Source organism: Vibrio sp. 99-70-13A1, from assembly GCF_013114625.1.
Lineage (GTDB): Bacteria > Pseudomonadota > Gammaproteobacteria > Enterobacterales > Vibrionaceae > Vibrio.
The window spans coordinates 230,687-288,357 of the sequence record NZ_VTXD01000003.1; the positions used below are offsets into that span (position 1 = coordinate 230,687).

The window sequence follows — 57,671 nt, forward strand, 5'->3', positions numbered from 1 at the left end:
TTGGCTTGGTCGTGGTACTTAACCATTTGGTTATAGCCAGACGTAGTTTCCATAGCCAATTCAATTTTAGAAAACTGAAGGTTGTTTGAACCATACATGTCGATGCTTGGTGCGCTTGGCGCAGCTTGTGCCGCCCCTGAAAGCGCCAGTGCGATACTAGCCGCACACATGTTAAAACGAATCATAGTATATCTCTCATTCCTTGAATGTTATGAAACCAAAGCCAGTTTCATAAGCTGCTCTTTTCTTTTTGGATCGAAATTGAGCATCCCATCTAGTATTCAAAAGAGTTTTAAATTCAGAACTGAAAATAAATCGCTTTTCGATTGAGAGTCGATAAATTACTTGTCGTTATCAATTTGTTACATCTTGAGTGAGGGATTGAGTCCATGTTTTATAAATTTAATATCGTTCTAATAAAAGTCTTATAAGTGGTTATAAATGAAATAAGCTAAAGGAAAATGCGATGAATGTAGCGGATAGTTTTTTCATGACTAATATTTACTAGAGGATAGAGGATAGAGGATAGAGGATAGAGGATAGAGGATAGAGGATAGAGGATAGAGGATAGAGGATAAGCTAATACTAGCGATTGAAGTGCTCAGCGAGTGAAGCTCGTCTTTGAGAGGCACCGCCACTGACCGAGGTCACAGTATGCTCGAAGCCTTCTTTGACCAAAGTTTGTGGGGGAACTGCCGGTGAAATTCGTTTTAATTGTGGTGAACGTATATTACCGCTCATTTTATAGATGGATACACCGCTGCCCGTAGTGATTAAAATATTAGAGCCATCAAATTCAAAGCTCGTACTAATTAAACGATGGTTACGAATAACGCCTTTTTCAGATAATGACAGTTTATCCGTTTGATAGGGCGGGGAACCTACTTCAATCCAATTTCCATAGACATTGCTAGGGTCGGTAAATTCTAAATGTGATTGGTATGAAGAAACTCCAACCCAAGCAATAGCAGCTAGCGCAAAACCACCAAAGATCACGCGAGCTATCAGCATGTTTCGTGCATGATTTGATTTCTTTTTGTTTGCCATAAAAGCCTAGCCATCGCTTGATCCGACTGTTGATCTTATTGATTAAAGTGTTTATTTGCAAAATAAGTTTGCGAAACACTAGGTCTTAAGCCAACTTCCCTTCCAAATTTTAGTTTGGAGGACTCTATTTGGGTATTGAGATATTTAGCTTGGTGATTTCGCTGTTGGGTAACTAGGGTGCGGGCTATTGGGAAGCTGGGGAGTTGATTTGAGTTTTTCTAAGCGATATAAATATTTCAACATAGAGTATTTAATGCTTGTGTGACTTAATGGAATTAGTTACAAAGTTTGTTGTAAATATTTGGTCGATAGGCCGTTAACAGTCCACAAGGAAGTAACATGATTAAAGAAAATACATATTTTGATGGCGGCGTTAAGTCACTTGGTTTTTCACAAAATGACGCTGAGATCAGTGTGGGTGTTATGGCAGTTGGCGAGTATACCTTTGGTACTGCTGCCCCTGAAAAAATGACAGTAGTAAAAGGTTCCCTGACGATTAAACGAGTCGGTGATTCTGATTGGTCAACATACCGTGATGGTGCTTCATTTGATGTAGTCGGTGACTCGTCATTTGACGTTCAAGTAACAGAAGCAACAGCTTACTTGTGTGAGTATTTATAATTCTGCTTGTACAGGATTAAGACTGTCTGCTATGAGACGGTCATACCCGAATAAATTGGTTCAAGTGCCTTAATATAAAGCAGTTGAACAGAAAAAGGCCACGCTTTAGGTTTATTTAAAGCGTGGCAAATTTGTGTTGAATTCAAGCATTCACTTATTAAAAGGCAATAAAATAAGTGTTTTTCATTTCTAAGATACGTCCTATCCATTTTGCGTAGCCTAGCCATCACATCTTAGTCCTAGTACTTAATGAGTTACGATTCAACTAGGGTTAATAGCTGGTAACCATCGGCGTAGACTCAAGATAAAAACTCGATTTACACGTAAAAGTAGACTGTTTCCAACAAATCTAAAATGATTCTCAAATTGACAATCAAAATCTGAAATTAGTAAGTTTCGAAAAGCCCATTGTTGTAATCCTGAATCGTTTGCTCAATTTCTTGCATGCTATTCATAACAAAAGGTCCGTAGTGAACAACAGGTTCGTTTATTGGTTCCCCACTGAATAATAGCGCTCCAGAATTCTTCGCAGCTTGCATACTTACCCATGATTCGTTTGAACCCGCTTCTTCTAGCGGTGTTAAAGCTTTTTCTTCCGGTGTTAAAAATTCTTGCGATGGCAGTAAAGCAAGTTGACCTTGATGAATCACTTGGTCATTAATTGTCAGCTCACCTTGGTATACATAGACCATCACGTTGTGAGTTTCTGGTGGAGCATATGATAGTTCGCCACCTGTTTCAGGTTTCCAATCTGCAACACTTAATGGTACGCCTGTTGTGCTTAAAGGTCCTTGAATTACTTGGTCTTTTAGCTTTATATCACCTGCAATCACTCTTACTAACCCTAAGTCAGAAGCTCTATGCTCATAGATTGTTTCAGGCTGAAAATCGTGATAACGAGCCGGCGTCATTTTGTTTTTTGCAGGCTGGTTTATCCAAATTTGGAAACCGTGCAATGCTCCTTCTTCCATGACTGGCATTTCGCTATGAATAACGCCTCTACCTGCAGCCATCCATTGGGCACCACCACTTCTTAGCTCACCAGTATTGCCCATATGATCTTTATGCTGAAAATGCCCTTGCACCATATAGGTCAGAGTTTCGATACCTCGGTGCGGGTGAGGGGGGAAGCCACCGACATAATCTTTACTTTCGTCAGACTTTAATTCGTCCACCATCAAAAATGGCGAGAATTTTGCATTATTAAAACCAGCGACTCGGCTGATTTTTACACCGTCACCATCAGAAGTTGCATGGGCATTGATAACTTGTTGAACATTTCTAATGTTAGTCATGTTGGCGTCCTGTCTAATTGGAATGAAGACAGTGTAAGTAATCCAAAGTGCAAAGAAGACCGTATAACATTGAGTGACATATTCGAAAATTTTGAATGATCATTAAGTAAGAAAAACTGACTATAATTAAGTCATGGTCATTTGAGTAAGGAGGCAATTTTGGCTGTACAACCTAAACATCAAGATAGGCACGGTAAAATTGGTTTCGAGGATGATTTCACATCGGATCAAAGACAAAGGTTTACTCACGTTGCCAATAAAGCGGTACATAGACGTGATCAAAAGCAGCTCGTCGAAGACCGATTCCTTGAGTCAGCAAAAAAGGCGGCATTTAAGCCTGTAGTCAAATCGAAATCATCAAAGCCGAATAAAGCTAGGCAGGTTATATGGATCATTATGATTGGTCTGATTAGCTTATGGGCAATGTATATGACTAACTAGTACTTGTTAGTCAACCTAGTATTGGTTCATTACAGTAAGCTAAACGCTGGATTATTCTTTCCGTTTTTTTAGCGGGGTAACATTGCTGCCTTTAACTAAGGGAGAGAATATATCTGGGCATGTTTCAATTTTGGTCGATGAAGGATTATTGTGGTAATAAGCAAAACGGTTTTTCCCAGAATGTTTAGCGTGATACATCGCCTTATCTGCACATCGGGTCAGTTCAGGTAATTCAGTCGCATCTTGTGGGTACAAAGCCACTCCTACACTCAACGTTAGCTCATTAAGCCGTTCTTGATTTTTGTAACCGTTATCAAATAAACGACAAATCCTTCCTAGGATGCTATCTAAATCATTAATTGAACGTACATCATAAAGCATCAATACAAACTCATCCCCAGCGAAACGCGCAATGGAGTAATCGTGCTTTTCTGTTTTTCTATCTTTGGTACGAATGTTATTACTTAAGCGCTTTGCGAAATGTTGCAGGACCCTGTCTCCCACGTCATGCCCGTAGTTATCATTGATGGATTTAAAGTTATCAATATCCAAGAAAACCAAAGCGGTGACTGAATGTTTAGTATTCACGCTTCTGAGTTTTTCTGATGCCCAATTCTCAAAGCTCCATCGGTTAGCAAGACCCGTTAACTGATCCATATACGCGAGGTCTTCAATGCCTTCTTGATATAAGCATTGAATATAGCTGACCACTTTATTGTAGTAATAAGCTGAGGTATGGCACACCACGCTCATGGTGAATAGGCTTATTGTCAAACGGTGTGTTGAGTCGACGGGTAAAGAGAAAGCTGAATTAGAGAACACCAGTAGCCCGCTAATAAGTACGCAAAACGACATGCTCAGCAGTAACCCAATTTTAAAGTCGTTAATGAAGATGACAGTCGCAAGGATAGGGTATAGCCAAAGCGTTCTATCGGGAATGGCTTCGCTATACAGTAAAAGAATGGTGCCTTGAACCAGTAACACCCAACTCAAGATTAAGTCTGAATATCTAGGGTGCTGGGCTTGTTTGACATACACGGCATTAAAGAGCGCCACAATCGCGAAAGAAAAATCGATGCCAGCTAAAATCAATTGATGAGCTTGCAGGTACGTCCATGCATAAAAAAAGAACAAAACAGAGGAAGCCAAAGAACATAGGTACACTATTTTTTGTTTTCGAGTTGAGCGGATATCCGCCATTTCCTCTAAGTGTCTCCCCACAAGATTAGTCATACTTTTCCCTAGCATGTAAATATTCATTTGCAGGTTAAGCTTAGGTGAAATATATGATTTTGGATGGATATCACACTCATCTGATGTGACTAAGCTCTAAATTTCATATAAAGAATGTAAGGGTTATATTCATACCAGTGAATAACAGGCGTATTAATGACGAAATTTTAATTGCTTACTTTTTATATGGTTATTGTGCGAAGTGGCATTTTATTGACTAATAACAAGAACCTGAAACAATAACACCAGTTTATAGATTAGAGCGTGATTATGAAAAAAGAATCTAAGCGTATATTGAGACCTTTTCCATCAAAAATGCGTAAAAGCAGAGTTTTCCCAATGTTAGGTGCATCATTACTGTCATTGCCTGCTGCTGCGGATATTTCTACCACTCCTATTGTTGGCGGGATATTCAGCTCATCAGAAGTCTTAAAAAATCAGGTTCTTTCTACATTAAGTTATTCGACAACCTTAACAAGAGATGCGGCTTTATTTACCATTGCTGGTGTGACGTTGGATACTTATATTTTGACTTTACCGCTTGAGGTAAAGCTCAAAGCAAAAGTGATTGCTCAGCTTTCTAACCCTACTTACTCTGTTCCTTTAGGTTACTTTTTATATACTTATTATGACCGTTATTCAGGGGTAAGCAGCGAAGACGAGTTTAAGCAATACCTGTCCACAATTTATGATGAACAAGTGCTGAAAGGGTTTGAACATAGCTTGTTTTCTGTAAGTGATAGCGGTGCTCATAAAGGACATGCCTCTGTTAAAGGTGGTGCAGAGAAACATGCTGACGAACCAATCAAAACCACAGAGCCCACAGGCCATCATGAAGGTATTCAAGTTGATGACCAATTCATTGCCAATATGGTGGTGATTTACGATGCCTTGTTTGATCTTGGTGTTTGGCAGGATATGGATCAGTTACCTGAAACTTATACTTACCTAACTGATTCAGATGAAGATCTTGCCATCATTAATACCGTTCAACCGATTGTTGTTGATTTGATCAACAAAGCTGCTTTTGGCATGGATGACGGCGAGATGAAATGGGCTCTGCTCGCCATTGCAGAAGATGGCAAGCCAGAATACTTATCAAAGCCGAATAATAAAGCTCAAGCTTTGACAATTACACTGATCGACTTTGTTCGTCTTAACTTGCTTAAAGCTTATCGCCAGTTTGTCTTTAAAGAAGAACGCGCAATTGCACTGAATGATTGGATGCAGCAGGCATTTGACGATAGCCCGAATAGCCTTGTGCAGTTTCTTTACTCGCAGCAAAACCGACGCTTTGCGGTACAAGTGACCGTGGATGGTTTACAGCAAGGTTTGATGGAAGGGCTTGTCGATCCGACTTCTCCTTTTATTCGCCAAGCTTACCAAAAGCACGAACAGCGAGCGTCTTACAAACCGATCCTTGAACCTGTCATAGAACCAAAACATGAGCAACAAGTTCGCTTTATGGAAGTGCTGTCGGAACAAGTCTATAAAGACCCCCATTACCTGCCACTGTTTAAGCGCTTATATCGTGACAACAAACAAAATATAAGCCGTGTGGGTGTGTCATCGACGCCAACAATCAGTGTACGAAACCTACCGATTATTAAGACTGGTGCGAAAGTTTCAGGGGAAGGGGGAACTGGTATTCCTAATTTCCATTTTGTCGATCGTGAAGAAGACCGCGCGTATTACTTCTTTGGTAATGATGCGTTACAGCTTGATATTTTAATGGCAGATCGAAAGGTGAAAACCATGTTTGATCGCCTAGAATATCTGAAAACACTTAACTGTAATGGCCAGTATGACTGGAACGCACACACCACTTACGATGGGTTAGTGAACCTTGGGTTGGGAGAGTCTTTACGGGACTATGGTGAAAAGCGCTGTGTTAAAGAGTTACAGTTGCGTGCGGAAGTTGAGGTTGATTTAAAGCAACAGCGCGCCGCATTAATTGAAGATATTAATGCCTATATGTCTATTTCTGGATTTGATGTGTTTACTAAAATGGCGAAGAAAGTTCAGGTTGAACAAGCCATTAGCGCATACTCAAAGTTAGATGGTAAAGGTATGCCAGATTACACCTTAGTGTATAACCCATGGCCTGATCATTTTGCCCATTTCACCGGCCCATTCAGTGATGAAATTTTGATGCCAACGGGGGAGTTAAATCGTTTGGACTATTGGTTAACTCAAATAGAGAATACTTATAAATCGGCTGGTATTTATGATCAAACCTTGTGGGGCATGGCTGGTGACCATGGTTTAACGCCTGTCTTTTATGCCCTAAACCCTGAAAAGCAGGTATTAGAGAACTTACAGAAAGAATTGGATTATCCGATTGTGGTCAAAAAGATATCTTCAGATGAAGGTGAAGGACCAAAGATCACCAATGCTCTGAGCTTCCCAAGCTTAAAAGAGGTAGATGTGGTCGTTGCTTCGACAGCTGGTGGTAATTTTATGATGGATTTCTTTAATTCCAAACTAGGGTGGAAGCATCAACCTGTATACTCTGAACTGACACAGTGGAAGCCTATCGCCGCGCCTGCTGGTGAAGCTATCGATATTATTGATCAAACGGTTCAACGCTTACCTGAAACTCTCGATTACTTAGTGGTAAGAGAGCAAGAGTGCAATGCGAGTTTTTGCCAGGTGCGAGTGATTGGTAATAGAGATACCCAGCGAATTGATGAGCTTATCACGCGAGACGGGGACAAGGTTTTCTATGAGTCTGTGATGGCGAAGCAACGTCCGAAACTCTTAAATGTGCAAGAATTGAATCCATATCTTCCAAAGCCTACCCATATTGCGTTCGCGCAGTATTCCGCTTTAGTCGATAAGTGCCTAAATAGAGCCGACAAAGACAAAGTTGAGACTTGGTGCAGCCGTCAAGAATGGAAGAACCTTACCCAGTTAACTCCAAGACCTGATGCATTAAACCAATTAGTGGATGTGTATTTAGAAGATCGCGCAGGTACCGTAAACCTGTTCCCTAAAGAAGGCATTGGTTATAACACCAAAGTACCAGGACGACATGCGGGTGAAGACTATTTAGAGAAAGATGCTTTTCTTGGGTTTTGGGGCTCTCCTATAGGAGATAAACCTGTGCCTATGAATATTGAATCTAACGGATCTCTAGCCCCAACTTTGTTTGAATACCTAACAGGGGAAGAAGTCATTGCGGGTGAAAATGGCTGGGGGTATCCTTCGTTAATCAATAAATTAGATATCATTCAACCGACTATTCAAAAGTCAGCCCTTTAAACGGGATAAGTGAACCATTAGAGGCTTTATTATGTTAATTACGTTTAGCTGTAAGTCGCACTCTAATGTCACCATGTTTGGTGATGTTGGGCTGCAATTGATTAAATTACTTGGTCATAGTGGCGATATTCCAGGAGCGTTAGATGCGTCTTCTATTCCTGATGCGCTTGCTCGTTTACGCGCGGCAATAGAAGCAGAAAAGCGCCTTGAAGCGGAACGCAAACAATCTACGGGCTATGACGACATCGACGATGATCTGAACGCAGACGATTTAAACGAAGGTGATAGCTACACTGATGTGCCTGTGAATATTGCTAATCGAGCTTTTCCATTACTAGAGTTGCTAGAGTCTGCTGTAAAAGAAGAATGCGAAGTGATGTGGGAAGATTCAAGTAATAAAAGCTTCTAATTAGTTAACGCTAAAATACTTGAAACAGAATCAATACCTACAAAAAGAGCCAGTGTTAGGCGAAGTCTATCTAAGACATAGGCTTGCTTACACTGGCTCTTTTAGGTTGTCTTTTCTTTTTTTTGAGCGGTAACTTAGCTAGAAAAGCTTATTCAGCGGCTGAGCAATAGCAACTCAGTACTTATTTTTTAGCAGAGCGTTGTTGCTCTTTTAACGCTAGCTTTTCTTTCTTACGTTGCTCAATAAGCTGCGCTGCAGCACCACCAACGTGGGTTTCGCCACGTTCATTAGACAGTTGAACTTGCTTCTCACGCTCGCGGAAACGCGCTTTTTGTTCATCACTGTGCTTATCAATACATTTAGGGCAGCTAACGCCTTTTTCAAAATGAACTGACTGCATATCTTCTGCGGTAATCGGTAAGCGGCATGCGTTACATACATCGTATCCACTTTTCTCTAATTGATGGTTAACCGCAACACGGCCATCAAAGACATAGCAATCACCTTCCCACATGCTTTCTTCTTCAGGCACTTCTTCTAAGTACTTTAGAATGCCGCCTTCAAGGTGGTAAACCTCATCAAAACCTTGCTCTTTCATGTAGGCAGTCGATTTTTCACAACGAATACCACCGGTACAAAACATCGCGACTTTTTTATGCTTAGCAGGGTCTAAGTTATCAGCAACATATTGTGGGAATTCACGGAAGGTTTCCGTATTTGGGTTAACGGCATTTTTGAATGTACCGATATCAACTTCGTAATCATTACGTGTATCAACAAGAAGTACTTCAGGATCTGAAATTAAGTCATTCCATTCATTTGGTTTGACGTAAGTGCCAACAACGTTAAGAGGGTCGATACCTTCAACGCCCATGGTTACGATCTCTTTCTTAAGCTTAACCTTGGTACGGTTGAATGGTTGTTCTTCGTTGAACGACTCTTTGTAAACAACATCAGCCAAGCGAGAGTCTTGTTTGAACCATTGAAGAAGGGCGTCGATAGATTCGCGCTTACCCGCAACTGTGCCGTTGATGCCTTCGCTCGCAAGTAACAAAGTACCGCGGATTTGGTTAGCTTCTAAAACGTCAGTTAGTGGCTGGCGAATTTCTTGGTAATCATCAAGTGCTACGAATTTATACAGAGCACATACAACATATTGAGACATGGTTTTTCCTTTCTGCGAGCTGGAACGTAAATCCAGAGCGTTGCCTTTTATGATCAAAGCTCAGTTGGTGAGCTTAGCTAAACTTAAACTTAAACGTAAACTTGGCTTTGTCATGTTGGCTAATTAAAATCCGCCGCAGTATAACCAAGGCAATGTAAGACAAAAACCAACTAACTGAAGGGTTATTTATCATTACTATAAGTGTGGGTTAATGATTGCAGGAGCTGGTTTTTGATACAGAACGGCTGACCAAAGAGAGCCTGAATAATATCAAACCTGCCAAAATAGTGATTGGCAGGTTGTAGCAAGCTGATGCTTGGAGTTGCGATGTTTAATCTACAGGTGATTAGGCAGCGTAAATTCTTGTCCTTCTGTTACGTCATTAAACTGAGTTTGGGTAAGGCGCATTGGTGTGACTGGCATTCCGTAGAAATCGAATTTATCTCCCTGCACTTCTCCGCCGAGTGTTTTGACGATGTTGACTGTTGTATCGCGAGCTTCGATGTAGATCTCATTTGTTTCTTGCAGGATTTGCGCTAATGAGTATCGAGCTAAGGCTTTCTCTATTCCTAGACCGCGGAACCGGTTGTCGACAACAAAACGCCCCCAGTGCCATTCGCTTTCCTGTTCCCAAGCTGCCACTGCACCCAATACGTATTCCCCTGATCGGGCTAGCCACCACTTTTGGTTGATATCGGCAGACAGAGGAATGAGGCTCTCAGGAATATTTTGTTCATCCGCAAAGGTATCTTGGATCAGTGAATCTATCTCAGCGCGATACACAGGTGTACACGCTTCGATCTGTATTCTGGCTCTGTTGTGAGTGGCGTTTTTACGAAAAGCACTTAATCGTAATGCTCGCAGTCCATCAATCACATTTTTCGTATCTTCTGGATTCATCAAGCTTAGCAGTTGAGACAGCTCATTATTGGCTGAATCATCGGCTTCTTCTAGTCGCTTTAATCCCATCTCTCTCAGTGAAAACAGCTTCTGGCGTTTATCAGTTTCACTTGGTGAGGTCTCGATATAGAGCTTTTCTACCAGAGAATTGAGCGTTCTACTCAGTGATGCTTTTTCGACACTGAGTTGAATGCTGAGCTCAGAAAAAGGAGTAGGTCCGTTCTTACGAAGATAAGTAAGAAGGTGGACTTGTGTCAGAGATAACCCCGAATTGAGGCAGTTCTTATCCAATAGCCCAAGCTCGCGAACGAGATAACGTAACTCGCTTCTGATCTGCATAACTGATGACATACACACTCCATAGAAATATACGTTGATAGTGTCAACAATAATCCTAAAGACCGTTTAATGTCAACAATGTTGATACTATCAACAAATGTACAGTTCTATTTGTTCACCGGTTCCAACAACACCTTAGTCACGAACAGTCGAACTGTTGGGGCAACCACAGCCAATAATAATAAGGCTGATGGAAGCATTTGACCGACAGCGGTTAGCCAAGCATCAAAAAACACGCCGCCTTGTGGTAAGTTTTTAGCAACCATAATGGCAGGCATGCTGAGTAGCATGGTTGGCAGTACCATAGAAACCATAAGTGGGTATTGGAATTTACGTGGTAATTTTTTCATGATGTGCTCCGATTGACTCATTGATGGCACTATTCTAATCTCGGTAGTAACAATCAAAAATAGACAGATTTGAATCTGAATCGTGCATATATGAAAGCTAAAGATATCTCCAATCTATACCTGTTTTGCCAGTCTGTTGAGTGTGGTGGTTTTGCCGCGGCAAGCCTGCAAACCCATGTGTCTGCACCAACCTTATCTAGAGCCGTGGCTCACCTTGAAGATAAACTGGGTGAAAAGCTGGTGCACCGCAATGCTAAGCAGTTCCAGTTGACGACGGCGGGTGATGAGTATTATCAACGCTTTGCTTCGCTTTTTTCTCAGCTTGATCATGAGTGGACTCAGCTATCCAATAGCCAGCCTGTGCTAACCGGTGAGATTCGTGTGTCTTGCCCAGAACCGTTCGCGGATTATTTTCTACAGAAGCTCGCGATTGAGTTTATGGAGATGCACCCAGAGGTGAATATCTCGATTCATTTCAGCGCAGGCACAGAACGCTTCTTTGATGAGCAGATCGATTTGGCCTTGGTGACCAGCCCTCCGCATGCCACACACCTTATCCAACGTCAGTTGTTTGAGTCTCCATTGGTGTTAGCGGCTTCTCCAAGTTATATCGAGAAAAATGGTACGCCAAACAGTGCTGAAGCGTTGGTTTCACATCGCTTGTTGTCTGGAAATAACATGCCTTATTGGGATTTGAAGCAGCAAGGTAAAACCATTCGTGTGCCTTACCAACCTAAGTATTCGGTCAGCAGTTTAAGGCTCAACATTGAGGCGACTTTATTAGGGGCAGGAATATGCTTGATGCCAAAATCGTCATTTGAGCGCTTTGCATCGCAAGATAAATTGGTGCAGGTGTTGCCAGACGTGGAATGCCCAACAGGCAAAGCATTTATGCTGTGGGCGGATAGAAAGCTGATAGCAAGCCGAGTGGTGGCGTTTAGGGATATGATTTTTGAGAGGTTTGAAAATTCTTCTGAGTTTTTGGCATCGATTAATGATGACAGAAACGAATAACGCCAGACTAAGCTGGCGTTGAGGTTTGAACTATTCCGATAGCTCTATTTGTTCTTGTGGTACAGGTAAGCATTGAGCCAAGCTAAACCAAGGATGACCAGCGTCATTACTGGCGGTTTCGATTACAGTGGTAGCACCTCTGCAGGCACGCTTGGCAAAAGGTGAACGTATACCGCAACCACCATGATAGCCGTAGTCAGCAGTGTTGAAGCGAGCATCGCCTTGTTACGTAATTCGGTGTTCAGCTTGCGTCCGCCAATCATAACCACTAACAACAACACACCTGCCGTCATCTCACCTAACTGACCTGCCCAGCGAGAAAGCGTTGGGAAAGGAAGCTCGCTAAACGCAATCTGCTTCGCAAACATGGTTGTGAACGGGTCAAAGAACTTTACGGTGCCTGCCATCAAAAGGAATGCACCCAGTAAGCCAGTCAGAATTTTTTGTGCTTTCAGAGACAGCGCATCACTTGAGTTGTATGAGCGAAATAGGAAAAAGCCGGTGATTAAAAACATCGATCCGATTAACGTAAGCTCAAGAATCAGTTGTTGTGTACTCATAGTCATAACCTTTCAGTGATAAGTGGTGTCGTCGTTTGATGTGCTTATCTTATGCAGGTTCTTAGCATTCAAAAATAGACAATGTTGAACGTGATGAATGCATATTTGAAAGATTGAAAGATTGAAAGATTGAAAGATTAAGCTGTGAAGGTGCCAAACAAAAAAGCCCTGCTGTAAAAATACAGCAGGGCCATATAGTAGGACCTTGATATTGAATCTGTCTTACTTAATCAGAAGTTACGCTTGGTTAAGTACTTCCGATAAGCGTTTCACCGCTTCGGTCAATTCTTCTGGATTGGCGTTAGTGAAGTTCAAGCGCAGTGCAGCTTTTGCTTCATCAGCCTTTGGATAGAATACTGGGCTTGGCACCACCGCCACGCCATTAGAGAGTAGAGTTTTAGCCAGTTCGAAGGTATCGCACTCTGGGGTTTCAACCCAAATGAACATCCCGCCGTCTACTGTTTTCAGTACACAGTCTGCAGGCAGTTGTTTTTCTAGTTCTGAAAACAGCACTTCATAACGAGACTTGTACAGCGTGCGAATGTTTTCCATGTGCAGGTTGAAATCTTCATGTTTCAGAAGACCAACGAGCAGCGCTTGCATTGGCACACTTGAGTGTAAATCTGCGCCTTGCTTCACCTTGATCAGTGGTTCAAGGTAGCTGCATTTACCTGTTACGGCGCCAATGCGTAAACCTGGCGATGCAATTTTAGAGAATGAACGAAGAACGATAGAGTTATCAGGGCAGAACGAAGAAACCATTGGTAATTCTGCGCCTGTGAAACGTAGCTCACGGTATGGCGCATCTTCAATGAATGCCACGTTGTATTTGATACAAAGCTCAGCCACTTTTTGACGAGTTTCTGTTGTCCAACATACGCCTGTTGGGTTATGGAAATCTGGCACCGCATAGAACATCTTTGGAGATTGCTGTGCAAAGCAGGTTTCTAGTTCGTCTAGGTTAGGGCCAAATTCAGTTTGAGACACAGTCACAATGTTCGCTTGAACCAAACCAAACACTTGCATCGCACCCAAGTAGCTTGGCGCTTCCATTACAACCACATCATTCGGATCAACATACGCACGAGCAATCAAATCCAAACCTTGTTGAGAACCGGTACAGATCATCGCCGTATGACTCTCTGGCAATTGGTAGCTTTGCGTAAGGTGGTCAAGTAATGGGCCGTAACCCGCCGTCGAGCCGTATTGGAAAACTTCAGGCATGTTCGCTAGGTTTTCTAGCGTTGGCTTCATTAACTCGATAGGGAATGTTTTCTCATCCGGTAAGCCGCCGGCTAATGAAATCACATTGGGATCGCTTGCGGCTGCGAGGATCTCTCGAATATATGAAGATTGGATCTGTTGTAATGACTGTGCGATTTCCATGTGTTGTGTCTCGTTGTTATTCGTTTTTATTTTATCGCTTGATATTACACGGCAATTGTAAAAACAGGCGTGTCCGTTTATGCTTACAAACATGTCCACTTATGCTATTTGAACGATGTCACGACAACACATATCCCGAATCAATGATGTTCTGTTCCATATTCATCAAGACATCAGCCAACCTTTGTCGGCAAAAGCGCTTTCTGAGATTGCAGCTTATTCCGAGCAACACTTTCATCGCACGTTCAAAAGTGTGGTTGGGGAGTCGTTACATCAGTACATTCGACGCACTCGAATGGAGTATGCGGCCAATCAATTGATGTTCGATACCACGTCGTCAGTGGTAGAGATTGCCAGCAAGTGTGGCTTTAGTTCGGTGTCTTCGTTTAGCAGAGCCTTTAAAGCGACCTTTAACATGTCGCCAGGTGAATGGCGGAAACACGACTTACAGATCGCAGAAAAACCTTATTTGAAAGATCCTGAAGTAGCAGCGGGCTACTTGAATGTCGCGCAGCGAGTGTTACCCGAACCGAAGATCGTTGAAACACCGGAGCGCATGGCGGCTTATGTTCGACACACTGGATACAATCGTTCTATTCGTAATGCGTGGTTGATATTGAAAGCGTGGGCTAATTCTGAGCAGCGTGACTTCTCAAGCCAATTTGGTTTGCATCACTCAAACCCTGCTTGGGTTGAAATGGATCAGTGTCGTTATGTCGCATGTATCGCGATTGATAAGCCGATTAAGTATCGCAGCGTAGTGAACCAGATGGTGATTCCGGGCGGCTTACACGCTGTGTTTCGACTTAATGGTCGTTATGGTGAGCTGCTACCGCAGATCAGTATGGTATTAGAAAAGTGGCTACCTCAGTCAGGTTTCAAGCAGCGATCAACACCAGCTTATGTGCACTATTATCAGAATCACTTTCTTAATAGTGAAGAAGTCTTTGAGCTCGATTTTTATCTACCTGTGAGTTTTTACTAACTGATTTTTAGCCATCAATTTGGGCTTAGTGATAGAAACACTACTCATCAATAGTTGTTCATTAATCACTGTTCATTAATAGCTGTCCATTAATAGCTTTGATGCTAATAACTGAGGTTCGAATAGTTAGGGTGCTTTCTTAAGTCAAACAAATCGAATAAAGAAATGGCAGCCTGTTTGGGCTGCCATTTTCGTTTCAGGATACGAGCCATATGCTCTTGATTTGCAGTGAGAACATCGGGCTACTGTGCCACTTCGTCCACCAGATATAAAATAGATTGATAAGGGATTCCGCTGTGATGCGATAAACCGATCTCACAGGTTCGGCTGTTGCTGAATCCGCGAGTACAATTGCTCGGTACTTGTTCTTTGAGTGGGTGAACCGCCGCTTCATTCAACTCTGGAGTTGTGAAGCCCTTGTCGCCTGCCCAGCCGCAACATTGTATATGTTCAGGAACGATGACATCGGTTGTACATGCTTTGGCTAGATTCAACATGGCACCTTCTAGCCCCATTCTCCGAGAGCTACAAGTCACATGCAGCATCACGGTTTCTTGTATCGGTTGAATGGTTAAGTGCTCAAGCAGGTATTGGTTCACAAACCCTGTCGGTTCTAATACTTGTAGCGGTTTAGTAAATTGCTCAATACTACGTTTTGCACATGGGCTGGTATCCATTAACACAGGGTATTCACCTTGGTTACTGGCTTGCCATAGTGTTTCTTCTAATTGCTGAGATTTAGATTGAGCAAGCTCAGTCATACCTTTGCTGTCATAGGGCATTCCGCAGCATTGGTCGTCTAACTTGTTCGGTAGAATAACCTCGAACCCTGCTTTTTCTAATAGCGACAAAGTCACTTCAGTCAAAGGACGCTGATCTTGTGCATCCACTTGTTGTCCCATAGTACGGCTGGCGCATGAAGGTAGGTAAACCACTTTTTTGACCGACGAGTTGAGCTTTTTCTGTTCATTGTTGTTTAATGAAGAGGCTGCCTGTTCTAACGAATGTGAATTCGCTTGTGGCATTTCAGGCATCCAAACAGGGGTTGCCCCTTTGGTCACTGAGCGCAAACCATTGGTTAATTTCCCAACTGTTTTTGCTCCTAACGCTTTACTGGCTAGTTGGTTGGTTTTTAAACCCGCTTTTGTCAGCTTGGTCGTGGTGGCGAAATGTTCGGCTGTCCACTTTGCAATAGGGGTGAACTTCTCGTATTTAGCGGTACGCAGCTTCTTCATTAAGTCACCAGTGTTGATACCAACAGGGCAGCGCTCAGCGCATAGCCCGGTTGCAGCACAGGTATCAATACCTTGATATTCGAACGTTTTTTCTAGTTCAGAAGCTTCTATGTCTTCACCGGCTGCTCGTCTTTTCTGTAACTCACGGTAGAGCACAATACGTTGGCGCGGTGAAAGGGTTAACGTTCTGGACGGGCAAACGGGTTCGCAAAACCCGCACTCAATACAGCGATCAACCAAGTCATCGGCGGCTGGCATAGGTTTTAAATCTTGAAGGTGCGATTTGGGGTTGTCATTGATGATGACGCCCGGGTTAATGAGGTTTTGAGGGTCAAAGAGTGCTTTGATTTTTTGCATCAAAGCGTAGCCATCTTTGCCCCATTCCATTTCAACGTACGGTGCCATATTACGGCCAGTACCGTGCTCCGCTTTTAATGAACCTTGATATTTAACCGCAACTAACTCGGCGACGTCGTCCATAAAGCCGCCGTAGCGGTCAATCTCGGTTTGACTGTCAAAGCCTTGGGTGAAGACAAAGTGCAAGTTGCCTTCTAACGCATGACCAAAAATGATGGCTTCGTTGTAATCGTATTTATCAAATAGCTCTTGCAGCTCTCGAATACCATTGGCCAAGTTTTCGACAGGAAAAGCCACGTCCTCAATTATTACGGTCGTACCCACTTCCCTTACTGCACCAACTGCTGGGAACATACCTTTACGAATTCCCCAAAGGGTAGCAACGGTTTGGGCGTTTGAGGTGAAAGGAACGGACTCAAGAATCGTGTAATCCGCTAATGCATCCATAATCGATTTACATTGTAAATCTAAGTCTGGCTGGGAGCTAGCGTGAGATTCTACTAAGATAGCTGCGGCTTCTAAATCCAAATTTGGCATGAATTCAGGCATGCCGGGTTTATTGGCGACAGATCTCAGCGCTCGACCATCCATTAGCTCCACAGCAGCAACGGGAGTCTTCGATAAAACCGTGACTGCTTGGCTTGCTTGCTCAATATCGGCAAACACCAACAGGGACGATGCTTTATTAGAATGCTCAACCACTGTGTTGTAGGTGACTTCAGCAATAAAGCCTAATGTACCTTCTGAGCCCACCATGAGGTGTTCGATAATTTCAATTGGGTCGTGGTAATCAACTAAAGCATTGATGGCATATCCGGTGGTATTTTTAAGGCGATATTTATGGCGAATACGCTCAGTAAGAGCTTGGTTGCTGGTGGTTTGATGATGAAGATTTTGGATCCCTGCAATGAAGGCATGATGGGATTGTTTAAAAGCGGCGATGCTTTGTTCATTCGATGTATCAAGCAGGGTGCCATCATTAAAAATGACTTTCATGCTATCAATCGTTCGATAGGAATTTTGCGCGGTGCCACAACACATGCCACTGGCATTATTGGCGGCTATGCCTCCAATTTTGCACGTATTAATAGAAGCTGGATCTGGACCTATTTTTCTTTGAAAAGGCGCCAAGTAACGGTTTGCATCTGCACCAATGACGCCGGGCTGAAGGACTATTTTATTGCCGTTATCGAGGATCTGATGCCCGCGCCAGTCGTCAGTTAGGGTGATTAGAACAGAGTCTGATACTGCTTGACCTGATAAGCTTGTGCCTGCCGCGCGAAAGGTGAAATGGACCCCTAACTCTTGGCAGGTTTTAATGGTGTAAGTGACTTCTTCAATGTTTTTGAGTCGTAAGACAATTTGAGGAACCAGTCGGTAAAAACTGGCATCAGTACCGTAAGCGAGTCGCTTGGCTTCTTGGGTAATGATTCGTTCAGGATCTATGAATTTAGCAAGCTCTGTTTCTAACTGCTGATAAATCGCTATGAGTGGTTTACCAGCTGGTTCTAGCTGTTGGGGTTCAACGTTCGCCATGTTTGCTTCCTTGTGCTTAGTATGCACTGATTTTTCATTTTTATTATTTCTTCCAGTGCTTAGACGGTGTCACAACGTATGTTGAAATGCTGTGACACCGATTAGAATTTAATCTAAGTAGACTAAAGGCTTATATGCGTTTACTTAAGGTTCACTAATGAATCTTGGGATAGGTCATGAATGGTATTTGCCCCAGTTAGGGTCATTGCCACCCGCATTTCTTTGTCGTATAAATCGAGTAAATTCTCAACGCCAGCTTGACCTTGAGCCGCCAGCGCGTAAACAAATGAGCGACCAAGTAAGGTGCAATCTGCGCCCATTGCCATCATTCTCACCACATCGAGCCCAGTACGAATGCCGGAATCGACTAAGATTTTTGTATCGCCTTTTACCGCATCAGCAATCGCTGGCAGTGCTTTTGCACTAGAAAGAACACCATCTAATTGGCGACCACCGTGATTGGAAACCACGATGCCATCTGCGCCGAATCGAACGGCGTCTTTTGCATCTTCTTCATCGAGAATGCCTTTGATGACCATAGGGCCGTCCCAAAAATCACGGATCCACTCTAGGTCTTTCCAAGAAATCGAAGGGTCGAAGTTATCACCTAGCCAACCAATGTAGTCTTCCAATTTGGTTGGAGAGCCACGGTAAGTCGAGATATTACCAAGATCGTGTGGTTTACCGAGTAGACCAACATCAACGGCCCAGCTTGGGTGACGTATCGATTGGAATACACGGCGCATTGCCGCATTAGGACCACTCATACCTGAGTGAACGTCACGGTAGCGAGCGCCAGGTACTGGCATATCAACGGTGAAAACCAGCGTCGTTACGCCAGCGGCTTTTGCGCGTTCGAGGACATTTTTCATGAAGCCGCGGTCTTTCAAAACGTACAATTGAAACCACATTGGGCGCTCAATCGCAGGTGCAACTTCTTCAATTGGGCAAACTGACACGGTAGACATCGTAAAAGGAATGCCTTTATTCGCCGCGGCCTTTGCTGCTTGAACTTCACCACGTCTTGCGTACATGCCCGTTAGCCCAACAGGTGCTAGCGCAATAGGCATCGCCAGCTTTTCACCAAATAACTCGGTTTCTAAGTTGAGATCTGACATGTCGTTCAGCACGCGCTGCTTTAGTGCTATTTCCGCAAGGTCTTCCGTGTTGCGGCGTAAAGTATGCTCACCGTATGAGCCACCATCAATGTAGTGGAAAAGAAAAGGAGGCAGTTTCGATTTCGCTGCTGCTCGGTAATCAGTCGATGCGGAAATAATCATGATGTCAGTCCTAAATTTGGGTACTTACCTGTTCGAAAGTCTGGCGATATATCTTTTTATATCGCCATGCTCGATAAATAATGTGGCGCGTTCAATTAGTCGCTTAAAAAATTAGTTGCTTAAGCATTAATCACTTAAAAATATGTCTTATAAAAATAAAGTGGCGTTAATACCCGTTTGCATCAGTTACCAACTTGCTTGTGGGGAGACGTTGAAGAAAACGTCAGTTCAAACCTGTCGGTAACTTCTGCAATATGTCGGGGAAGTTGGGTATTAACACCAAGTTCGTTACGTTATTTAGCTTTGCACTTACTTCATCAAAGCATCTGTCATGTTGAATCCATAAATAACCACTAGCCCGACAATGCCTGTCATTACGAGATAGTAGAAAGTAGGAATAATGGTTTTGCGTAAAGTGGCACCTTCACGACCAAGCAAGCCAACCGTTGCAGAAGCCGCAACAACGTTGTGAATGGCAATCATGTTACCTGCCGCGGCACCTACCGCTTGTAGAGCCACAACTACAGCACTTGAGATGGTAAGAGTTTGAGCAACTTCGAATTGGAATTGGCTGAACATCATGTTCGACACAGTGTTAGAACCCGCAATGAATGCACCTAAGGCTCCCACTGTGGCACTTAACGCAGGGAATGCACCACCAACTAAGTCGGCCGCAAAGTTCGCCGTGGTAACTGGCATACTTGCTAAATCAGCGCCATTCACACCAGAGTTAATGAAGATACGAACCATTGGGATAGTGAAGACAAGAACAAAGCCTGCACCAATCAGTGTTTTACTTGATTCGCCAAACGCTTTGGCTAGTGGTGCTGCGCTGCGTGATTGCATTAGAACCGCGACAAGTGCTACGAATACTAAGATGCCGCCAGGTAGATACAGAGGCTGAATCGCGGTGCTTACACCCGTTTCGCCAAGGATGTTGCTGAACGATAGGCTAATGCTCTTTAGTAGCCCTTTGAATTCAGGGCTCACTCGGCTTGCAACAAGTGTTACAGCAAGTAGCACATATGGTGCCCATGCCATCGCCATGCTCATTGGTTTGTCAGATTTAGATTCGTTAAGGTCGATCTTTAGTGAACCTAACCATTCTGCTGGCCATTTGTCTTCGCTTTCAAAATCCCATTTAGATTTCGGAACTAAGAAGCCTTTTCTTGCAGCTGTTACCACAATAGATAGACCAATTAAACCACCAATCAGAGAAGGGAACTCAGGTCCTAGGAAAACACCCGTTAGCGCGTAAGGAATGGTGAATGCAAGACCTGCAAATAGAGCGAAAGGCAGAATATCTAACCCTTCAGTCCAGCTCTTATTTTTACCAAAGAAGCGAGTCAGCATCATTGCCATAAGCACAGGAATCATAGTGCCTACACCAGCGTGAATTAACGCAACGCTTGAAGTGATTTGTTGTAGGTAAGCTTCCCATGTAGAACCGTTGGCAATCAGTGCTTCACCAATGTTATGAGTGTCTAGACCTTTGTTAACGCCAACAATGATTGGCGTGCCTACTGCACCAAATGATACTGGTGTTGATTGGATCATCATGCCCATCAATACAGCAGCTAAGGCAGGGAAGCCAATCGCGACAAGTAATGGAGCGGCAATAGCGGCTGGCGTACCAAACCCTGATGCCCCTTCAATGAAAGAGCCGAAACACCAAGCAATGATGATGGCTTGAACGCGGCGGTCAGCGGAAATATCCGTAAACCCGTTGCGAATAGTAGTGATGGCTCCAGTGTGTTTTAAAGTGTTTAATAAAAAGATAGCGCCAAACACAATCCAGAGTACAGACACCGTAATGCCAAAGCCTTGGAATATTGAAGCAAGTACACGTGTACCCGACATATCCCAAACCGTGAGAGCAATGGCTACGGTTAGGGCAAAAGCAACAGGCATGGCTTTTTTAGCCGGCCAATTTAAACCAACCAATAGGATGGCAGCGATAACTATCGGCGAGAACGCCAATAATGCTAGTAGAGTTTCACTCATGGGTACTTCCTCGTACATGGATTCAAACAATCAGGTTTGAAGTTAACAACACGTTATTGGTTCTTATTTTATGACTGCTACTTTCTGAAGCTTTACTGTTAGAGCTCTCAGGAAACCGCTAGGTCTGTAATAGCTGTTTTGTCACAGCTCAATTTGTAATAGTTATAGGGTTAATCGTTGTGATTGAAGTGACCTCAATCGTTATGGTTGTAATTAATTTGTTAATTTGGCGTGAATTTACCCCTTTATTTTTTATTGATATAGGGAAATAATGAAAATAATTAATTCCAAAATTGGCATAATCAGATGCGAGCAGACGATTTAATCCTGTTTTCACAGGTAGTAGAGCTGGGTTCATTTAGTAAGGTTGCAGAGCAAAATAACCTTACAAATTCGGTAGTTAGTAAAAGAATAGCCCGATTGGAAGAAGAGATCGGCGTGCAATTATTATATCGAACGACGCGTAAATTAACGTTGACTGAGGCCGGTAAGGCGATCTTGCACGGAGCCAAAAATGTGAAGCAGGCGGCTCAAGAGGCTATGGACGCAGTTTCAGGCTTTGGTGAGAATGTCAGCGGTCATATCAAAATGTCAGTGCCTTCCATTTCAGGGGATCTAATTCTTGCTGATGCGGTTGCGGAGTTTTGTAATATGCACCCAGGTTTAACGGTCGATATGTCACTCGACAACCGTTTTGTTGACTTGGTGGAGGATGGCTTCGATTTAGTCATCAGAACGGGTTACTTAGAGGATTCGAGCTTAATTGCTCGGCATATCTTGGATTCTCAGTGGGTCGTTTGCGCTTCGCCGTCGTACATCGCAAAAAACAGTAAACCGATGCACCCTAAAGATTTAGTGGCGCATAACTGCTTGCAGTACGCTTACCAAACGACAGGGGCGAGTGAGTGGCAATTTTTGCATGATAAAGACAGAAACAGTGAGAAAGATAAATACATAGTTCGGGTGTCAGGGTCGTTCTCAACGGACAATGCGACGGCGCTTAGAAAGGCAGCACTAGGTGGGCATGGGGTCGCGTATGTTCCGCGGTGCTTGGTGTATCACGATATTCGTAATGGGCAGCTAGTGGATATCTTCCCGGAATTGGTCGGTAAAAAGTTAGGTATTTACGCGGTGTACCCATTTACTCGCCAACCACCGAATAAAATTAAGTTGCTCATAGAGCACATTCGCACCCGCTATTTAACCATTTCTCATTACTTTTGATTTGGAGATTGGCTAAATCAACATGCGGGATAATGTGTGAAATTATTGACAGATCGCATGATTACACTTTGTCGCATTTAAATACTTGATTGCTGATACAGTAACCGTGACCATGTATTGAGAATTACTATCATTTAAAATTAGGGATGATGATGTCAAATCCAACAAAAGACTCTGCTTCAAAGCAGTCAACGTCAAGTAAAGTAACTTCAAGTTCTCATGTGTATCCAAACACTGAAAAGCGAGTTGTCAGTGACGTCTACTTTGGGCAAACCATTGATGACCCATACCGCTGGCTAGAAGACGACACTAGCGAGGAAACCGCAGAATGGGTAGGCAAACAGAATGCCGTTACTTTTGATTATCTCGACACCATTCCTTACCGCGATGAATTAAGAGCACGCATTGCTCACGCTCAAGATTATAAAAAGAGCTCTCAGCCTTTTGTGCGTGGTGAATACACTTACTGCTATAAAAATGATGGTCTACAAAATCACAGTGTTTTATTCCGCCAAAAAGAAGGGAAAGATCAGGTTGAAGAAGTCTTTCTAGACCCTAACACTTTCTCTGAAGACGGCACGACTTCTCTAGGGTCTGTGTCTTTTTCCAAAGATAACAGCTTAGTGGCTTATTCTATTTCTGAAGGTGGCAGTGATTGGCGTAAAATCTTTGTCATTAACTCTGAAACCAAAGAACAGATTGAACCTGAAATTGTTGATGCCAAATTTACCGATGTATCTTGGCTTGGCAATAAAGGTTTTTACTACTCAAGTTACGATAAGCCAGATGGCAGCCAACTGTCTGCACGTACAGACCAACATAAGCTGTATTACCACGAGTTGGGCACGAGCCAAGATAAAGATAAAGTTATTTTCGGTAATGCCGAGGGCGAGCAGCATCGCTATGTCACTGGCTATACAACGGACGATGATGATTATTTGATCATCTTAGGTCAGGAGTCGACATCAGGAAACCGCTTGTTTTATATCGATCTGAAATCAGCGCCGACACTAGAAGAAGTTCAACCGTTTGAAACACTGATCGACCATGTTGATAGCGACACCTATGTGATAGATAACCAAGGTGATACTTTCATTCTATACACGAACCTCGATGCGCCTAATGGCAAGGTCTCGAGTTTCAATATCCGCACTAAACAATGGCAAGATGTCATCGCTGAAAAGCCACAGCCTTTAGAAATCAGTACCGGAGGTGGGTACTTATTTGCTCATTATATGGTTGATGTTGTTTCTAAAATTCAGCAGTTTGATTATCAAGGCCAGCTGATTCGAGACATTCAGCTGCCCGGTGAAGGCACGGCGAGCGGCTTAAGAGGCAAGAAAGAACATAAGCAGCTGTATTACACATTCACCAACTACGTGACTCCACCCACTATTTTATCGTTCGACGTTGATGCCGGTGAGTCTAACGTTTATCAAAAGTCAGCAGCCCCTTTTGATGCTGATCTCTATGAGTCTAAGCAGGTCTTTTATACATCTAAAGACGGCACAAAAGTCCCTGTGATTATCTCTTATAAAAAAGGCATCTCGCTGGATGGAAGTAACCCAACTATTTTGTACGGTTACGGTGGTTTCAATGTGAGTTTAACTCCTTCTTTTTCAGGCACGGTCGCAAGCTGGCTAGAGCTTGGAGGAGTCTTTGCTGTGCCTAACCTACGTGGTGGTGGCGAATATGGTAAAGATTGGCACAAAGGCGGTACTCAACAGCAAAAGCAGAATGTATTTGATGATTTTATTGCTGCGGCTGAGTTTTTAATTGAACAGGGATACACCAGTTCAGAAACGCTGGCTATTCGAGGTGGCTCAAATGGTGGCTTGCTGGTCGGTGCTTGTATGACTCAGCGACCTGATTTGTTTAAAGTGGCGTTACCGGCCGTGGGCGTACTGGATATGCTGCGTTACCACACGTTTACGTCTGGTGAAGGTTGGGCGTATGACTTTGGCACTTCAGCTCAAAGCCAAGATATGTTTGAGTATCTCTTAGGTTACTCGCCAGTCCATAACGTCGATAGCGTGGCGTACCCAGCAACGCTTGTGACAACCGCTGACCATGATGATCGCGTAGTACCTGCTCACTCATACAAGTTTATCTCTGAGCTTCAAGACAAGCATCAAGGCGAAGCGCCAGTTATGATTCGAATTGATGTGAATGCAGGGCATGGCGCAGGTATGCCATTGAATAAAGTGATTGATCTGACTGCTGATATGTACGCATTCACTTTGTTTAATATGGGTATCAGCCCTAAGTATTAATATGTACTAGGTAAGGTTGGACGAGAAGTGAACGAATAAAAGTGCCGCATTTTATATGCGGCATTTTTGTATTTGAAGAACCACATAAGAAGCGATGACCTGATCGTATTGCTGCCAACAGCGCCTCCGTTTCACTCGATAGCGAGACGTTACATACGCTTACGTTAGGCAACCAATCAATATTGTAATATCCCGTCCAATTAATATTGAGAATTCTGATGAATTATCCGTAGTCAGAGTTCCTCAGTTACCGCATTGATTCGTCTAGACCAAGGATGAATCAATAGGCTGAAATCCATTATTTAGATGACCTTATCAATCCATCATGTGATTAACCCTTCATTATGTTTTTAAGAAACTTATTTGGGCTAAAGCCGTGTTGGCTGGTTTGCTTGTTTTTCTAAAACTCAATGAATCAATTTCGACAGTTAATCTATTACCAATAGATAGTTAACTTTTACCAGTAGAGAGTTAACTTCTACAAATTGGTAGTTAATCACTACCAATAAGAGTGACATCCGAACTGTCGATAATAAACAGGAAGACACAAATGAAATCACTAGTTTTATCGTTGATCACCGCGTCCGTTTTAGTTGGTTGTGGGGGCGGTTCTGGCTCAAGTTCAAGTGGTAGCACGGCGCCAACAGTTAACGGTAATGAATTTAAATCATCATGTAATCATCTTCCAGCTGGTGATGAGCCGTTGGTGTTCACCGTGAAAGGCGATACGGCAGAATTAAGCGGAGCGATATGTGACGGCTCTCCTCGCGCGTTTGATCGAATGATGAGTGACCACGCTAACATTAAGCTTTTAAAGTTTGTTGATATCCCTGGTTCACTCGACGATGAAGCAAACCTCAAACTTGCTTATAAAGTGAGAAGTAAAAACTTAAATAGCTTTATTGATTCGGATGGTGTCATTGCTTCTGGAGGCACGGACTTATTCTTAGCTGGAGTTGAGCGCACTGTGGTAAGTGGCGCATAGATAGGCGTTCACTCGTGGAGTAACGGACAAATCAGTGGCGCATCTTTACCAAGAGATCCTAATCACGCTTCACATAAGCCTTACATTGATTACTACCAAGCTATGGGGTTATCCGATCCTGCTGGGTTCTATTTCTTCACTTTGGATGCCGCACCTGCAGAAGATATTTACAACCTAACGCCGGCAGAGATTAAGAAGTACCAATTCAACAATGTTGCGACGGCTAAGGTTACCGACCCACGTGCAACTTACAGCGCTACTTATACAGAACTTCAAAGTGTTCTTTTTGATGTAAAAAGCGATACCAAACATGGTTTGAATGCTGAAAACAATGTACGAACTATTGCCTATATTATTGATGAGTCAGTTTCTTCGGTATTTAAGGCTTTTAATGTATCAACAATTAAAGAGCTAGAAGCACTGTTAAAAACCCATGGAAACTCGTTTGTAAAAGCGAATTATAAAGCGACGATTGAAGCGGATGGCGCTTTAAAAGTCGTCACCGTTAACAAAGCTAATATTGGCTTTTCAGGTCCAAGAATTATTGAGCATGAAAAAGGTATCGCGGAATTTAAAAAGCCAGCTAAAGAAACGGAAATGATAATTTTACTGAAAGATCATGTAGTTGATGTAGATCTTTTCGGTAAAAAATTCAGTCATTCTAAGTCTGATTCCAATCAAGAGTTTGTTTTATGCGCAATACCAGAAACGAGCGATCAAGGTGAAAACGAAGTTCACACACGTTTTTGTAGCAAAACAGCGATTAGCGCGGCTAACGTCAATACTGCAAATGAAGTGACCATTTCTACTAAAAACAAAAAGACAGGCAAAGTTGAAGTTCAAGTAATGAAACTAGAAAATTATAATTTTGAGTTGAACAGAAAGCAGAGCACGTTAGTACAACAATAAACATTACTATCATAAGCAATACTATCAAGCCGTCAATGTTGGCGGCTTAATTTCAGGTTACCAATGAAAAACATCATCTTAGCCTTACTTCTTTCGTGTTTATCTTCCGTCAGCTTTAGCCATAATTTAGGATTCGACCCTCGATTTTATACTGAGTATGCCCCTGAATTTTATCCTGAAGACTACTCCCAAGAAGTCATATCGAATGAGCACTTAACATTTGTCCTTTATTTCAACTTTGATTTTCAGTATGACAAAGAACGATATATTGAAGCCGCGAGCCAATGGCTAAGCATTATCAAAAAAGTTGATGGAAAAGATCAGCACACCATTCACATTGTTATCATCGTGTCTGATCATGTTGAAGAGTACGGTTTAGCCGCGGTAGAAGAATATGACAACAAAATACCTTCAATGGGGATTATCTGGATCAGCCCAGATTTGCATGACCCTGACTTTGATCCGAAAAGCTTAAAGCCGACTATTCTGCATGAGTTTGCTCATATTCTTGGCGTTGGAACGTCAAGCGATGAATTTGTAAAAGAATCAAAACAGATTGCAGGTAATGGCTTTTGTATGGAAAACAGCAAAGCGGTTAAAGCCTACAATGAAATTTATAATAGGGATTATGATTGCTTACCATTTTCAGATGATGGTCATTTATATGATTATGTAAATGGAACAGATAAGAAGCGTGATTTGGACTCATCAGGGCAAACCGTTCCACCAATGCCCCATGAATTAATGGCGAATGGTGATGACTTAGGACCTGTGACGTTATCAATCATTGATGATTTGGGCTTTAAGCTTTACGACTGACATCCGGCTCTAAATTGCCTTGTTTTTATAAAGTGAAGGCAACCACCATGAAAAATTTCAGCATTGTGAAACCTCATCATTGACCAGCGGTTTTTCAAGGTTGAACCCTGCATAGGTTTCGTGACTGAACCCGCCAAAATCCATGAAATGAAAGCGATTTCAAACCGGCATTTATTTTTAATCTCTTCCTATCTTTCTGAAAATTAAAAGATAACAACGGTTATGTATTATTCTAAAAATTTCATGAGAATTTCATGAATGTACCAGTGTGAAGAGCCGCTTATTTTTCAATTGTTTCATTGCTTAATATTTCTCCTGTTCGAATTAAACATAAAAATAACAGGGAAAATTAAATGAAAAATTTTAAGCTTTTGCCAATAACAGTAGCAGTGGCGGCTTCGGTTGCATCTCTTTCATCTTTTGCAGCGGACGCCGACATTGAAGCACTAGAAAAACGCATTCAAGAATTGGAATCTCGTGTGGTCGATATCGACTATACCGATGATCAACAACAAGCCATTTTAACACCAGACACACCTGTTACCGACGGAATCATCTTCTCTGGTTATGCCCGTTATGGTGCTCACAGCTCAAGTGGTGATAACCGTTATGTGGAAGTAGGTAGTTCTGGTCGTTCGCTTGGTCGTTTAGGTAATGAATCGAACGGGGGTGAGGTTCAATTGGCTAAAATATTCCAAGCAGACAGTGGTGCCAAATGGGATCTTGTGTTCATGGTTGATGATTGGAGCAACGATGCTTGGGGATCATCTGGTGGTATTAACCTGAAAAAAATGTATGCAGGTGTCACTAACATTTTTGAAAGCCAACCAGAGCTTTACATGTGGGGCGGCCGTGATTTCCACCAACGTCCACAACAAGGTTTGAACGATTACTTCTGGATGACGCATGATGGACAAGGTGGTGGTTTCAATAACTTAAACTTGGGCGCCGCTAAATTTGATATGGCGATTGTCGGCCAAGTGGATTCGGAAGATGGCGCACTCGGTAACGATAATGGTCGCTATGCCGTGACCTCTAAACTTCACTCAATCAATGCAGGCATTGGTAATTTAGATATCTACGCCAACTACGGTTTTGCGTCTGATGAAGCAAACGAAGTGGGTGAAGACAAAGTCAGTGATGAAAATGCTTGGCAATTAGGTGCAACGCTAGGTTTGGGCGAAAGCAATAAATTAGTCATGAAATATGCCGATGGGGCGGATGATTCGGTATTTGATTTAGCTGGAGACAAGAGCGTATTTTATGCCAGTGTCGAAGGTAACTATGCGGTTAGCAATCAATTCATCATCGACTACCTAGTTTCTTACAAAGATATTTCAGGTGATGACTACAAAGATGCAGATACCGGTAGAAACTTAGATAAAAGTGAATACGCGGGTATCGTTCGACCACAATATCAATGGGATGACGTGCATTCGACTTGGCTAGAAGCAGGCTATGCGATGGAAGACTTTGATGATGGCGGTGAGAAAAATGGTTGGAAAGTAACGCTTTCTCAAAACGTTTCACTAGGTGGTATGCCTGGTAGCCGACCAATGCTGCGTTTTTATACCACAGTGGGCGATGTTGAAACGAAAAATATGACGGAACGAAAAACAGAAGATACCTTGGCATTTGGTGCCATGTTTGAAGCTTGGTGGTAAGCCGTAGCCGCCAAAGATTCACATGTTTTAAATAATAAATATTGGTTTCGGTTCAGCGTGTAACCAATATTAATGACTGTCCATTTAAGCCCTAAAGGCAGTTTTATTAGGGCAACATTACATAGATTAACTCCATTATGGGTGCATTCATTGCGCCCATTTTTTTGCGTTTTAGCAAGTCATATTGTTTGACTACATTGTCTGAAAATACGACTCAATGTTCTAATGATTGGCTCGCGCTTATTCACTTCGAAAATTATTAAATAATTCGATAAAAAGTCACCATTTCATAAGATTCAGCATGATTTCATGAAACAGTTTCATGGAGTGGCGTTTATTTGTAAGCGCTTTCAATGTTTGCCAATCTCGCCATTTAACCCCGAGCTTAGTGTGATGACTCTCACTCAAACGAACACGAACTTCGTCAATAATCCTTTATGAAAGCGGTTACAAGTTAATGAAGTATCGAGGTTCGAGTGGCAACAATAAAGCACGTATCAGAACATGCTGGTGTATCTCAGGCGACAGTTTCAAGAGTGATTAATGGAACGAGCCGAGTCAGTCATGACAAGAAACTAAAAGTTGAAAAAGCAATTAAAGAGTTGGGGTATCGCCCTAATTCAATTGCTCAAGCTTTAGCGTCTAGTCGTAGTGGCAGTATTGGGATTGTTGTACCTGAACTGGGTGGTTCTTTCTATTCGGGGATTTTGCATTGTTTAGAAGAGAACCTCCGCCGCTTTGGTTATCACGCTGTGGTGACCGCTGGTTCAAATACAGAGCAAGGGCAACGTGAGTCTGTGGAGTTTCTATTAGGGCGCCGAGTGGATGCTTTGATACTTCATACTCAGTTGCTAAGTGATGACTACTTAATTGAGCTGGAAGAACAGGGAACCCCTGTGGTTTTAATTAACCGCTTTATTCCAGAAATGGCAATGAGCTGCATAGATATTGATAACGAGGTCGGGGGACAACTTGCGACTCAATATTTACTGCAACAGGGGCACACCAGAATAGCGTGTATTACAGGGCCTTTAGATAAAGCAGATGCTCGGGGGCGTTTGCAAGGTTATCGAAAGGCTTTGGAAGAGGCGAATGTGCCATTCGATGAAGCATTGGTGTCAGAAGCTGGGTTCACTGAACAAACCGGCGTCAGCGCTATGAAGAAATTGATTAACCGTAAGTGCCAATTTACGGCGGTATTTGCTTCAAACGATCACATGGCATTTGGCGCATTTGAAGTGCTGCATGAAGAAGGGCTCTCTGTACCAAAGGACGTTTCTCTTGTGGGCTTTGATAACACCATATTCGCGCGATACTTAACCCCGAGTTTGACCACCATTAACTTTCCAATAGAAGAGATGAGCATTGAAGCGGTTCAGCTGACTTTGCAAAAACTCAACAAGATTAAACGTGATGTGAATTTTAAATTGTTGCCGACTTTGGTTGCTAGAAACTCGGTTACGAATTTACTAGATACCCTATAAAAATATTAAGGATAGAACATGAAACTTAAGACCTTAGCGCTTTCTTGCGCAGTCGCTTTAGGACTTGCTGCAACAGCAAACGCTGCTGATAAAGAAATTCGTTTTGACGGATTTCCCGATTTCGACAGCAGCCTGAAAGTATTACTGCCTGATTTTGAGAAGGAAACGGGAATCAAAGTCGACTACCTAATGAATAACCACGGTGATCACCATACGAAACTAACGACAAACTTGGCGACGGGTTCTGGTGCGGGTGATGTGATTGTGGTGGATGTAGAAAAAATCGGTCCATTTGTCGGCTCTGGCGGTCTAGTGAACTTGTCTGAAAACTACGGTGCAGATAAATACGAAGAACGATTCGCACCATATGCTTGGGCACAAGGTAAAGGTGCAGACGGCGACATGTATGGCATTCCTGTCGACCTCGGTCCAGGTGTTATGTACTACCGTACTGACGTATTCGAAAAAGCGGGTATTGATGTCAATGAAGCCATCAAAGATTGGGATTCATACATCGCGGCTGGTGAAAAACTGAAAGAGCAAAACGTCCAACTTATTGCTTCGGCAGCCGACGTGGCACAAGCGATTATCTTCACGACAGTTCCAGAAGGTGAAGGTCTGTACTTCGATAAAGATGGTAACCCAGTGGTGACATCAGAGCGTTTTGTTCACGCTTTTGAAGTAGCGAAAGAAATCCGCGACAAAGGTTTAGATGGTCGCATTCTGGCTTGGTCTAACGAATGGTACGAAGGCTTCCGCAACGGCACATTTGCGACTCAACTTTCTGGCGCTTGGTTACTTGGTCACTTAAACAACTGGATTGCACCTGAAACCAAAGGTAAGTGGGCAGTAGAAAATTTACCAGATGGTATCTACGGCAGCTGGGGTGGTTCATTCCTATCTATTCCAACTCAATCAGACAACCCAGATGAAGCATGGGCGCTGATTAAATACATGACGACCGAACGTGATGTGCAGCTTAAACATTTCGAAACGATTGCGGCTTTCCCTGCCAACGTAACCACGTATGACGATGCGTTATTCCAAGAAGAAATGGAGTTCCTTGGTGGACAAAAAGCTCGCTTAATCTTTGCTGAAGTTGCTCAAAACATTAAGCCAGTATCTCCAGCTCAAGGCGATCACGTTGCACGTTCTATCATTTTAGAGAACGCGTTGATGGAAGTGCTTGATGAAGGTAAAGACATCGAGACTGCGCTTAAAGAAGCTGAGCGTCTAATCAAGCGTCGCACGCGTAATCTTTAATTTGTTTTTACTTTAAGTAAGTGAGGAAGCGTGGAAACGCGCTTCCTTTTCTAAGAGGTCGTTACTATGAATCATACAGCGAGCACAACCATAGAAACTTCGGAGCAAAGCCTTTTTTCTCGTCTGAATTTGAAAGCGCTTACACCGTATGGATTTCTTCTGCCGTTTCTGATCATTTTTTCTGTATTTGGGATTTTCCCGCTGTTGTTCTCTGTCTACCTGTCGTTCCATGAGTGGAACCCAGTAAGAGGCATGGATGCGATGGAGTTCGTTGGTTTAGAGAACTATCACATTGCCTTAACTGACCCATGGTTATGGCGTTCGTTAAAGAACACATTGTGGCTAGCCATCACGTCAGGTGTAGCTCAGCATTTAGTCGCTATTCCAGTGGCTTATATGTTGGTTTCTATGGGTGACCGCATGCGTCACTGGCTAACATCGGCGTACTTTTTACCGTTCATTACATCAACGGTCGCAGCGTCACTGATTTTCTTCAACATGTACTCTCCTAACTCAGGAATAATTAACCAAACGTTAATGGCTCTGGCTGATAGCACACTGTTTGGCTGGGCATTCGCTTGGGTTAATGATTTTCAACCAATCCGTTGGTTAGACGATGCCACTATGGTGAAGCCGTCTATCGCCATCATGGTTTTCTGGAAATATACCGGTTTTAACATTGTCCTTTACACCACGGGTTTAATGACGATTCCTAAAGACATTTTAGAAGCTGCTCGCATGGATGGTGCCAATGCCTTCCGCCGCTTCTGGAACATTTCACTGCCAATGATTCGTCCATTCATCTTCTTTGCAATCACTATGACCATCATCGGTAACTTGCAGATGTTTGAAGAACCGTTCGTCCTAACGCGTGGTACGGGTGGTACGGGTCAATCAGGTTTAACTATCTCTATGTACCTCTATAAAGTGGGTTGGGAATGGCTAGAAATGGGCACAGCATCAGCGATTTCATGGTTACTGTTTGCACTCATCGCAACGTGTACTTTGGTTCAGTTTGTATTATTCGGTAAGAAAGGCTTAGGGGAGCATTAATATGTCTACATCAATTAAGACAAGTACGTCGCCTTTAAGTGGTTTTATGCCAAGCGAACGCAGCATGTACATTCTGACTAAGATCCTAATGATCATGCTCGGCATCTTACTGGTGGTTTCAGCGCTAATTACGGTGTTCCCGTTTGTATGGTCGGCACTGTTATCGACTCGTGACCGTTCTGAAATTTTCGGTACAGGCATCAGCTTTGCTATTGGCGATAGCCTAGCGATTAACTATGCCAAGTTGCTTGAAATCATGCCGTTTTGGAAAGCGATGTTTAACTCGATTTACGTGGCTTTCTTAGGTACCACCATCTCGCTGCTGTTTTGTAGCATGGGTGGTTACGCATTTGCTGTGTTTAAGTTCCGCGGTAAGAACGTGTTGTTCGGCATGCTGGTTGGCTCAATGGCGATTCCGCCTGTGCTTAGCTTGATTCCTTACTTCATGATCGTGAAATTCCTAGGCTTGCTGGATAACCACATGGCGGTATGGCTACCGTTCACCACCACACCATTTGGTATCTTTTTGATGCGTCAGCACGTGATTGCATCGATTCCGAAAGAGCTACTTGAAGCAGCGAAATTGGATGGTGCGGGTGAGTTCAGAACGTACTGGAGTGTGGTACTGCCACTGATGAAGCCTGCACTAGCAACACTTGCGATTGTTCAGTTCGTTTTCTTCTGGAACATGTTTATGCAGCCTCTCGTGGTGCTCAACAACCCAGATAATTACGTGATTACACAAGCACTACGAAGCGTTCAAGGCATTCCGAATACGCCATGGGGCGCGGTAATGCTAGGTACCACCATTTCTATTTTACCGCTCGTGATTACTTACTTGTTCGCATCGAAACAGATGATCAGTGGTTTAACGTCCGGCGCAGTTAAAGGTTAGGTTTAAGGGTTATAACAATGAATAAATATCAACTTCCAAGTGATTCAAAGTTACGCAGTAAGGAATTTGTATTCGGTGTCGCGACATCTTCATACCAAATTGAAGGCGGCGTTGAAGAAGGCGGTCGTACACCGTCTATCTGGGACACTTTTTGCAAAACGCCGGGCAAGGTCGATAACGGCGACAATGGTGATGTGGCGTGTGATCACTACCATTTATGGCAACAAGATATCGAGATGATTCAAGGCTTAGGCGTTGATGCTTACCGCCTGTCAATTGCATGGCCTCGAATCCTGCCTCAAGACGGTGTGGTGAATCAAGAAGGCTTAGAATTTTATGGTCAGATCATCGATGAGTGTCATGCGCGTGGAATGAAAGTGTATGTGACGCTTTATCACTGGGATCTGCCGCAATACCTTGAAGATAAAGGCGGCTGGCTAAACCGTGAAACGTCTTACAAATTCGCAGAATACGCAGAAGTGGTGAGCAAATACTTTGGCGATACCATTGATGTGTACACCACGCTGAACGAACCGTTTGTTTCTGCGTTCCTAGGCTACCGTTGGGGCGAGCACGCGCCAGGCATCAAGGGTGAAAAAGAGGGCTACTTAGCTTCTCATCACTTGATGCTAGGACATGGTTTGGCGATGCCGATTCTTCGTAAGAATGCACCGAACGCTAAGCACGGTGTGGTATTCAACGCGACTCCGGCTTATCCGTTTACGCCACAAGATCAAGCGGCAGCCGATTACTGTGAAGCCGAAAACTACCACTGGTTCATTGACCCAGTATTAAAAGGCGGGTACCCACAGCTAGTGGTTGAACGCCAAGCGATGAACATGCCGATGATTTTAGAGGGCGATCTCGACATTATCAGCGCACCAGTTGATTACATCGGCATCAACTACTACACACGTAATGTCGCTCGCTTTAATGAGAACGGCGACATTGAATCGGTGAAACAAACTGACGCTGAACACACTTACATCGGCTGGGAAATCAACCCACAAGGCTTGACCGATTTATTGGTCAGACTGGATGCTCGCTACGAAAATATGCCACCTATCTACATCACAGAGAACGGTGCAGCCGGCAACGACGAGCGTGTAAACGGACAAGTGATGGACGAGCAACGAGTTCGTTATTTCCAAGGTCACATCGAAGCGGTTCACAACGCAGTTGAAGCAGGTGTGAAAGTCGACGGTTACTTCGCTTGGAGCCTGATGGATAACTTTGAGTGGGCATTCGGCTACTGCCAGCGATTTGGCATTGTCCATGTCGACTACACCACCCAAGAAAGAACATTGAAACAGAGCGCAATAGCGTACCGAAACATGCTTCTAGAGCGCGCTGAGGAGAACAGATAATGGCTAAAGTAGAATTTAAGAACATCAAAAAATCATTCGGTGATGTTGAAGTCGTCAAAGAGTTTGATTTTACAGTTGAAGATGGTGAGTTCGTGGTTTTCCTTGGCCCATCTGGCTGTGGTAAATCGACAACGCTACGTATGCTTGCTGGCCTTGAAAGTATCAGCTCTGGTGACATCGTGGTTGGCGGCAAGCTGATGAATAAAGTCGACGCGAAAGACCGTGACCTGGCGATGGTATTCCAAAGCTACGCTCTGTACCCGCACATGACGGTGTACGAGAACATCGCCTTTGCTCTGAAGCTGAAGGGCATGCCGAAAGCAGAAATCGACGTAGAAGTGCTAAAAGCGGCGAAAATGCTTGAGCTTGATCCACTACTCAACCGTAAGCCGAAAGAGCTTTCTGGTGGTCAGCGTCAACGTGTGGCAATGGGCCGTGCGATGGTTCGTACGCCTAAAGTCTTCTTGTTTGATGAGCCGTTGTCTAACCTTGATGCAAAACTTCGTGGCGTGATGCGTGAAGAGATCAAACACCTACACCGTGAACTTAAAACCACCACGATCTACGTAACCCACGATCAGATCGAAGCGATGACACTGGCGGATCGTATTGTGATCTTGAAAGACGGTTATGTCGCTCAAGTTGGCACGCCAACCGAGGTGTTCCAGCGTCCTGCAAACAAGTTTGTCGCACAATTCATTGGTAACCCATCAATGAACATGTTGGAAGCAAAACTGATTGAAAAAGAAGGCGAGTACTTCGTTGAAATCGGCGATGTTCATATCCCACTGCCTGAGCGTTTTAAGTCTCTGGCGTCTAAGAACCTAGCGCTGCATTTTGGTGTTCGTCCAACAGACATTCACCTACGTGCCGAGCAAGTTGACCACGACCGCGTGCTGCCATTCCCTGTGAAAATCAAAGACAAGGAATTACTGGGCGCAAGCATTCTTCTGAAAACAGAAATTGGGGGTCAACCGCTGATGGTTGAAACTCAAGCGGCTGAAGTGGATGTAAAAAATCTGACGCTTTACTTGGATTTGGATGCTTTCCACTTGTTCGATGCTCTGAGTGAGAACTCACTAGCGAGCTGATTTGCAAGGGCGAGTGAGAGAAGCCTGACTAAACGGCTAATTCCAACGGTTAAGTCTGCCATTGAGCTAACACCAACCAACTTACGACAAATTGTTTTGGCTCCTCCTGATTTGGGAGGGGCTAGGGATAGTGATGATGAAATTCGGATATTTTGACGATAAAAACAAAGAATACGTAGCAACCACACCGTGCACACCGATCAAATGGTGTAACTACGTGGGCACATTAGATTTCGGTGGCATTGTAGATAGCAACGGCGGCGTATTGCTGTGTAAGGGCGATCCTGCGCTCAACCGTATCACTAAGTACATTGCTCAACTGCCAAACTCAGACTTCAAAGGCTCAACCATGTACCTTAAGGTACGTGATGAAGCGGGCAACGTGGAAATATTCTCACCTTTCTACACGCCAACTCTGAAGCCGTTGGATAAGTTTGAAAACCACACCGGCTTGTCTTACACCACCATCATTGCAGAAGCGTTTGGTGTGCGTTGTGAAGCGACTTTCTTCGTGCCAAAAGCTGACCAAGTCTTGTTGCAAGACATCAAAGTCACCAACATTTCAGACAAAGCTCTGCACGTTAATGTGGTGCCTGTATACGAGTTCACGCACTTCGATGCACTTAAGCAGTTACTTAATGCTGACTGGGTGCCACAAACCATGACGCTTAAAGCGCACCAGCAAGAATCGGGTCATACCGTGCTTGAGCAGTACGCCTTTATGAAGCGCGATTATGCGGTGAACTTGATGACAGCGGATCGCCCTGCGACGTCTTTTGATGGTGATCGCCAATCGTTCCTAGGGAACTTGGGCTACGGTACATGGGCAGCGCCAGAAGCACTAAACAATGATGAACTAGGCAACACCGAGTGTTTGCGTGGCGACAATATTGGTGCACTTAACCTACGTCTGGGTTGGTTATCTCCAGAGCAAACCGAACGTACGATTGTGCAAATCGCACAGGAAGAGAGCCTAGAAGCAGCATTGCCTTTATTGGCTAAATATCGTGACCATCAAGTGGTCGATTCGGCTTTCGATGAACTGGCTGAACATTGGGATGGTTACCTACAAGCGGTTCAGGTTGAGACGCCGGATCCGGCAATGAACTCGATGCTTAACGTACATAACCCACGTCAGTGTCACACAACCAAAAACTGGTCTCGTTACTTGTCTCTGTATCAGCTTGGCTATGGCGCACGTGGCATCGGCTTCCGTGATTCTTCGCAAGATACGTTGGGCGTAATTGCTCACATGCCAGAAGAAGCGCGCGAGTTCATTGAGCGTCTGTTGTCTGTTCAGAACACTAACGGTTCTGCGATGCATCAGTTCTTCCCATCAACGATGGAAGCGAACGCGGGTGACTCACGTGAAGAAGAAGATCGCCCTGATTATTATGGTGATGATCACCTGTGGATCATCTACGCGGTGACTCAATATGTGAAAGAAACGGGCAATGCAGACTTCTTGAATAAAGAGATCCCGTTCTACCAGAAAGACAAAGACGGCAACCCAATTGAAACCGGAACGGTTTGGAATCACCTATGCCGCTCTATTGAATTTACTTACACCAATACTGGTGAGCACGGTCTACCGTTATTGGGTTTCGCTGACTGGAATGACACGGTGAACCTGCCAACAGGTGCTGAGTCGATGATGGTTGCCAATATGTACGGCAAAGCACTGCTCGACATGTTGGACTTGTGTGAGCTGCGTGGTGAAGCGCAACTGACGGCTAAGTTTAACGATCAGTACCAACAGATGCAGAGCACGGTGAATGAGTGCGGCTGGGATGGTGAGTGGTTTGTTCGTTACTTTGATGAGCAAGGCTTACCAATTGGCTCTTATAAGAATGAGCAAGGGCAGATCTACACCAACGGTCAAAGTTGGCCTGTGATCTCTGGTTTCGCGACTCAAGAACGTGCCACGCAAGCACTAGATTCGGTTTACAACAAACTGAACACCACCAATGGCATCAAGCTTTCAACACCAGGTTACAACGGTTTTGATCCTCAACTAGGTGGCGTTTCTACGTACCCACCAGGCGCGAAAGAGAATGGCGGTATCTTTTTGCATTCAAACCCTTGGGTAATGATCGCAGAAGCGAAAATGGGTAATGGTGAGCGTGCTTATGAGTATTACCGCCAAATCAACCCTGCGTCTAAGAACGATGACATCGATACCTTTGAATCTGAACCTTACTGCTACCCACAAAACATCTTGGGTGATGAACACAAACAGTTCGGTCTAGGGCGTAATGCATGGCTTTCAGGTACTTCATCTTGGACTTACGTGGCGGGTACGCAGTGGATTCTGGGTGTTCGTCCTGAAGTAGATGGCTTGCTAGTGGACCCTTGTATTCCGGCTGAGTGGCCTGAATTTAAAGTGCGTCGTCAGTTCCGTGGTGCGACATACAACATTCATGTCACTAACCCAAATAACGTGTGTAAGGGCGTGGTTGAAATGAAAGTAAATGGTGATCTGATTTCAGGTAACAAAGCGCCTATTTTTACTACCGGTGAACATAGCGTTGAGGTGATATTAGGTTAGCAATGGAAAGGGCGCTTAGTGCGCCCTTTATCCGTTGCTTCTTGTGCGATTTGTCTGGCTGTTAGCCGTGGTATTGAGCTTGGCATTGCCAGCTAAAGGTTTGGGTTTGCTGCGGTTCTAAGGTGAGTAATCCAATCTTGTTATTGAATGCATCCGCAGGGCAAGTCATTGGTTCTATGGCAATACTCTGCTCTTTCGTTGGAGTGTATAGCTGAATGAATGGGTAGCTAGAATCTTGTTGGTAATGTAAACAAGCTTTGGCATCGGCGCGTTCAAGTGTGAGGTTGATTGGAGTATTCCCTTCAAATTCAAAGCAATTGTTGAGGATTTGATTTGCCAATGAGCCCCCTTTTGAAAAGGCGTTGAAAGCATGCTTTTGACCACTCGGTAAATCGTTAACGTGCTCGAGTTCTAAACAAGTTGGCATGGTTAAGGTGCAATGTTCACGCTGGGTATCTAAAGAAAAGTATGGGTGCCAAGCATCACCAAACGGGAAGGTAGCGTCACCTTGGTTATGAACGCTGGTGGAACATGTTAGTAAACCAGCAATATCAATGGTGAAGGTCACACTCAACACAAAGGCAAATGGAAAACCGTCATGAAGCTTCTGGGTAGAATATTGTACTGTGACGCTTGCTTTTGATTCATCCGCGGATGAATCAACCACAGAGAAAGCTTGGTTATAAAGTAACCCATGCACGGCATGTTCAGACCATGAAAAATTAGCCGGAAGTTGGTGGGTTTGATCATTAAATTGAAAACGACCGTTATTTAGTCGATTAGGAAATGGAAATAATTTCGCACTACGAGAAAAAAAAGGATTCTGTTTAATGAGATCATCAGAATCTTTATAGCCGCAAATAAAAGAGAATGGACTATTATTAACTATGTATTTATTAATTATTGCGCCAAATCCATTGATTATTTGTAGTTCTATACCATGTTGGGAGTTTAATATTGTCACAGCGTCAAGACTTCCAAAATTTTCATTTATAATTTTAAACATGTTGATGTCTCCATTTTTTAAAGATATTAACAAGAAGAATAAAATATTCAATGGTGGTTTTAAAAAATGAAAAATAAAATTCCATACACTACATATTTTGGTAAATCAGAGCAGTTATGCAAAAAAGGTGATGCCGTTGAATTCATCCAACCATGGTATACGCCAATATCGACAACGCCTGAAAATACAGGAATGGCAATTGGTGGAATAGGTAATACATTCACCTTAACACCAAATGGAAGTACGCCTAACTTCAGTTTTATTCCAGGTATATTTGTCGATATTTCAAATCAAGATATTAATTTTAATGACTTTTATGCTTCGGTGATGGATGTGCCATCTATCGATTCGCTAGCCGTTATGTCAATTCAAGAACTTAGCGTTCACTTAAATTTTTATCCAGTTCTGTTTGATGGGAAAAAGATAGATAAAGATAACTTATCAGATGCTTTGTTATTGATTAAGTCAGCTTTGCTGGCTGGTGAATTTTATAATGATAATAAAAGTAATTTTATAAAATGGAATGTGTATTTTTCTGAAAAAACTCAGTTTTATATTAAAAAAGATTGCAAGTCACTAATTTGCCAACTATATGTTGCATTGGATTTTTTCAATGGTTTGTTAATTAATAAAAATTCAAAATTAATATCTTTAACTTCAAGTGAATCTAAATTACCAAATTCAATTAATGATTGTGATATTGATTATCGAGCATTATATCCATTCTCTGAATATGAATACTCATGTTTTAGCGATGTGACTATTAAAAGGAAAGTGGCCTCTCCTATCGTCCAAGGAAATAAAAGGCTTTGTTCTTTACCTGTGCACTGGAATCACTTTGAATGTGAGAATAAATCCGATCAAACTCGTGTTATTACTTTAGTGCAACCATTGCAGAATTTGATTGGCTCTAATTATCAAAAAAGTCGTGATGGCATTCAAGACTCCGCCTGTGATTTATCTCAAAATCCGATCGATCAGAAGCATCATTCAGTTTCTTTGAATCATGGTGATTTGGTGTTCACTGGGGCGCGTTTAACAAGTGATTCTCCTTATCAAAGTGACATCGAGGGGGAAGTGGTTTATGGCGTGCAAGTGGATAAATACTTGATTGAACAAGGTAAAGTGTCTGTTTCCGTTAAACCTTCTCTTTATACGTCTAAAACTGAAAAGCAAGTTGAATACGCCTTACGCACGGGTCGAACTAATGCAGAATTTGAAACCGGAATATACAGCGGAAGGGAAGCGTTAAGTGCATTAGTCACCGTCCAATTGGAGTTGGAACCTGATGAAGTGATAGAGCTTCGTTTTGCGCAAGTGATGGCGCACAGTAAAGTGCTATTGAACGATTGGGCTTCAGAAAAGGCATACACTCAGTTCTACCCTCAAACGATGCCTGCAATCGATATTCTTAATGATGTGCTTCCTGAATTAGCCAATATTGAACGCACTATTGTGGTCCAGCAGGCAGACTTCTTGGCTGAAGCTCAGCAGAAAATAGAGAACCCTGAGTCAGCTTTGCGTTATTCAACCATGGCAATGAATTCACTCTCTTTTTTAGCAGAATCCACGGTGTGGGATAAAGACGATAAGTTCTTAGTGAAAGAGTGTGTCGACTACCCATTCTTTAACTCTCTAGATGTGTATTTCTACGGATCGTTCTCTCTGCTCTATTTGCTGCCTGAGCTTGATGGTTGCGTGATGAAAGAGTTTTCTAAAGCCATTCTAGCGGAAGACTTTACCAAACGTCGTTACTGGGAATACGAGGCAACGCCAAACGCGGAATTGATTGATGACAAGTACCAAGGTGTACGTGCCATTAGAGGGGCGGTAATCCATGATTTGGGCAGCCCATTTGATATCCAGCCTGACGCTTACAGCTGGCACAATGTGAAAGAGTGGAAGGACTTAGCACCCAAATACATCCTTATGGTGTATCGCCACTATCAAAATACACAAGACATCTCTGTGGTTAAAGAGTGCTGGCAAGCAGTGACAGAAAGCATTGAATTTTTGTCTAACTTAATTGCTGAAGGTGACGATTTACCGTTAACCCGAGGTACAGATGACACCTTCGATAATTTGGCGTCTCACGGGATCTCTATTTATTGTGCAAGCCTTTGGGTTGCGGGCTTAAAAGCGGCAAGTGAATTGGCTAAGTTGGTTGGCGAACCAGAATTAGCCGCTGGTTATCTAGAACGTTCAAAGCGTGCATTAGCAACGGTAGAGCAAAGTTTGTGGGATGAAAAGGAAGGCTATTACCACTTTTTTGTTACGCCTATCCAAGCTAAGCATTTAACTGGTGAAGGGTATCAAGCGCTTGAAAATTTAGGTTTATCTTTGACTGGCGATGCCATCGCAGATAAAAATATGCTCAACGATTATCTAAACCAAACCGACCTTTCCATTGATATCAGCAAACTTGATCAGCGAGCCTCTAAAAAGCGCTTATTGAGTGATGTAGCGCCACAAGCCTTTACGGAAGATTATTCAAATCTAGTGCCAGATTCAGACAATAGCTTTGGTGATGCCTTGCTAGCCGACAGCTACCTAAAGCTAATGGGACTAGAAGGTATCTTTCCAGAAGGGCGGATTCAACGTGCGTTAGATTATGTGTATAAACACAATTTTGAGATTAACAGCCCGACATTAGGTGTCGCAAACATGACCCTTGCAGACGGTTCGCCACATGAAGCGTTTCAAGCTCAAGATGTTTGGATTGGTGTTCAATTCAGTGTTGCGACGGCGTTGAAATTAGCGGCTAAAACTCCACAATCTGAACAGCTAATGGACACCGTATATACCGCGTTATATGACTACTCGAAGATCCCATTTGCTGCGCCAGAAGGGTTCAACTGCTCGGTAACTGTAACTGAGTCAGAATTGGTAAATGTATTTAACTTGCCAATAAATGAAGCGAAGTCATGGGTCGATGCGTTGATTGAGCAAGAAATTTTGTTTTTTGATAAACGCGTCAACCCAATGTTAACGAAAGATACTGATGAGTTTGTTAGTATACTTAAGATAAACGTCCCAACAGCTACGGCAAGAGCTTTACATAAATGGCTATTGAGTACGGGTCTAAAATATACAGCGGGTCGATATTTTAGACCTGGGATGATATTCGCTTATTTATACTAAGATGCGTATTAAATGAGTGAATGATCGTTAAATGAAAGGGAGCAATTGAGCTCCTTTATTTTTATCAGTTTAGAGTTTGGTTTATTTAGAAACGCGCTTGCCTGTTGCTCAGTTTGCCTACTGAGATTTTTAGTAGAATTAGGCTTAAATAATAAACATACCTCTATAATCGAGTTATCAAAGGTTTTCATAGACGGCTTCAACTTCACGTTTAAAGGTTTAGGGAACAAAAAATGCGCACTAAAACTAGAAAGGCAACCGTATACGACGTCGCTAAACTCGCGGGTGTATCTCCCAGTACCGTTTCTCGTTTTTTGAATCGAACGACCTATGTGTCGGATGATAAAAGTCAAAATATTGAGCAAGCTATAAAAGATACGGGTTATAAACCTAACTTTCAGGCGCAAGAAAATCTCAATCGCCGCTCATTGACCGTTGGGGTATTAGTCCAGCACCCAGATAGCCCCTACACTAGCCGCATTTTGAATGACATGGAGAAAACCTTGATTGCACAGGGCTATTCTCTTGTGATTGCGACGGGCCACTGGCAGAAAAAACTTGAAATCCATGCTTTGGAATATTTAGCCAAAAGCAATGTGGACGGTATGATCATCGTGACGGGAAGCGTGACGAATGAAGATATAGCCAAATATGCTAAAGATATCCCTATCGTAATGGTTGGGTATGACATCGTAGAAGAGAATGTTCGCTCACTAAACATTGACAATGTTTTGGGTGGTTATATGGCGACTTTGCACTTATTGCAGCAAGGGCATGTCAATATCGCGCATATTAAAGGTCTAGCTTCGCAGCCAGATTCAGGCGCACGCTTTGAAGGATATAAGAAAGCAATAGCGGAAGCTGGCATTAAAGTGAGACCAAAACTAGTTAAGCAGGGTGACTTTAGCTGTGAACAAGGCTATGAAAAAACGGTAGAACTGATCGAATCGAAAGTGCATTTCTCGGCTTTGTTTGCCGCAAATGACCAAACGGCTTATGGCGCAATTAAAGCACTGCATGATCATGGGTATAAAGTTCCTGAAGATGTCTCTGTTATCGGGTTTGATGATTTGCCCACTTCCAAATACTTCACACCTGCACTTACAACTTTGAGGCAGCCAATAGAAGAGATAGGCGAAGTTTGCGCGGAGTCGATTCTTAATCTGATGTCAGGGGAAAGACATGAAGCTAGGTTGCCACCCATTGATTTAATTGTTCGTGAATCGACAAAATCTCTGTATCGATAAGTTGAGCGTCGAGATTAAATGATTAAGTAAAAGTAAAAGTAAAAGTAAAAAATGAAAATGAAGGTCGAAGTGAAAATTCCTTAAGATAGAAAGTCACAGGAATTAAAAAGTAACAGACACAAAAAAAGTCGCCTCCGTGCGACTTTTTTTGTTTTTGGCGGCCAAACCAGATTAGCTATATCCATTCTTGCTCCAATCCATTTAGGAGTTATCCAAGACGGTATATCTATATGACGTTGTTATTTCCAATTAGTTCAATTTAAGCTGCATTTTCTTTCGGTGTTTCATCTAAATCGAAAGATGCATCAATTAGCTTTTGTGTGTATTCATTTTGCGGGTTATGGAAAATCTCATCTGCCGTGCCTTGTTCCATCACTTCACCCTTTTGCATCACGAGTACGCGATCAGATAGTGCTTTAACAACCGACAAGTCATGGCTGATAAATAAGAAGCCGATGTTGTGTTTTTTCTGAATGTCTTTAAGCAGGTCAATAACCGTTAATTGAACAGAACGATCAAGTGCTGATGTAGGCTCATCTAATAGAATGAATGAAGGTTCTAGGATTAGAGATCGAGCAATCGCGATACGTTGTCTCTGACCTCCAGAAAACTCATGTGGGTAGCGGTTAATTGAATTAGCTTCTAAACGAACTTCTTCAAGTGCTACACGCGCACGTTGTAAGCGTTCTTTCTTCGACAGGTGAGGTTGATGCACGGTTAAGCCTTCCGTGATTATCTCGCCTACTGTCATTCTTGGTGATAAAGAACCATAAGGGTCTTGGAACACCATCTGTACATCTTTTTTCAATTTAAAACGCTCAGTATCGGTGAGTAAGCTGAGGTCTTTGCCTTTGTAAACAATACGACCTGTAGAAGGAAGTAAGCCAATCAATGCGCGTCCAAGGGTTGATTTACCAGAGCCAGATTCACCAACAATGCCCAAGGTTTCGCCTTGTTTCAGTGATAATGAAATGCCTTTAACCGCTTCAAAATACTGGTTCTTGCTCTTAATGAAATGTTGTTTCACTAGGAATTTAACGCGAATATCTTCTACCGTGAGTAGATCTGGCGCATCGGGTTCAATAGGCTCTTTTTGCCCTTTCGGAATTGAATTAATAAGCATGCGTGTATAGTCATGTTTCGGATCATTGAATAAGGCTTGTGTCTCGCCTTCTTCTACTAACTCACCTTTACACATCACAAGAACTCGGTCAGCAAAGTGCTTCACTACACCAAGGTCGTGGGTAATAAATAAAATCGCCATGCCCATTTTTTCTTGGATTTCTTTTATCAAACCAAGCACTTCAGCTTGAACCGTTACATCTAGTGCGGTTGTGGGTTCATCTGCAATAAGAATGTCAGGTTCGTTGATTAAGGCCATCGCGATCATGATGCGTTGTAGTTGACCGCCAGAAAATTCATGTGGGTATTTAGTATAGGCTTGGTCAATGTTTGGTAGATGCACGAGTTCGAACAATTCTAGAACGCGTTTTTTAGCATCGGATTTACTTACTTTTCGGTGGCACATGATCGCTTCTGCGACTTGTATACCGACACGTAAATAAGGGTTGAGTGATGTCATTGGCTCTTGAAAAATCATGCCGATTCGATCGCCACGTATTGCCTGCATTTGACGCTCGGTTTTGTCTAAAACCTGCTCACCTTCAAATTCAATTCTAGATTCAGGGTGCAAAATGGCATTGTCAGGAAGTAAACGCATCAGAGCATTACTTGAGACGGATTTACCCGATCCTGATTCACCCACAATCGCGAGCGTTTCCCCTGCTTCTAGTGAGAAATTAATGCCTTTTACGGCGTCAATGATTCCATCATTTGTTTTAAAACTAACGGAAAGATTCTCTACATTGAGAATGGCTTGGTCTGACATGATACGTCCTTATCAATTTAAGACATTTGGAGATGAATGGGTCTCAGGTGTCGATTTAAGCTGCCCAAAGTGGTGATGTGCTCGTTGTATTTGTTCGAGCTCAAGCATCCAATGCGAACTTCTTTGAGCACTGCAAAAAGCTATTAAGTGATTGAGTAAATCTTCACTCTGTTTTTCAAGCAGTAAATGGGTTCTTTGTATGAGACTGGTATTTTCAAGGGAGATGAATTGCAAGAGCGCATAAGATTGATTCAAGGTATCGAAAGCTTGTTGCTGTTGACCTAATCGATTCAATAGTTCTGATTGAGCAACACTCGCGTCTCTAAGACCTGCAAGTAGGCAAGCGAATTGACAAGGTTTGATGTTGCTTTCAAAAGCGGCTTCTTGAATGTGGTTTGGGAGGTGACTTAAAACATCATGATACAGGCGTTGAGCTTCAGGCCAGTGACCCTGTTCCATTAACTGTTCTGCTTTTAAATAATACATCCAGCACTGTTCAAGTTCCATGTTCCCATCTCCTTTCTATAAGATGCTGGGATGTTAATGATATTTATTATCAATTGCAAATTAAAATCATTTAGTTTAGCGAGGGATCGTAATCAAAATGGACGTAGCTAATTGATATAAAGTATGAATAGATAATTGATACAAAGTGCGAATAGATGATTGATATAAAGTACGAATAGAGTGCAAAAGCGGGTAGAAGGTTTTAGGCGTAAAATAGAGAAAACTCGATAGATTTGTATGTTATTTGCTCACTTGAACCATGATGTTGCGTAAGTCACTAAAAGTATTGAGAATTGCATCTACACTGATTTTATCTACACCCAAAATAATAAAGGACTAAGGAGGCGGCGATGGCGATTCAAAGACTCAATATAGAGCAGCTCTATCAAGCAGCTGATCTCGAAAAGCTACCCTGTAAGTCGACCAAAGAACTGGCTCCCATTGATGAGATAGTTGGGCAAGAACGTGCACAAAAGGCCGTTGAATTTGCTATGTCAATTAAGGAAAAGGGTTACAACATTTACGCGATAGGTCGAAATGGTTTAGGAAAAAGAACCATGATCTTGCGTTATTTAAACCGTCACCCACATGAAGCTAACGAACTTTATGATTGGTGTTATGTAGCCAATTTTGAAGATATTCGAACCCCGAAGGTACTCAAACTACCATGCGGAGTGGGCAGTAGCTTAAAGAATGATATTGAAAAGCTAATGACTAAGCTGCTAAAAGCGATGCCATTAGCGTTTGATAATGAAATGTACTTTGGTCGAGCGGATAAGCTGAAAAACCAATTAGCGAGCAAGCAACAAGCTGCCCTCGCGGCGATCAGCCAAGAAGCTCAAGAGAAAGGCGTCAATCTAACGATTACTACGCAAGGTGATTACCAATTCGTCGCCATGAATGGTGAAGAGCTTCATACTGAGGAAAGTTTTGATCTACTTTCACCAGAAGACCAAGCTCAGTTTGATAAAACCATTGATGCGTTGGAAGTTGGTTTACGCACGATCTCTCGTGACTTAACCGAACTTGAAGAAACGTATACTGAAAAAATTGAAAAGCTTAATGATGACACCACTCGTGATGTGATCACGCATTTCATCAAGCAACTGAAGAAAGATTATAACCAGTACCCTGAAATCAAAAAGTACCTGACTGATCTACAAAAAGACATCGTTGAAAATGCCGATATTTTCTTAGAAGAAAGTAATGAACAAGCTGAAATAGCGACAGCTTCGCTCGATAAGAAAATGCCTCGTCGTTATAAAGTGAATGTCATTGTTAACCAAAAAGAGAACAAGTTTCCGATAGTGGTGGAAGAAAATCCTAACTATCACTCTCTGTTTGGTTATGTAGAAACGGCAACATTTAAAGGCACTGTATTTACGGATTTCTCTCTGATTCGAGCAGGCAGCTTACACCGAGCGAATGGCGGTGTATTGCTTATGGATGCGGTGAAAGTTCTCGAACAGCCTTATGTATGGGATGGTCTAAAGCGAGCCTTGCGTTCACGCCAATTAAGCCTCACTTCTTTAGAGAAAGAGGTCACCCTGACAGGTGCTGTGTCGCTTGATCCTGAACCGATCCCACTGGATGTGAAAATCATCTTGTTTGGTGATTACCGTACGTATCAACTGCTGCAACATTACGATGCAGAGTTCGCAGAATTGTTCCGTGTTACCGCTGATTTTGAAGATGAAATGAAGCGTTCTCCTGATTCAGAAATGCACTACGCACGCTTTATTTCAAGCATAGTGCATGACAATGGCATGCTGCATTGTGACCGAAAAGCAATTGGTCGCATTATTGAGCACAGCTCTCGTCAGGCAGGGGATCAAGGTAAGTTATCTCTTCATTCTGCGCACACGGCGAACTTGTTGCGAGAATCCAACTACGTGGCGAAAAGCTCAAAGTCGAATCTGATCCGAGCCAGCCATGTTGATCAAGCATTAGCGAATCAAAAAATGCGAGTTGGTCGCTTGCAAGACAGCGTGATGGAAACGTTCACCAACGGCACCACGCTCATCAGAACGGATGGTGAAGCGGTTGGGCAAGTGAACGCATTGTCAGTTCTCAGCACCAGTGACCATATGTTTGGTGCGCCAAATCGCATTACAGCCACTACTGCCTATGGTGATGGTGAGGTAATTGATATTGAGAGAAATGTTGACCTTGGTGGCAGTATTCACTCAAAAGGTGTGATGATTCTTTCTGCTTATTTGTCTTCGGTGTTTGGTCGTACTGCCAAAGTGCCTTTAACCACCAACATTACCTTTGAGCAGTCTTATGGCGGGGTTGACGGAGACAGTGCCAGCATGGCGGAATTCTGTGCCGTTGTATCTGCATTTTCTAAGCAGCCTAACCGTCAGGATATTGCAATTACAGGTTCAATGAACCAGTTTGGCGAATCACAACCTATCGGTGGTGTGAACGAGAAAATTGAAGGGTTCTTTGATGTTTGTGAAATCAAAGGTCGAACTAATGAGCAAGGGGTGATCATCCCGCGTTCTAATGCGCATAACTTAATGCTTCGCTCAGATATCGTTAAAGCGGTTGAAAAGGGTGAGTTTAATATATGGGCGATTGACCACGTGACTGAAGCTATCGAGCTATTTACAGGTAAGGCAGCAGGAGAAGCCAGTGATGAAGGCAGCTACCCAATCAATACTATTTTTGGAATAGCTCAAGCTAAGTTGAATGCGTTACGTAAATAATAGTTCGACGTAAGTATCAACTTTACGAAAACCATGCAGTTGAGACATTAACAAACATAAGAACGAGTAATGACGTTTTTACTCTAAATAAACAGCAGCCATATGAAAGTATGGCTGCTTTATTTTTTACTGGGTGATAATGACTCAGAATATCGATTAAGAAGATTAGGTACAGAAGGGTGCCGCTAAGAGGATTGCGTTAAGGTTCTCGTTAACTCAGCTTCACGCAAGCTGAAACGTTCGCAAGCTGAAACTGTCATAAGCTAAAACATTCGCAAATTATGACTTCTGTAAATTACGACTGTCGTAAACGCAGTTTCGTCCCATCAAATTTTAAACGATTGAGAAGGCTCTTCACATTGGACTTACCAATGTCATCAAACTCAACGCCATATCTTGCATAGTGAGTCGATTTTTGAAGGTTGCACACTTTGCCCTTGAGCGGTGGAATGAGTGGTCCTTGATAATTTTCAGGCGTCACATCAATGGATATCTTCTCGTCGACTTGAAGTGTTTTAGTGGTCGGTGAGGTCACAATACGGCAACCGCATTTGGATAAGTCACGGATTTCACATCCAATGCGTGAGTTATTCATGATGACGTTGCCACCTAAATTCACTTCATAGCGAGTTTCTTTACGCAGTTGGGTCACTTGCATTGTGCTGGGTATCGAAATAACAAGCAGCGGGAAAGGGTCACCCACCTTGTGTTTTATCTGACTGCGGAAATGTATTAAAGCGCCTTCTCCTCGGTGAGAGAGGGCTCGAACGGTCATCCAAAAACCTTCTTGAAAAAAGAAGGCGAGATCGTCGTTTGATATTTTAGGTAATTCGATGATTACGCAGTTATCACTATGAGTACCAATGAAATTGGTCATGGTGAGGAATTTTGTACCAACAGGAGTAGTAACATTCAAAGTGAGTTCGCTGCCATGCTCGACCATCGAGAGGGCATCAGTACTGTTTAGTGTTGAAACTGTTTTATTGCGAGAGTCTGGATGCACCTCATTGCGTTCAACGTGTTTCTTTAGTGGTGCGTTCATTCCATGTTCCCTGTACGCCAACGTGTAACTTATAATTATTTTAGAATGCATGTGCCATTTACATGCACATAAACTATTTTATTAGTAAGGTTTAAAGAGTTCAATTTATTGTTGTGTTTACTATTAATTATTGACGAAGGTTGCGAATGAAGGCATTAAAATGGGATCTCGATCAAAGCCAAATGACTGTTCACTTAGAAGATGAATCGTTTGCTTTGATCAAATATCAACAAAATGGCGATGTATTGCACATCAATTCCACTCGTATTCCAGATGCTTTGCAAGGTAAAGGGTATGGGAAAGTGATGATGGAAACCATGCTGACTGAAGTAGATAAAAAAGGTTTATCTATAGTACCTGTGTGTTCTTATGTCGTGCATTACATGTCTAGAAACCCGCAATGGTCACATCTTTTGGCTGAGTAGTTCTTGGTCGACAGTTATTGTTAAGGTGGCTCTTGGTTAAGTAGCCCTTGGTTGAATGGCTGATAGTTCTTGGGTGATAAACTCTTGGCTAAATAGCTTTGGGTCACGCCAAGGTTTAAATGCCTCCTAGAAACAGAAAACAGGTTTAGTCGTTTGAATTTTACATATCAAGATATCGTTTCATCATTAGGCATCAATAAGGGTTTTACTGTTGAAGTGATTCAAGGTTTATGGGGCGGCTATGGAGAATTAGTGCGCTTGTCATTTTTGGATAAGCTGAATGTTCCGGCTCCGCCGAACCTCATCGTTAAACATGTTTCTTTACCGGATAAGTCAGAGCACCCTAAAGGTTGGAATACTCAGCGATCACATCTCAGGAAAGTACGTTCTTACCAAGTCGAAACGTCTTGGTATCAAGGCTATACGCAACAGTTCGATCAATATTGCCCAATGCCCCAAGGTTTACTTTGTAAGCAAACGGATAATGAATGGCTCATCGTGATGCAAGACTTAGCAGGCTTGGGCTTCCCTCATATTCATCAAACCGCCAATAAAATGCAGCGCAATGCGTGTTTAAAATGGTTGGCTAATTTTCATGCCAAGCATATTGGTGCTGAATCGAATGGCTTATGGGAAAGCGGCACCTATTGGCATTTGGATACTCGCCCAGATGAACTAGACGCCTTGCAAGATTTACCTTTGAAAGCTCAAGCAGAAACTATTGATCGAAAACTCAAACAAGCACCATTTCAAACCTTAGTGCATGGTGATGCTAAATTGGCTAATTTCTGCTTTAACCTGAAAGGTGACAAAGTGGCGGCTGTTGATTTTCAATATGTAGGGCATGGCTGTGCGATGAAAGATGTCGCTTTATTCATGAGCAGCGCAGTTGAACCTGAGCATTGTGATGCTAGGGAAAGTGAACTGTTAGAAAGCTATTTTGGTTATTTACAAGAAGCGCTTACTCGCTACCAACCTCATTTATCATTTTCTGAAGTAGAAGCAGCATGGAGACCTATGTTTTACGTCGCTTGGGCTGACTTTCATCGCTTTGTTAAAGGATGGAGCCCCAAACACTGGAAGATAAACCCATACACAGAGAGTTTGGCTGAGGCGGTAGTGAAACGGCTTGAAAGAGAGCAAGACGAGACAAATAGTGTGAGTTAAGCATTAGGGAGTTTGCTTTCAGCGGTCATGATCAATCATCGACCGCTGAAGTGTTTATAAGGCGTGGGGTGTCGTTTAATTTAGCTTATTTAGATGGGCGGATACGCGCTAGATAGTAAGTGTTCACAAACTCACCATCTCTGAAGGAGTTGTCTTTTGCTTCCCCTTCAATCTCAAAACCAAACTTTTTGTAAAGCGCAATTGCGCGTTCATTATCACAATGGGCTTCAATATGAATACGGTGAACATTGAGCCAATTGTCCGCAAGTTCTATCACAGTCTCTAATAACTTACTGCCAATACCCAGACCACTAAAGTCATCATGAACCCCCATACCAAAAGAAGCCATATGTTGATTTCGTGGTCTTTGGTTTTGCTGGAATCCAATATTACCGACAATCTTCCCCTCAACTTCAGCTACATAGCTGTATACGCCAGTGGGTATGTTGCTGAGCCGATCGATCCAGAGTTTTGGTGAAGAGTTTGGGAGTTGTAGGGTTTCTCGCTGCGCATTCGGTTGAGAATATAAATCGCAAAGACCTTGTGCATCTGAAACTTGCGCTGGGCGAATGATAACTTCCATACATGACTCCTTGTGTTTATTTAACGTAAGCGGAATACTCCCGCTAGCTCTTTGAAAAATAATCAATTATTAGATTCTCTAGATATAACCTATTTTCCCTAAACCGTTCAAGGTTAACTTGATGTTAATTTTTGATAAGCAGGAGTAAGATAGTTCAGTCATTTGCATGGGTACCGATATGCCAGAACAATCACAGAGTTGGAAGACTCCTCAAAACTTCTTAATTTTGATTTCTATTATTGTCCCGATAGCTTTTTCAAGTTGGATGGCATTGTTGAATAACTTTGTAATCGAAAAGGCGAACTTTGATGGTTCCGACATTGGGCTATTGCAAAGTGTGCGAGAGATTCCGGGTTTTCTCGCGTTTACCGTTGTGTTTGTCTTGCTGTTTATTCGTGAGCAACGGTTTATGTTGGTTTCTTTAGCAATGTTAACGGCAGGCACTGCTATTACGGGGCTATTTCCTTCTTTATTTGGCTTGTTAATGACGACATTATTGATGTCTACAGGCTTTCACTATTTTGAAACCCTTAAGCAATCCCTTTCATTACAGTGGCTAAATAAACAAGAAGCCCCAGAAATGCTAGGTAAAATGATTTCAGTGGGTGCTCTTGCCTCATTAATCACCTATGGCTCAATATGGTTGATGTTGGAGCAATTCCAACTCGAATTTAAATGGGTATACGGCATTACTGGTGGGGTTGGTTTTATTCTGGTGATGGTCATGGCTTTCTCATTTCCTGAGTTCCAAACGAAAACCCAGCAACATAAGAAGTTGATTCTGAGAAAGCGTTACTGGCTGTATTACGCCTTAACTTTTATGAGTGGGGCAAGAAGGCAGATCTTCACTGTTTTCGCGGGTTTCTTGATGGTAGAAAAGTTTGGTTATTCTGCTGCCGACATTACATTGCTCTTTTTAATTAATTACTTATTTAACTTCTTGTTTGCCAAGCGTATAGGTAAGTTTATTGGCATTGTGGGCGAAAGAAAGGCGCTGACATTTGAATACATCGGCCTAATTTTTGTATTCGTGGGCTATGCACTCGTTGAAACCGCGGAATGGGCGGCAGCGCTTTATGTGGTTGATCACCTTTTCTTCGCTCTAGCATTGGCGATTAAAACCTACTTCCAGAAAATTGCAGACCCAGCCGATATGGCTTCAACTGCCGGTGTGGCATTCACCATCAACCATATTGCTGCGGTGATCATTCCCGTTACCTTTGGTGTGATTTGGTTAGTCTCGCCATCAAGTGTTTTCTATATAGGCGCAGGCATGGCGGCTATTTCTTTGTTGTTGTCACGGAATATCCCAAGAAGACCAGAGGACGGTAACGAGGTGCGCTTCTTAAGCTGGCGCTAATACGCTAGTGGTTTTGGTGTGTTTCATGGAATCGCACTCGATGAGCCAGCTCAACATGAAATAAAACAGGGAGAAGTGATTATCGCTTCTCCCTGTTTTGTCTTAAGCCTCAGGTACATTCATTAGCTTCAGGTGTATTAATTGAGGTATGGCGTTACGAATGCCTACGCATGGTCACTTGGTTGAAATCAATCCAGCCATTGGCTAAGAGCTCTACAGGGTTAACGGTATCAGCTTGGTTGAGTTGTTGCTTTACATGGAAAATAGGTCGATATACACCAGAGCAGATAAGGTTCTTCTCTATTTCAATAAATGCACTTTGGCGTTGTTGCTTACTGTTCAAACTCCACAGTTTTTCTAGTTGCTCTGAACGCCACGCTTTTTGTTCTTCGGTTAAACAGGTTTCCAACGGAGGTGTGCTTAATAGCCAACTCATCCAACTACCGTTTGTATTATCACAAAATACCGCCCCTGAGATAATGATGTCTGCCTTTTGTAGGTTTTCCGTTAAACAAAAATCAGGGAATTCTAAGACTTGATATTCACAGGCAATGCCTTCTGAACTCAGCCATTCATAATAGTGCTTCGCCATTTTTATATGGTCAAAGAGTTGATAGGTTAGAATTTTTATAGGCTGCTTGGAATGCTTTAATCCATTTTCTAAGATTTGCGCGGCTTTACTTTTTGCAGACTTGGTTTTCGCAGATTTTTCTTTTTCAGATTTAGTATTCGCAGAGTGTGTACTCTTGGCGGATATTTGGTCGAGCAATGGTCGATCTATTTCTGTATTTTGCTCTGTTTCGAAGAGATCGCTTACTTGGTAAATCATTCCTGATGCTGGTCTGATTTCATCTTTAGATATGTCTTTGGATACCCCAATCAACTGCAATAATTCACTTAAATCCTGCCTATGTTTAATGCTGCTTAACCAAGGGTGGTTATGCGCATTGATTAAGGCGTATTCACAACCGGATTCCCACTGTTCAGACTCTTTAAATGTCAGGTTGGACGCTTCTTGATAGTGCGGATGCGAATGCACAATATCGCAGTGCATTTCATAATCTTTGGCTTTATCGCCGACATTCCACATTTCCACTGCATCTACCCAAGGGCGGTGTCCGTGATAATGTTTGAATGCCTCCAGACGGGTTAGCCATTTTGATTGTTCGACAAGTTGGAAGCTGCCACTTCCTATGATGTTTCCACCTGACATTTTTGTTATGCCAGCCGGTGTTGTTGAAAGAAGTGATTCTATATACCCAGTGTAGCTATTGGCTTCAAAAGAGAGGTGATATGGGCTGGTTACCTCGATATTTGAGATGCATTCAAATAAGTGCCGATTCGTGGTGTTTTCAGCCATAAGACGTTGGAAGTGGTGTTTGATGTCTTGCGCGAAAATGGGGGATCCGTCGTGAAAGAAAATACCCTTACGTAAGGTAAAGAACCAGCGGTTGTCTTCTCTGTACCAATGGATAGCAAGGTTGCCGTCAAACCTGTGATTTTCAGGGTTATAGCGAATAAGATTGCTGTATAAGTAACTGGCAATATGACTTTCAGTTCTTCGCGATATGCCAATAGAATCTAGGTTATGTGTGCCACGGTAGAAAGGGATTTGTAGAATATCCAAGGCATCTGGAGCTGGCTGATAGCGGCGAATATAACCAAGTAAGCAAAGGTCGCGTTTGTCTTCTTCAACAAATTCTAAAGCTTGGTCGACTTTGTTTTCAGCTAGCAAACTGTCAACGTGCTTCTCTATCACTTCGTTTACACATTTAATTAATGTGACCTTAGGTAAATTTCCACGACCAACTCCGGGCTTCCAGTCAATCCAACCTTCTTCAACTAGTTTTTTGATCAATAGCTGCGCGTTGCGTCTGGTGCATCCTAAAGATTCCGAAAATTTATCTAACGACATGTGAACGGGATGGTTCAAGGTCAGGTGAGTTCTAAAAAAGGCTAAGGCTTTCCAATAATACATAAAGGTGAAATTCCATTTTTATCTTTCTATTTTTCTTCATCTTTTAATCTTGATAATAGAGGCATCGGATTAATTTTAAAAGGAAAGAAAATGGAAGCTGATAATCGTGTCGCTTTGCACCCTTCAATATGGAAAAGCTCTCGCTTCGTCGTTTTATTCACCACTGCTTTTTTCGTTGCATTTGGCTCGAAGATATATGACTTAGCTTTGCCTTTATTGGTATATGAACTTACTCAATCTTCTCAGATGATGGGGTGGATGCGAGCTGTCGAGTTTCTGCCTAACTTGTTACTCGCACTGTTTATTGGGGTATGGGTGGATAGGTTCAATAAGAAGCACTGGTCTCAGTGCATGTTGATTGGACAAATGGTGGTGCTGGTTATGTCGTATCTAGCAGTTCACTGGTTGACTAACCCATTGTATGTTTTGTTTCCATGTGCATTTTTAATGATGGCATTTAACTATGGTTATCATAATGCTCGAATGGGAATGCTAAAAAACGCATTGCCACAACATTTACAGAATACTGCGACCGCAAGAATGAGTTCTCTCTATAACTTACTTGAGACGGTTGGCCCTGTGTTATCTGGTGGGCTACTTCTGCTTTCTGCCTTACACAATGTATTTCTGCTGGTGGCATTGTTGTATTTATTGGCTTTCTTTCAGTTGAATAAATTGGAATTTGAAGCGACGAAGCCCATTCAACACTCCTCTGTTTTAATGGCATTAAAAGAGGGCTGGCGTGTCTTGTACGCTAATAAAAATATGTGGCACATCACGTTGGTGGTTATGGTGATCAATACCACGGGCGCGGTTTTTTGGATTCAAGCTATATACTTCTCCAAGTCTGAGCTTGAATTAAGTCATATCGAAGTGGGCTACTTGATTGCGGCTTCTGGTATTGGTGGGTTAGTTGGTTCATTTACTGCTGATAAAGTAAGAAGGCGAATAGGGCTTGGCGTGTTATTAATTGTCTCTATTGCATTAGAAGCGCTGGGCTTTTTACTTCCAGCTTTACATAGCTTATTTTTTTCGGATGATTTGTTTCTCAATGGATATTTGCGTAATGGGCATTTAGAAAATGGGCAATGGGTATTAATGCTCTCCTTTTTATGGGTTAGTGCAGTCGGTATTTATAGCAGCATTTGTATTTGGAGTTATCGACAAGAAGCTTTTGAAGAGCAACATCTAGGGCGAGTCGCTGGGATCACAGGATCACTGTTTAAGCTCTTGATGCCATTTGGCTTAGCGGGTTCTGGGTATTTAGTGGCGGCTTATGGGGTGCATATTACGTTTGTACTTTGTTTTGCACTACAAGTGACAGCGGCGCTATGGCTAGCAACAACGAAGGTACGCGCTATCCGCTAATCATGAATGTAGGAGTAGGTATTCTCTTTTATGGAAAGAATGAAATGAGATAATGATATTTTGAGTAACGTTCAGCTTATAGAAAGCGAACGTTACTTAGTGTGCCGTTTACCCAACCTGACGGTTTTTATCGTAAATAAGCTTAAACTCGGTTATCGCCGCAGCTATAAGCAACGATCTGGCTTATTTCACTTAGGCTCCGCCCAGATTGCTGTTGCCACTCATTAAATGCTTTATTCGCGGCTTGGTGAG

At 42.8% G+C, this 57,671-nt stretch carries 45 protein-coding genes (2 of these 45 running past the window's edge); 26 read left to right on the forward strand and 19 right to left on the reverse strand.

Annotated features, from left to right (window positions below; genetic code table 11):
- Positions 1-185 carry the 5' portion of a glycosyl hydrolase family 18 protein gene (locus tag F0226_RS04450; RefSeq protein WP_171734511.1) on the reverse strand. It extends 2,344 nt beyond the left edge of the window, so 185 of the gene's 2,529 nt are visible here — the first part of the coding sequence; the start codon lies at positions 183-185; its stop codon lies off the left edge, out of view.
- A gap of 400 nt (positions 186-585) precedes the next feature.
- On the reverse strand, positions 586-1,047 hold the full coding sequence (locus tag F0226_RS04455; protein WP_253820753.1) for a DUF2850 domain-containing protein: 462 nt from the start codon (positions 1,045-1,047) through the stop codon (positions 586-588).
- 339 nt (positions 1,048-1,386) lie between these two features.
- Between F0226_RS04455 and F0226_RS04460 the strand changes: the two genes are divergently transcribed.
- Positions 1,387-1,668, forward strand: coding sequence for a pyrimidine/purine nucleoside phosphorylase (locus F0226_RS04460; RefSeq protein ID WP_171734512.1), 282 nt, complete (start codon positions 1,387-1,389; stop codon positions 1,666-1,668).
- Positions 1,669-2,054: 386 nt separating this feature from the next.
- Here F0226_RS04460 and F0226_RS04465 read toward each other — a convergent pair whose 3' ends face one another.
- Positions 2,055-2,963, reverse strand: a complete 909-nt coding sequence (locus tag F0226_RS04465; protein ID WP_171734513.1) for a pirin family protein — start codon at positions 2,961-2,963, stop codon at positions 2,055-2,057.
- 159 nt (positions 2,964-3,122) lie between these two features.
- Between F0226_RS04465 and F0226_RS04470 the strand changes: the two genes are divergently transcribed.
- On the forward strand, positions 3,123-3,404 hold the full coding sequence (locus tag F0226_RS04470; RefSeq protein WP_171734514.1) for a hypothetical protein: 282 nt from the start codon (positions 3,123-3,125) through the stop codon (positions 3,402-3,404).
- Positions 3,405-3,455: 51 nt separating this feature from the next.
- Here F0226_RS04470 and F0226_RS04475 read toward each other — a convergent pair whose 3' ends face one another.
- Positions 3,456-4,637, reverse strand: coding sequence for a GGDEF domain-containing protein (locus F0226_RS04475; protein WP_253820754.1), 1,182 nt, complete (start codon positions 4,635-4,637; stop codon positions 3,456-3,458).
- A 315-nt stretch (positions 4,638-4,952) separates the two neighbouring features.
- Between F0226_RS04475 and F0226_RS04480 the strand changes: the two genes are divergently transcribed.
- Together F0226_RS04480 and F0226_RS04485 are read left to right on the forward strand one after the other, a co-directional pair.
- The gene (locus F0226_RS04480; RefSeq protein ID WP_171734571.1) at positions 4,953-7,901 is read left to right on the forward strand and encodes an alkaline phosphatase family protein; all 2,949 of its coding nucleotides are present in this window, start codon (positions 4,953-4,955) and stop codon (positions 7,899-7,901) included.
- Between the two features lie 31 nt (positions 7,902-7,932).
- Positions 7,933-8,310 carry a DUF1840 domain-containing protein gene (locus F0226_RS04485; RefSeq protein WP_171734515.1) on the forward strand — a complete coding sequence of 126 codons (378 nt, stop codon included), beginning with the start codon at positions 7,933-7,935 and terminating at the stop codon, positions 8,308-8,310.
- A 181-nt stretch (positions 8,311-8,491) separates the two neighbouring features.
- On the opposite strand, the gene F0226_RS04490 is transcribed toward F0226_RS04485, so the two are convergent.
- The 3 genes from F0226_RS04490 to F0226_RS04500 form a co-directional block, all read right to left on the reverse strand.
- Complete coding sequence (locus tag F0226_RS04490) at positions 8,492-9,475, reverse strand: rhodanese-related sulfurtransferase (protein ID WP_171734516.1); 984 nt, start codon at positions 9,473-9,475, stop codon at positions 8,492-8,494.
- A 336-nt stretch (positions 9,476-9,811) separates the two neighbouring features.
- On the reverse strand, positions 9,812-10,726 hold the full coding sequence (locus F0226_RS04495; protein WP_171734517.1) for a GNAT family N-acetyltransferase: 915 nt from the start codon (positions 10,724-10,726) through the stop codon (positions 9,812-9,814).
- Positions 10,727-10,821: 95 nt separating this feature from the next.
- On the reverse strand, positions 10,822-11,064 hold the full coding sequence (locus F0226_RS04500; protein ID WP_171734518.1) for a DUF2798 domain-containing protein: 243 nt from the start codon (positions 11,062-11,064) through the stop codon (positions 10,822-10,824).
- Positions 11,065-11,154: 90 nt separating this feature from the next.
- Here F0226_RS04500 and F0226_RS04505 point away from each other — a divergent pair, with 90 nt between their 5' ends.
- Positions 11,155-12,078, forward strand: a complete 924-nt coding sequence (locus F0226_RS04505) for a LysR family transcriptional regulator (protein ID WP_171734519.1) — start codon at positions 11,155-11,157, stop codon at positions 12,076-12,078.
- Between the two features lie 122 nt (positions 12,079-12,200).
- Here the strand turns inward: F0226_RS04505 and F0226_RS04510 are convergent, their stop codons facing one another.
- Both F0226_RS04510 and F0226_RS04515 read right to left on the reverse strand, forming a co-directional pair.
- Positions 12,201-12,638 (reverse strand): hypothetical protein, encoded by a 438-nt coding sequence (locus tag F0226_RS04510; protein ID WP_253820755.1) that lies wholly within the window; start codon positions 12,636-12,638, stop codon positions 12,201-12,203.
- A gap of 237 nt (positions 12,639-12,875) precedes the next feature.
- A complete protein-coding gene (locus F0226_RS04515; protein ID WP_171734520.1) occupies positions 12,876-14,024 on the reverse strand; it encodes a PLP-dependent aminotransferase family protein in 1,149 nt (382 codons plus the stop codon).
- 115 nt (positions 14,025-14,139) lie between these two features.
- Here F0226_RS04515 and F0226_RS04520 point away from each other — a divergent pair, with 115 nt between their 5' ends.
- Positions 14,140-15,009, forward strand: a complete 870-nt coding sequence (locus F0226_RS04520) for an AraC family transcriptional regulator (protein ID WP_171734521.1) — start codon at positions 14,140-14,142, stop codon at positions 15,007-15,009.
- 242 nt (positions 15,010-15,251) lie between these two features.
- Here F0226_RS04520 and F0226_RS04525 read toward each other — a convergent pair whose 3' ends face one another.
- The 3 genes from F0226_RS04525 to F0226_RS04535 form a co-directional block, all read right to left on the reverse strand.
- Complete coding sequence (locus F0226_RS04525; RefSeq protein WP_171734522.1) at positions 15,252-18,137, reverse strand: FAD-binding and (Fe-S)-binding domain-containing protein; 2,886 nt, start codon at positions 18,135-18,137, stop codon at positions 15,252-15,254.
- A gap of 140 nt (positions 18,138-18,277) precedes the next feature.
- Positions 18,278-19,417 (reverse strand): FMN-dependent L-lactate dehydrogenase LldD, encoded by a 1,140-nt coding sequence (gene lldD / locus F0226_RS04530; protein WP_171734523.1) that lies wholly within the window; start codon positions 19,415-19,417, stop codon positions 18,278-18,280.
- A 309-nt stretch (positions 19,418-19,726) separates the two neighbouring features.
- Positions 19,727-21,421, reverse strand: a complete 1,695-nt coding sequence (locus tag F0226_RS04535; RefSeq protein ID WP_171734524.1) for an L-lactate permease — start codon at positions 21,419-21,421, stop codon at positions 19,727-19,729.
- 306 nt (positions 21,422-21,727) lie between these two features.
- Here F0226_RS04535 and F0226_RS04540 point away from each other — a divergent pair, with 306 nt between their 5' ends.
- The 13 genes from F0226_RS04540 (at position 21,728) to F0226_RS04600 (ending at position 38,996) form a co-directional block, all read left to right on the forward strand.
- The gene (locus F0226_RS04540) at positions 21,728-22,645 is read left to right on the forward strand and encodes a LysR family transcriptional regulator (RefSeq protein ID WP_171734525.1); all 918 of its coding nucleotides are present in this window, start codon (positions 21,728-21,730) and stop codon (positions 22,643-22,645) included.
- A gap of 152 nt (positions 22,646-22,797) precedes the next feature.
- Positions 22,798-24,918: a prolyl oligopeptidase family serine peptidase gene (locus F0226_RS04545; RefSeq protein ID WP_171734526.1), complete on the forward strand. Its 2,121-nt coding sequence runs from the start codon at positions 22,798-22,800 to the stop codon at positions 24,916-24,918.
- 550 nt (positions 24,919-25,468) lie between these two features.
- Entirely contained in the window at positions 25,469-25,903 is a 435-nt protein-coding gene (locus F0226_RS04550) for a hypothetical protein (protein ID WP_171734527.1), read from the forward strand.
- Positions 25,904-26,005: 102 nt separating this feature from the next.
- On the forward strand, positions 26,006-26,812 hold the full coding sequence (locus tag F0226_RS04555) for a hypothetical protein (RefSeq protein ID WP_171734528.1): 807 nt from the start codon (positions 26,006-26,008) through the stop codon (positions 26,810-26,812).
- Between the two features lie 63 nt (positions 26,813-26,875).
- Positions 26,876-27,631 carry a hypothetical protein gene (locus F0226_RS04560; RefSeq protein WP_171734529.1) on the forward strand — a complete coding sequence of 252 codons (756 nt, stop codon included), beginning with the start codon at positions 26,876-26,878 and terminating at the stop codon, positions 27,629-27,631.
- 353 nt (positions 27,632-27,984) lie between these two features.
- Positions 27,985-29,295, forward strand: coding sequence for a carbohydrate porin (locus tag F0226_RS04565; RefSeq protein ID WP_171734530.1), 1,311 nt, complete (start codon positions 27,985-27,987; stop codon positions 29,293-29,295).
- A 476-nt stretch (positions 29,296-29,771) separates the two neighbouring features.
- On the forward strand, positions 29,772-30,779 hold the full coding sequence (locus F0226_RS04570) for a substrate-binding domain-containing protein (RefSeq protein WP_171734531.1): 1,008 nt from the start codon (positions 29,772-29,774) through the stop codon (positions 30,777-30,779).
- A gap of 18 nt (positions 30,780-30,797) precedes the next feature.
- Complete coding sequence (locus tag F0226_RS04575) at positions 30,798-32,042, forward strand: extracellular solute-binding protein (RefSeq protein WP_171734532.1); 1,245 nt, start codon at positions 30,798-30,800, stop codon at positions 32,040-32,042.
- Between the two features lie 66 nt (positions 32,043-32,108).
- Positions 32,109-33,095, forward strand: a complete 987-nt coding sequence (locus tag F0226_RS04580; RefSeq protein WP_171734533.1) for a sugar ABC transporter permease — start codon at positions 32,109-32,111, stop codon at positions 33,093-33,095.
- 46 nt (positions 33,096-33,141) lie between these two features.
- Entirely contained in the window at positions 33,142-33,990 is an 849-nt protein-coding gene (locus F0226_RS04585) for a carbohydrate ABC transporter permease (RefSeq protein WP_171734572.1), read from the forward strand.
- Between the two features lie 17 nt (positions 33,991-34,007).
- Positions 34,008-35,357, forward strand: coding sequence for a GH1 family beta-glucosidase (locus F0226_RS04590; protein ID WP_171734534.1), 1,350 nt, complete (start codon positions 34,008-34,010; stop codon positions 35,355-35,357).
- Positions 35,357-36,448: a sn-glycerol-3-phosphate ABC transporter ATP-binding protein UgpC gene (gene ugpC / locus F0226_RS04595; RefSeq protein ID WP_171734535.1), complete on the forward strand. Its 1,092-nt coding sequence runs from the start codon at positions 35,357-35,359 to the stop codon at positions 36,446-36,448. The genes F0226_RS04590 and ugpC overlap by 1 nt, the downstream gene beginning before the upstream one ends.
- A 133-nt stretch (positions 36,449-36,581) precedes the next feature.
- Entirely contained in the window at positions 36,582-38,996 is a 2,415-nt protein-coding gene (locus F0226_RS04600) for a glycosyl transferase (protein ID WP_171734536.1), read from the forward strand.
- Positions 38,997-39,057: 61 nt separating this feature from the next.
- Here the strand turns inward: F0226_RS04600 and F0226_RS04605 are convergent, their stop codons facing one another.
- Positions 39,058-40,002, reverse strand: coding sequence for an aldose 1-epimerase (locus F0226_RS04605; protein WP_171734537.1), 945 nt, complete (start codon positions 40,000-40,002; stop codon positions 39,058-39,060).
- Positions 40,003-40,068: 66 nt separating this feature from the next.
- On the opposite strand from F0226_RS04605, the gene F0226_RS04610 reads away from it, so the two are divergent.
- Both F0226_RS04610 and F0226_RS04615 read left to right on the forward strand, forming a co-directional pair.
- Positions 40,069-43,143 carry a GH116 family glycosyl hydrolase gene (locus F0226_RS04610; protein WP_171734538.1) on the forward strand — a complete coding sequence of 1,025 codons (3,075 nt, stop codon included), beginning with the start codon at positions 40,069-40,071 and terminating at the stop codon, positions 43,141-43,143.
- A 233-nt stretch (positions 43,144-43,376) separates the two neighbouring features.
- Positions 43,377-44,390, forward strand: coding sequence for a substrate-binding domain-containing protein (locus F0226_RS04615; RefSeq protein ID WP_171734539.1), 1,014 nt, complete (start codon positions 43,377-43,379; stop codon positions 44,388-44,390).
- 259 nt (positions 44,391-44,649) lie between these two features.
- Here the strand turns inward: F0226_RS04615 and F0226_RS04620 are convergent, their stop codons facing one another.
- The gene (locus tag F0226_RS04620) at positions 44,650-46,278 is read right to left on the reverse strand and encodes an ABC transporter ATP-binding protein (protein ID WP_171734540.1); all 1,629 of its coding nucleotides are present in this window, start codon (positions 46,276-46,278) and stop codon (positions 44,650-44,652) included.
- Between the two features lie 12 nt (positions 46,279-46,290).
- Positions 46,291-46,785 carry a hypothetical protein gene (locus F0226_RS04625; RefSeq protein ID WP_171734541.1) on the reverse strand — a complete coding sequence of 165 codons (495 nt, stop codon included), beginning with the start codon at positions 46,783-46,785 and terminating at the stop codon, positions 46,291-46,293.
- Positions 46,786-47,135: 350 nt separating this feature from the next.
- Here F0226_RS04625 and F0226_RS04630 point away from each other — a divergent pair, with 350 nt between their 5' ends.
- Positions 47,136-49,496, forward strand: a complete 2,361-nt coding sequence (locus F0226_RS04630) for an ATP-binding protein (protein ID WP_171734542.1) — start codon at positions 47,136-47,138, stop codon at positions 49,494-49,496.
- Positions 49,497-49,791: 295 nt separating this feature from the next.
- Here the strand turns inward: F0226_RS04630 and F0226_RS04635 are convergent, their stop codons facing one another.
- Positions 49,792-50,538, reverse strand: coding sequence for a flagellar brake protein (locus tag F0226_RS04635; RefSeq protein ID WP_171734543.1), 747 nt, complete (start codon positions 50,536-50,538; stop codon positions 49,792-49,794).
- 146 nt (positions 50,539-50,684) lie between these two features.
- Between F0226_RS04635 and F0226_RS04640 the strand changes: the two genes are divergently transcribed.
- Together F0226_RS04640 and F0226_RS04645 are read left to right on the forward strand one after the other, a co-directional pair.
- Positions 50,685-50,963, forward strand: coding sequence for a GNAT family N-acetyltransferase (locus tag F0226_RS04640; RefSeq protein ID WP_171734544.1), 279 nt, complete (start codon positions 50,685-50,687; stop codon positions 50,961-50,963).
- Positions 50,964-51,116: 153 nt separating this feature from the next.
- Positions 51,117-52,130: a phosphotransferase gene (locus F0226_RS04645; protein WP_171734545.1), complete on the forward strand. Its 1,014-nt coding sequence runs from the start codon at positions 51,117-51,119 to the stop codon at positions 52,128-52,130.
- A gap of 85 nt (positions 52,131-52,215) precedes the next feature.
- Here F0226_RS04645 and F0226_RS04650 read toward each other — a convergent pair whose 3' ends face one another.
- Entirely contained in the window at positions 52,216-52,713 is a 498-nt protein-coding gene (locus F0226_RS04650) for a GNAT family N-acetyltransferase (protein WP_171734546.1), read from the reverse strand.
- 178 nt (positions 52,714-52,891) lie between these two features.
- On the opposite strand from F0226_RS04650, the gene F0226_RS04655 reads away from it, so the two are divergent.
- Positions 52,892-54,073, forward strand: coding sequence for an MFS transporter (locus F0226_RS04655; RefSeq protein WP_171734547.1), 1,182 nt, complete (start codon positions 52,892-52,894; stop codon positions 54,071-54,073).
- A gap of 154 nt (positions 54,074-54,227) precedes the next feature.
- Here F0226_RS04655 and F0226_RS04660 read toward each other — a convergent pair whose 3' ends face one another.
- Entirely contained in the window at positions 54,228-56,051 is a 1,824-nt protein-coding gene (locus F0226_RS04660; RefSeq protein WP_171734548.1) for an SgrR family transcriptional regulator, read from the reverse strand.
- 90 nt (positions 56,052-56,141) lie between these two features.
- On the opposite strand from F0226_RS04660, the gene F0226_RS04665 reads away from it, so the two are divergent.
- Entirely contained in the window at positions 56,142-57,419 is a 1,278-nt protein-coding gene (locus tag F0226_RS04665; protein WP_171734549.1) for an MFS transporter, read from the forward strand.
- A 142-nt stretch (positions 57,420-57,561) separates the two neighbouring features.
- Here F0226_RS04665 and F0226_RS04670 read toward each other — a convergent pair whose 3' ends face one another.
- Positions 57,562-57,671, reverse strand: partial view of a DNA-3-methyladenine glycosylase I gene (locus F0226_RS04670; RefSeq protein WP_171734550.1) — the 3' end only. 577 nt of this gene lie beyond the right edge of the window; only the last 110 of its 687 coding nucleotides appear in the window; the start codon falls outside the window, past its right edge — the gene reads right to left on this strand; it ends in the stop codon at positions 57,562-57,564.

Coding starts and splice junctions, on each gene's coding strand:
- F0226_RS04455 (WP_253820753.1), bottom strand. CDS start 1,047: ATGGCAAACAAAAAGAAATCAAATCATGCACGAAACATGCTGATAGCT.
- F0226_RS04460 (WP_171734512.1), top strand. CDS start 1,387: ATGATTAAAGAAAATACATATTTTGATGGCGGCGTTAAGTCACTTGGT.
- F0226_RS04465 (WP_171734513.1), bottom strand. CDS start 2,963: ATGACTAACATTAGAAATGTTCAACAAGTTATCAATGCCCATGCAACT.
- F0226_RS04475 (WP_253820754.1), bottom strand. CDS start 4,637: ATGACTAATCTTGTGGGGAGACACTTAGAGGAAATGGCGGATATCCGC.
- F0226_RS04480 (WP_171734571.1), top strand. CDS start 4,953: ATGCGTAAAAGCAGAGTTTTCCCAATGTTAGGTGCATCATTACTGTCA.
- F0226_RS04485 (WP_171734515.1), top strand. CDS start 7,933: ATGTTAATTACGTTTAGCTGTAAGTCGCACTCTAATGTCACCATGTTT.
- F0226_RS04490 (WP_171734516.1), bottom strand. CDS start 9,475: ATGTCTCAATATGTTGTATGTGCTCTGTATAAATTCGTAGCACTTGAT.
- F0226_RS04495 (WP_171734517.1), bottom strand. CDS start 10,726: ATGTCATCAGTTATGCAGATCAGAAGCGAGTTACGTTATCTCGTTCGC.
- F0226_RS04500 (WP_171734518.1), bottom strand. CDS start 11,064: ATGAAAAAATTACCACGTAAATTCCAATACCCACTTATGGTTTCTATG.
- F0226_RS04505 (WP_171734519.1), top strand. CDS start 11,155: ATGAAAGCTAAAGATATCTCCAATCTATACCTGTTTTGCCAGTCTGTT.
- F0226_RS04510 (WP_253820755.1), bottom strand. CDS start 12,638: ATGAGTACACAACAACTGATTCTTGAGCTTACGTTAATCGGATCGATG.
- F0226_RS04515 (WP_171734520.1), bottom strand. CDS start 14,024: ATGGAAATCGCACAGTCATTACAACAGATCCAATCTTCATATATTCGA.
- F0226_RS04520 (WP_171734521.1), top strand. CDS start 14,140: ATGTCACGACAACACATATCCCGAATCAATGATGTTCTGTTCCATATT.
- F0226_RS04525 (WP_171734522.1), bottom strand. CDS start 18,137: ATGGCGAACGTTGAACCCCAACAGCTAGAACCAGCTGGTAAACCACTC.
- lldD (WP_171734523.1), bottom strand. CDS start 19,417: ATGATTATTTCCGCATCGACTGATTACCGAGCAGCAGCGAAATCGAAA.
- F0226_RS04535 (WP_171734524.1), bottom strand. CDS start 21,421: ATGAGTGAAACTCTACTAGCATTATTGGCGTTCTCGCCGATAGTTATC.
- F0226_RS04540 (WP_171734525.1), top strand. CDS start 21,728: ATGCGAGCAGACGATTTAATCCTGTTTTCACAGGTAGTAGAGCTGGGT.
- F0226_RS04545 (WP_171734526.1), top strand. CDS start 22,798: ATGTCAAATCCAACAAAAGACTCTGCTTCAAAGCAGTCAACGTCAAGT.
- F0226_RS04550 (WP_171734527.1), top strand. CDS start 25,469: ATGAAATCACTAGTTTTATCGTTGATCACCGCGTCCGTTTTAGTTGGT.
- F0226_RS04555 (WP_171734528.1), top strand. CDS start 26,006: ATGGGGTTATCCGATCCTGCTGGGTTCTATTTCTTCACTTTGGATGCC.
- F0226_RS04560 (WP_171734529.1), top strand. CDS start 26,876: ATGAAAAACATCATCTTAGCCTTACTTCTTTCGTGTTTATCTTCCGTC.
- F0226_RS04565 (WP_171734530.1), top strand. CDS start 27,985: ATGAAAAATTTTAAGCTTTTGCCAATAACAGTAGCAGTGGCGGCTTCG.
- F0226_RS04575 (WP_171734532.1), top strand. CDS start 30,798: ATGAAACTTAAGACCTTAGCGCTTTCTTGCGCAGTCGCTTTAGGACTT.
- F0226_RS04580 (WP_171734533.1), top strand. CDS start 32,109: ATGAATCATACAGCGAGCACAACCATAGAAACTTCGGAGCAAAGCCTT.
- F0226_RS04585 (WP_171734572.1), top strand. CDS start 33,142: ATGCCAAGCGAACGCAGCATGTACATTCTGACTAAGATCCTAATGATC.
- F0226_RS04590 (WP_171734534.1), top strand. CDS start 34,008: ATGAATAAATATCAACTTCCAAGTGATTCAAAGTTACGCAGTAAGGAA.
- ugpC (WP_171734535.1), top strand. CDS start 35,357: ATGGCTAAAGTAGAATTTAAGAACATCAAAAAATCATTCGGTGATGTT.
- F0226_RS04600 (WP_171734536.1), top strand. CDS start 36,582: ATGATGAAATTCGGATATTTTGACGATAAAAACAAAGAATACGTAGCA.
- F0226_RS04605 (WP_171734537.1), bottom strand. CDS start 40,002: ATGTTTAAAATTATAAATGAAAATTTTGGAAGTCTTGACGCTGTGACA.
- F0226_RS04610 (WP_171734538.1), top strand. CDS start 40,069: ATGAAAAATAAAATTCCATACACTACATATTTTGGTAAATCAGAGCAG.
- F0226_RS04615 (WP_171734539.1), top strand. CDS start 43,377: ATGCGCACTAAAACTAGAAAGGCAACCGTATACGACGTCGCTAAACTC.
- F0226_RS04620 (WP_171734540.1), bottom strand. CDS start 46,278: ATGTCAGACCAAGCCATTCTCAATGTAGAGAATCTTTCCGTTAGTTTT.
- F0226_RS04625 (WP_171734541.1), bottom strand. CDS start 46,785: ATGGAACTTGAACAGTGCTGGATGTATTATTTAAAAGCAGAACAGTTA.
- F0226_RS04630 (WP_171734542.1), top strand. CDS start 47,136: ATGGCGATTCAAAGACTCAATATAGAGCAGCTCTATCAAGCAGCTGAT.
- F0226_RS04635 (WP_171734543.1), bottom strand. CDS start 50,538: ATGAACGCACCACTAAAGAAACACGTTGAACGCAATGAGGTGCATCCA.
- F0226_RS04640 (WP_171734544.1), top strand. CDS start 50,685: ATGAAGGCATTAAAATGGGATCTCGATCAAAGCCAAATGACTGTTCAC.
- F0226_RS04650 (WP_171734546.1), bottom strand. CDS start 52,713: ATGGAAGTTATCATTCGCCCAGCGCAAGTTTCAGATGCACAAGGTCTT.
- F0226_RS04655 (WP_171734547.1), top strand. CDS start 52,892: ATGCCAGAACAATCACAGAGTTGGAAGACTCCTCAAAACTTCTTAATT.
- F0226_RS04660 (WP_171734548.1), bottom strand. CDS start 56,051: ATGTATTATTGGAAAGCCTTAGCCTTTTTTAGAACTCACCTGACCTTG.
- F0226_RS04665 (WP_171734549.1), top strand. CDS start 56,142: ATGGAAGCTGATAATCGTGTCGCTTTGCACCCTTCAATATGGAAAAGC.